This window comes from Comamonas sp. SCN 65-56 (assembly GCF_001724135.1).
Lineage (GTDB): Bacteria > Pseudomonadota > Gammaproteobacteria > Burkholderiales > Burkholderiaceae_C > Comamonas_C.
On the sequence record NZ_MEDS01000017.1, the window covers coordinates 1 to 44,834 of the forward strand.

At 65.6% G+C, this 44,834-nt stretch carries 44 protein-coding genes; 22 read left to right on the forward strand and 22 right to left on the reverse strand.

All coding sequences use genetic code 11. The features are described 5' to 3' along the window. The first annotated feature begins 147 nt into the window (after positions 1-147). From ABS45_RS10505 to hpnE, 4 genes are all read left to right on the forward strand, one after another. The gene (locus ABS45_RS10505; protein WP_291555487.1) at positions 148-1,143 is read left to right on the forward strand and encodes a restriction endonuclease; all 996 of its coding nucleotides are present in this window, start codon (positions 148-150) and stop codon (positions 1,141-1,143) included. A 21-nt stretch (positions 1,144-1,164) separates the two neighbouring features. Then, the gene (gene hpnC, locus ABS45_RS10510; RefSeq protein ID WP_291555488.1) at positions 1,165-2,025 is read left to right on the forward strand and encodes a squalene synthase HpnC; all 861 of its coding nucleotides are present in this window, start codon (positions 1,165-1,167) and stop codon (positions 2,023-2,025) included. 98 nt (positions 2,026-2,123) lie between these two features. Next, complete coding sequence (gene hpnD / locus ABS45_RS10515; RefSeq protein WP_291555489.1) at positions 2,124-2,963, forward strand: presqualene diphosphate synthase HpnD; 840 nt, start codon at positions 2,124-2,126, stop codon at positions 2,961-2,963. 34 nt (positions 2,964-2,997) lie between these two features. Continuing rightward, positions 2,998-4,317, forward strand: a complete 1,320-nt coding sequence (gene hpnE, locus ABS45_RS10520; protein ID WP_291555490.1) for a hydroxysqualene dehydroxylase HpnE — start codon at positions 2,998-3,000, stop codon at positions 4,315-4,317. A 23-nt stretch (positions 4,318-4,340) separates the two neighbouring features. Here hpnE and sufT read toward each other — a convergent pair whose 3' ends face one another. The 10 genes from sufT to xseA form a co-directional block, all read right to left on the reverse strand. Then, entirely contained in the window at positions 4,341-4,901 is a 561-nt protein-coding gene (gene sufT / locus ABS45_RS10525) for a putative Fe-S cluster assembly protein SufT (protein WP_291555491.1), read from the reverse strand. A gap of 5 nt (positions 4,902-4,906) precedes the next feature. Beyond that, positions 4,907-5,335 (reverse strand): Fe-S cluster assembly sulfur transfer protein SufU, encoded by a 429-nt coding sequence (gene sufU, locus ABS45_RS10530; RefSeq protein WP_291555492.1) that lies wholly within the window; start codon positions 5,333-5,335, stop codon positions 4,907-4,909. Between the two features lie 16 nt (positions 5,336-5,351). Further along, on the reverse strand, positions 5,352-6,611 hold the full coding sequence (locus ABS45_RS10535; RefSeq protein WP_291555493.1) for an aminotransferase class V-fold PLP-dependent enzyme: 1,260 nt from the start codon (positions 6,609-6,611) through the stop codon (positions 5,352-5,354). Then, entirely contained in the window at positions 6,604-7,797 is a 1,194-nt protein-coding gene (locus ABS45_RS10540) for a SufD family Fe-S cluster assembly protein (protein ID WP_291555494.1), read from the reverse strand. The genes ABS45_RS10535 and ABS45_RS10540 overlap by 8 nt, the downstream gene beginning before the upstream one ends. Continuing rightward, the gene (sufC, locus tag ABS45_RS10545; RefSeq protein WP_291555495.1) at positions 7,794-8,570 is read right to left on the reverse strand and encodes a Fe-S cluster assembly ATPase SufC; all 777 of its coding nucleotides are present in this window, start codon (positions 8,568-8,570) and stop codon (positions 7,794-7,796) included. The genes ABS45_RS10540 and sufC overlap by 4 nt, the downstream gene beginning before the upstream one ends. Positions 8,571-8,617: 47 nt before the next feature. Next, positions 8,618-10,111: a Fe-S cluster assembly protein SufB gene (gene sufB / locus ABS45_RS10550; RefSeq protein WP_291555496.1), complete on the reverse strand. Its 1,494-nt coding sequence runs from the start codon at positions 10,109-10,111 to the stop codon at positions 8,618-8,620. A 171-nt stretch (positions 10,112-10,282) separates the two neighbouring features. After that, on the reverse strand, positions 10,283-12,517 hold the full coding sequence (locus ABS45_RS10555; RefSeq protein ID WP_291555497.1) for an NADP-dependent isocitrate dehydrogenase: 2,235 nt from the start codon (positions 12,515-12,517) through the stop codon (positions 10,283-10,285). Positions 12,518-12,715: 198 nt separating this feature from the next. Next, positions 12,716-13,297, reverse strand: coding sequence for a Fe-Mn family superoxide dismutase (locus ABS45_RS10560; protein ID WP_291555498.1), 582 nt, complete (start codon positions 13,295-13,297; stop codon positions 12,716-12,718). Between the two features lie 140 nt (positions 13,298-13,437). Further along, positions 13,438-14,673: a benzoate/H(+) symporter BenE family transporter gene (locus ABS45_RS10565; protein WP_291555499.1), complete on the reverse strand. Its 1,236-nt coding sequence runs from the start codon at positions 14,671-14,673 to the stop codon at positions 13,438-13,440. A 10-nt stretch (positions 14,674-14,683) separates the two neighbouring features. Further along, the gene (gene xseA / locus ABS45_RS10570; RefSeq protein WP_291555500.1) at positions 14,684-16,012 is read right to left on the reverse strand and encodes an exodeoxyribonuclease VII large subunit; all 1,329 of its coding nucleotides are present in this window, start codon (positions 16,010-16,012) and stop codon (positions 14,684-14,686) included. 340 nt (positions 16,013-16,352) lie between these two features. Here xseA and ABS45_RS10575 point away from each other — a divergent pair, with 340 nt between their 5' ends. From ABS45_RS10575 to adk, 6 genes are all read left to right on the forward strand, one after another. After that, complete coding sequence (locus ABS45_RS10575; RefSeq protein WP_291555501.1) at positions 16,353-17,003, forward strand: MotA/TolQ/ExbB proton channel family protein; 651 nt, start codon at positions 16,353-16,355, stop codon at positions 17,001-17,003. 18 nt (positions 17,004-17,021) lie between these two features. Then, positions 17,022-17,462 (forward strand): biopolymer transporter ExbD, encoded by a 441-nt coding sequence (locus tag ABS45_RS10580; RefSeq protein WP_291555502.1) that lies wholly within the window; start codon positions 17,022-17,024, stop codon positions 17,460-17,462. A gap of 1 nt (position 17,463) precedes the next feature. Continuing rightward, positions 17,464-18,465 (forward strand): tetraacyldisaccharide 4'-kinase, encoded by a 1,002-nt coding sequence (lpxK, locus tag ABS45_RS10585; RefSeq protein WP_291555503.1) that lies wholly within the window; start codon positions 17,464-17,466, stop codon positions 18,463-18,465. Then, the gene (locus ABS45_RS10590) at positions 18,446-18,631 is read left to right on the forward strand and encodes a Trm112 family protein (RefSeq protein WP_291555504.1); all 186 of its coding nucleotides are present in this window, start codon (positions 18,446-18,448) and stop codon (positions 18,629-18,631) included. The genes lpxK and ABS45_RS10590 overlap by 20 nt, the downstream gene beginning before the upstream one ends. Further along, entirely contained in the window at positions 18,628-19,416 is a 789-nt protein-coding gene (gene kdsB / locus ABS45_RS10595) for a 3-deoxy-manno-octulosonate cytidylyltransferase (protein ID WP_291555505.1), read from the forward strand. Before ABS45_RS10590 ends, kdsB begins: the two co-directional genes overlap by 4 nt. 78 nt (positions 19,417-19,494) lie before the next feature. Then, the gene (gene adk / locus ABS45_RS10600) at positions 19,495-20,151 is read left to right on the forward strand and encodes an adenylate kinase (protein ID WP_291555506.1); all 657 of its coding nucleotides are present in this window, start codon (positions 19,495-19,497) and stop codon (positions 20,149-20,151) included. Positions 20,152-20,197: 46 nt separating this feature from the next. Here adk and ABS45_RS10605 read toward each other — a convergent pair whose 3' ends face one another. Next, positions 20,198-21,145, reverse strand: a complete 948-nt coding sequence (locus ABS45_RS10605) for an asparaginase (RefSeq protein ID WP_291555507.1) — start codon at positions 21,143-21,145, stop codon at positions 20,198-20,200. Positions 21,146-21,243: 98 nt separating this feature from the next. Here ABS45_RS10605 and lexA point away from each other — a divergent pair, with 98 nt between their 5' ends. Further along, entirely contained in the window at positions 21,244-21,918 is a 675-nt protein-coding gene (gene lexA / locus ABS45_RS10610) for a transcriptional repressor LexA (RefSeq protein WP_291555508.1), read from the forward strand. A 131-nt stretch (positions 21,919-22,049) separates the two neighbouring features. Further along, positions 22,050-22,283 (forward strand): hypothetical protein, encoded by a 234-nt coding sequence (locus ABS45_RS10615; protein ID WP_291555509.1) that lies wholly within the window; start codon positions 22,050-22,052, stop codon positions 22,281-22,283. Positions 22,284-22,300: 17 nt separating this feature from the next. Here the strand turns inward: ABS45_RS10615 and hrpA are convergent, their stop codons facing one another. Then, positions 22,301-26,386, reverse strand: a complete 4,086-nt coding sequence (hrpA, locus tag ABS45_RS10620; protein WP_291555529.1) for an ATP-dependent RNA helicase HrpA — start codon at positions 26,384-26,386, stop codon at positions 22,301-22,303. A 109-nt stretch (positions 26,387-26,495) separates the two neighbouring features. On the opposite strand from hrpA, the gene ABS45_RS10625 reads away from it, so the two are divergent. After that, positions 26,496-27,461 (forward strand): magnesium and cobalt transport protein CorA, encoded by a 966-nt coding sequence (locus ABS45_RS10625; protein ID WP_291555510.1) that lies wholly within the window; start codon positions 26,496-26,498, stop codon positions 27,459-27,461. 67 nt (positions 27,462-27,528) lie between these two features. Continuing rightward, complete coding sequence (gene argA, locus ABS45_RS10630) at positions 27,529-28,875, forward strand: amino-acid N-acetyltransferase (RefSeq protein WP_291555511.1); 1,347 nt, start codon at positions 27,529-27,531, stop codon at positions 28,873-28,875. 27 nt (positions 28,876-28,902) lie between these two features. On the opposite strand, the gene ABS45_RS10635 is transcribed toward argA, so the two are convergent. Both ABS45_RS10635 and ABS45_RS10640 read right to left on the reverse strand, forming a co-directional pair. Next, positions 28,903-29,481 (reverse strand): hypothetical protein, encoded by a 579-nt coding sequence (locus tag ABS45_RS10635; RefSeq protein ID WP_291555512.1) that lies wholly within the window; start codon positions 29,479-29,481, stop codon positions 28,903-28,905. Positions 29,482-29,484: 3 nt separating this feature from the next. Continuing rightward, positions 29,485-30,144 (reverse strand): thiopurine S-methyltransferase, encoded by a 660-nt coding sequence (locus tag ABS45_RS10640; protein WP_291555513.1) that lies wholly within the window; start codon positions 30,142-30,144, stop codon positions 29,485-29,487. Positions 30,145-30,276: 132 nt separating this feature from the next. On the opposite strand from ABS45_RS10640, the gene ABS45_RS10645 reads away from it, so the two are divergent. From ABS45_RS10645 to ABS45_RS10655, 3 genes are all read left to right on the forward strand, one after another. Then, a complete protein-coding gene (locus ABS45_RS10645; protein ID WP_291555514.1) occupies positions 30,277-30,549 on the forward strand; it encodes a CDGSH iron-sulfur domain-containing protein in 273 nt (90 codons plus the stop codon). Between the two features lie 28 nt (positions 30,550-30,577). Next, entirely contained in the window at positions 30,578-31,819 is a 1,242-nt protein-coding gene (locus tag ABS45_RS10650) for a CaiB/BaiF CoA-transferase family protein (RefSeq protein WP_291555515.1), read from the forward strand. Between the two features lie 637 nt (positions 31,820-32,456). Then, complete coding sequence (locus ABS45_RS10655; protein ID WP_291555516.1) at positions 32,457-33,110, forward strand: DUF4124 domain-containing protein; 654 nt, start codon at positions 32,457-32,459, stop codon at positions 33,108-33,110. Here ABS45_RS10655 and ABS45_RS10660 read toward each other — a convergent pair. Continuing rightward, complete coding sequence (locus tag ABS45_RS10660; protein WP_291555517.1) at positions 33,098-34,030, reverse strand: NAD-dependent epimerase/dehydratase family protein; 933 nt, start codon at positions 34,028-34,030, stop codon at positions 33,098-33,100. The genes ABS45_RS10655 and ABS45_RS10660 overlap by 13 nt on opposite strands. A 45-nt stretch (positions 34,031-34,075) precedes the next feature. Between ABS45_RS10660 and ABS45_RS10665 the strand changes: the two genes are divergently transcribed. After that, a complete protein-coding gene (locus ABS45_RS10665) occupies positions 34,076-35,128 on the forward strand; it encodes a CDP-6-deoxy-delta-3,4-glucoseen reductase (protein WP_291555518.1) in 1,053 nt (350 codons plus the stop codon). Positions 35,129-35,137: 9 nt separating this feature from the next. On the opposite strand, the gene folK is transcribed toward ABS45_RS10665, so the two are convergent. The 4 genes from folK to hda are packed head-to-tail and all read right to left on the reverse strand — an operon-like array spanning position 35,138 to position 38,566. Next, a complete protein-coding gene (folK, locus tag ABS45_RS10670; RefSeq protein WP_291555519.1) occupies positions 35,138-35,623 on the reverse strand; it encodes a 2-amino-4-hydroxy-6-hydroxymethyldihydropteridine diphosphokinase in 486 nt (161 codons plus the stop codon). Beyond that, complete coding sequence (gene pcnB, locus ABS45_RS10675) at positions 35,620-37,155, reverse strand: polynucleotide adenylyltransferase PcnB (RefSeq protein WP_291555520.1); 1,536 nt, start codon at positions 37,153-37,155, stop codon at positions 35,620-35,622. Before pcnB ends, folK begins: the two co-directional genes overlap by 4 nt. Next, positions 37,152-37,862, reverse strand: coding sequence for an HAD family hydrolase (locus ABS45_RS10680; protein WP_291555521.1), 711 nt, complete (start codon positions 37,860-37,862; stop codon positions 37,152-37,154). Before ABS45_RS10680 ends, pcnB begins: the two co-directional genes overlap by 4 nt. Then, complete coding sequence (gene hda, locus ABS45_RS10685) at positions 37,859-38,566, reverse strand: DnaA regulatory inactivator Hda (RefSeq protein ID WP_291555522.1); 708 nt, start codon at positions 38,564-38,566, stop codon at positions 37,859-37,861. The genes ABS45_RS10680 and hda overlap by 4 nt, the downstream gene beginning before the upstream one ends. Positions 38,567-38,734: 168 nt before the next feature. Here hda and purM point away from each other — a divergent pair, with 168 nt between their 5' ends. From purM to ABS45_RS10700, 3 genes are all read left to right on the forward strand, one after another. Beyond that, positions 38,735-39,781, forward strand: a complete 1,047-nt coding sequence (gene purM / locus ABS45_RS10690; RefSeq protein ID WP_291555523.1) for a phosphoribosylformylglycinamidine cyclo-ligase — start codon at positions 38,735-38,737, stop codon at positions 39,779-39,781. Between the two features lie 71 nt (positions 39,782-39,852). Further along, positions 39,853-40,815 (forward strand): AI-2E family transporter, encoded by a 963-nt coding sequence (locus tag ABS45_RS10695; RefSeq protein WP_291555530.1) that lies wholly within the window; start codon positions 39,853-39,855, stop codon positions 40,813-40,815. Between the two features lie 84 nt (positions 40,816-40,899). Next, positions 40,900-41,292, forward strand: a complete 393-nt coding sequence (locus ABS45_RS10700) for a universal stress protein (RefSeq protein ID WP_291555524.1) — start codon at positions 40,900-40,902, stop codon at positions 41,290-41,292. Between the two features lie 21 nt (positions 41,293-41,313). On the opposite strand, the gene ABS45_RS10705 is transcribed toward ABS45_RS10700, so the two are convergent. Continuing rightward, positions 41,314-42,180: a tetratricopeptide repeat protein gene (locus tag ABS45_RS10705; protein ID WP_291555525.1), complete on the reverse strand. Its 867-nt coding sequence runs from the start codon at positions 42,178-42,180 to the stop codon at positions 41,314-41,316. Continuing rightward, the gene (gene murJ, locus ABS45_RS10710; RefSeq protein WP_291555526.1) at positions 42,177-43,745 is read right to left on the reverse strand and encodes a murein biosynthesis integral membrane protein MurJ; all 1,569 of its coding nucleotides are present in this window, start codon (positions 43,743-43,745) and stop codon (positions 42,177-42,179) included. The genes ABS45_RS10705 and murJ overlap by 4 nt, the downstream gene beginning before the upstream one ends. Positions 43,746-43,850: 105 nt before the next feature. Between murJ and rpsT the strand changes: the two genes are divergently transcribed. Then, positions 43,851-44,150, forward strand: coding sequence for a 30S ribosomal protein S20 (gene rpsT, locus ABS45_RS10715; RefSeq protein WP_291555527.1), 300 nt, complete (start codon positions 43,851-43,853; stop codon positions 44,148-44,150). Between the two features lie 115 nt (positions 44,151-44,265). Here the strand turns inward: rpsT and ABS45_RS10720 are convergent, their stop codons facing one another. After that, complete coding sequence (locus ABS45_RS10720; protein WP_291555528.1) at positions 44,266-44,730, reverse strand: hypothetical protein; 465 nt, start codon at positions 44,728-44,730, stop codon at positions 44,266-44,268. Positions 44,731-44,834: the final 104 nt, after the last annotated feature.

Here is a 44,834-nt window from a genome sequence, read left to right on the forward strand (position 1 = left end):
AAGCTGAAGCAAAATACTTCAGTAACTTGGCAATCAAACACGCTTCGGAAGAGGCAGCCACTTTAACCACGTAGCCTCCTCGAAACCTGGGACGATTCACGAATGAGAAATGCGCTTCGTGCGAAAGCGAGCCCGGTCAGTCGGCCCATGTGGATGGTGCGCGCCGGCGAGGGCGGCACGCTGATCGACGACTTTCGCAACGATTCGCTGGTCGCCATTGGCTGGGAGCCGCTGGGCGACATGCAGCGTTACGCCACGCGTGCCGATTTCACGGCAGCGATTGCCGCGCACCTCGGGCCACTGAAGGCCGGACAACGCGCGGCGGCTGCGGGCCAGACCTACCGCTTCGTGCGCGAGATGCAGACGGGCGATCACGTCGTCAGCTACGACGCCAGCGCGCGCAGCTATTTGCTCGGCGAAATCACCGGGGCCTACGCGCATCGGCCAGAAGCGGCAGCGGGGCTGACCAATGTCCGGACCGTGCTATGGCGCGCAAACGTCGCACGCGATCGGCTGTCGGTCGCTGCGCGCAACAGCCTGGGTGCCATCTCGACCCTGTTCCTGCTGCCCGAGGCGGTCGCGCGGGAGATGCTCGCGCTCGCCCACACCCGCGCTCAAGCTGCCCAAGCGACATCAGCCACGCCAGAGCCCACCGCCGAGGAGGAATCCGAAGACCTGTACCGCGACGTGCAGGCCAAGGGGTTCGAATTCACCAAAGACCGCGTGAATGCGCTCGACTGGGTCGAAATGCAGGAGCTCGTCGCGGGCCTGCTGCGCGCCATGGGCTACAAGACGCGCATCTCGCCCAGCGGCTCGGATCGCGGCAAGGACATCGTCGCCTCGCCCGACGGCCTGGGCTTTGAAGACCCGCGCATCATCGTCGAGGTCAAGCACCGCGAGGCCGCGATGGGTTCGCAGGAAATTCGCAGCTTCCTTGGTGGCCGCCACGATCACGACAAGGGCTTGTACGTGAGCACCGGCGGTTTCACCAAGGACGCACGCTACGAGGCCGAGCGCGGCCGGATTCCGATCACGCTGATGGACCTGGATGATCTGGTGAAGGCGCTGCTCGAACATTACGAGCAGCTCGATGTGGAAATGCAGCGCCTGATCCCGCTGCGCAAGGTGTACTGGCCCGCCTGAGACCCTGCCGCACTACGCTTCGTGACCGCAACCCCCGCCCCGCCCCCCGGGCACTACGAAAACTTCCCCGTCGCCTCGTGGCTGTGCCCGCCGCAGTTGCGCGCGCCGATTCGCGCGATTTACGCGTTCGCGCGCACGGCCGACGACATCGCGGATGAAGGCGACGTGAGTGCCGAGGAGCGCCTTGCGGATCTGCACGCCTACCGGGTCGATTTGCTGGCGTGCAGCAGCGGCGAGGCATTCAGCCCGCGCTGGGCCGCAGTCTTCGCGCCGCTGCAGCACGAAATAACCCGCCACCGGCTACCCGTGCCGCTGCTCGCCGACCTGCTGGCCGCTTTCGAGCAAGACGTCGTGATGACGCGCGCCGGCAGCGCCTTTGCCGACCGCGCCGCGCTGCTCGATTACTGCCGCCGCTCGGCCAACCCGGTGGGGCGGCTGCTGCTGCATCTGTACGGCGTGCACGACGTCGTGGCACTGGCGCAAAGCGATGCGATCTGCAGCGCCTTGCAGCTCATCAATTTCTGGCAGGACCTGAGCGTGGACCTGCCGCGCGGCCGCCACTACCTGAGCGACGCCGACTGCGCCACCCATGGCGTGAGTCGCGCTGACCTGGCGGCACAAAGGCGCTCTGCCGCCAGTGACGCTCTCATCCTGGACTGCGCCGCCTGGGCGCGCGCGCTGATGCTTGAAGGCGCACCGCTCACGCAGCGCCTGCCCACGCGCATGGGCTGGGAGCTGCGCCTGGTGGTGCAAGGGGGCCTCACGGTACTGGCCAAGGTGCAAGCGCTGGGTGGGGCCAGCCTGCACCAGCGCCCGCGCCTGCGCGCCTGGGATGTGCCCGCGCTGCTGTGGCGAGCGTGGCGCATGAAACTACCAATTTGATAGCTGTTTGCGCTTATCCATCAAGCGCTGGAGGCCGATTTGGCTTGAAACCACGATCTTGGGGCAGGTGTCTGCCCGCATGGGACAATCGCCCCCCGATGACCCCCGAGCAATACGTTCAGAACAAGGCCGCCGCCTCCGGCAGCAGTTTTTATTACGCCTTCCTCTTTTTGCCCAAGGAGCGGCGCGCCGCGATCACCGCCTTCTACGCCTTCTGCCGCGAGGTGGACGATGTGGTGGACGAGGTGCACGACAAGGACGTGGCTCGTGCCAAGCTGGCCTGGTGGCACGGCGAGGTGTCGCAGGCCTTCGATGGCCAGCCCACGCACCCGGTGATGCGCGCACTGCTGGTGCACGCGGGCAGCTACCGCATCCTGCCCGATGCGCTGCACGGCATCATCGAAGGCTGCGAGATGGACCTGAAGTACGACGGCTACGAAGACTTCGAGGGCCTGGCCAACTACTGCCACCATGTGGCGGGCATCGTCGGCGAGGTCTCGGCGCGCATCTTCGGCCAGCAGGATGAGACCACCACGCAGTACGCGCACAAGCTCGGGCTGGCGCTGCAGCTCACCAACATCATCCGCGACATCGGCGAGGACGCTCTGCGCGGGCGGGTCTATCTGCCGCAAACCGATCTGCGACAGTTTGGCGTGACGCCCGAGGACATCGCCCAGCGCCGCTACGGCGAGCCGTTCACGCAGCTCATGCGCTTTCAGGCCGAGCGCGCGCAGCGCTGCTACGACGAGGCGCTGGCGCTGCTGCCCGCGCTGGATAGACGCAACCAGAAACCCGGCCTGATGATGGCCAGCATCTACCGCACGCTGCTGCGCGAGATCGAGGCGAGCGACTTTCAGGTGCTGCACCAGCGCATCGCCCTCACGCCGATGCGCAAGCTCTGGCTGGCGTGGAAGGTGCAAGCGCTGGGCCGGATGTGATGGCGGACATGGCTGCCGCGCGGAACGGCTGCGCGTGAACGTCTGCATCGTCGGCGCGGGCTGGGCGGGCTGCGCTGCCGCCGTCGAGGCCGTGCTCGCGGGCCATGCCGTCACCCTGATCGAAGCCGCGCGCGAACCCGGCGGGCGAGCGCGCACGCTGGCCACCCGCCGCACCGATGGCTCGACGCTGCTGCTCGACAACGGCCAGCACATCCTGATCGGTGCCTACACCGAATGCCTGCGACTGATGCGCGAAGTGGGCGTCCATCCCGATACCGCGCTGCACCGCGAGCCGCTGGCGCTGGTTTTTCCCGACCGCGGCGGCCTGACCTTGCCCGATCTTGCGGCGCCGCTGGATGCGTTCGTCGGCATCGCCCGCGCACGCGGTTGGTCCCCCGCCGAACGCATGGCGCTGTTGGTACGCGCCACGCGCTGGGCTCTGATGCGTTTTCGCTGCGCGCCGCACAAGAACGTGGCGCAGCTCTGCCACGGGCTGCCCGAGCGCCTGATGCAGGAATTCATCGCGCCGCTGTGCGTCTCGGCGCTCAACACGCCGCCCGAGCAGGCGAGCGGCCAGGTATTCCTGACCGTGCTGCACGACAGCCTTTTGGGTGGGCGCGGCGGCTCCAACCTGCTGTTGCCGCGTCTGCCGCTGGGCGCGCTACTGCCCGAGCCCACGCTGCGCTGGCTGCAAGCGCGCGGCCACGCGGTGCGGCTTGGGCAGCGCGTACAGGCGCTGGCGCGCGTAGGCAGTCGCTGGCTGGTGGATGGCGAGGCGTTCGATGCGGTGCTGCTCGCCTGCCCCAATACCGAGGCGGCGCGGCTGGTGGGCGGGGCGGAGGCAGCGCCCAGTCTGCTGCCGCGCCTGCAGGCCTGGGCGCAGAGCGCGCAGACGCTGGCCTTTGGCGCGATCGCCACCATCTATGCCGAATTGCCCGGGGCGACGGCGCCGCTGTTGCCGCGTGCCATGCTGGCGCTGCGTGCAGCGCCCGGGCAACCAGCGCAATTCGTTTTTGACTGCGGACGTTTGCGCGGGCATTGCGGCGTGCTCGCTTTTGTCGTCAGCGCCTTTGCCGGTGAGCGTGAAGCGCTACAAGAACAGGTATTGCGCCAAGCGGCGCAACATCTGGGGCTCGCAGGGTTGGAGGTGCTGCAGACCGTAGTGGAAAAGCGCGCCACCTTTGCCTGCACCCCGGCGCTGGTGCGCCCGGCGCCGGCAATTACTCCGGACCTGCTGGCCTGCGGCGACTATGTCGCTGGGCCCTATCCGGCCACGCTGGAAGGCGCTGTGCGGCTCGGCGTGGCAGCCGCCCGCGCGCTCCAGGGGCCAGAACCAGACGCAGCGCTGCGCTGACCAGCCATCACGCCCAAGGACGCCTACAGCCCCAGCGCCAGGTGCGCCTCTTCAGTCATCATGGAGCGATCCCAGGGCGGATCAAACACGATGTTCACCGTCACTTCCTCGACCCGCGGCAGGTTCAGAATCTTGTCGTTCACCTCGTTGGCGATGACCTCGCCCATGCCGCAACCTGGAGCGGTCAGCGTCATGTCGACGATCACGCGCAGCTTGCCGGCTTCCTGTTCGTAGGGCTCGACCTCGCATTTGTAGACCAGGCCCAGGTCGACGATGTTGACCGGGATTTCCGGATCGTAGCAGGTGTGCAGCTGCTCCCAGATCAGGCGCTTGACTTCCTCGTCGCTGGTGTCGTCGCCGTCGTGCACCACGTTCATGGCCTCGGGCTTGTCCTTGCCGATGGCATCGGCATCGGCGCCGCCCAGGCGCACCAGGCGGCCCTCCACGAGCAGCGTGAACGAGGTTCCCAGTGCCTGCGTGATCTCGGCCCAGGTGCCTTCCTGCAGCTCAAACGGCGTGCCGTAGGGCACCAGTTCGCCGACCACGTCGCGCCTGACCAATACCGATTCGCGTGAACGCGCCATGGTGTCTACTCTCCAGAATTCGCTGTTTCAGTGGTGGCCGTGCCAGCCTGACCGGCAATGGCATGCATCAGCGCATGCCAGCCCAGCAGCGCACACTTGATGCGGCTGGGGTAGCGGCGCACGGCGGCGAGCGCCACGAGCTTGCCGATCTCCACATCGTCGGGGTCGATCTCGCCGGTGAGCACGCCGCGGAAATGCTGCTGCAGCTCCTTGGCAAGCTGCACGTCCCGCCCCTTGATGGCCTCGGTCATCATCGAGCTCGAAGCCATGCAGATGGCGCAGGCCTGCCCGCTGAAGGCAATGGCCTTGATCTGATCACCGTCGAGCTCCAGCTCGACCGCGATTTTGTCGCCACACGAAGGGTTGGTGCCCTGGGCCTGGTGCGTGGGGTGGGCCAGGTGGCCGAAATTGCGTGGCGCACGCTTGTGCTCCATCACGATTCCGCGCTGCTCATCGCAAGGCTTTCACGGCATGGGCCACGGCGGCGATCAGGCGATCGACTTCGCCCGGCGTGTTGTAGATGGCAAAAGACGCGCGCGTGGTCGGCCCCTGCACCAGTTGATCCAGGAGCGGCTGCGCGCAGTGGTGGCCGGTGCGCACCGCAATGCCGCGCTCATCGAGCAGCGTGCCGATATCGTGCGGATGGGCGTCCGTGGCAACGAACGAGACCAGCGCCGCCGTCGTGGCGTGCGGCGCAAGCACGCGTACGCCGTCGATGCCCCGCAGGCCTTGCAGCGCCTGCGCGCGCAAGGCGTGTACATAAGCATCAATCGCCGCACGGCCCATGCGCTCGATGAACCGCGCCGCAGCGGCCAGGCCGACGGCGCCGCCGACGTTCGGTGTGCCGCCCTCCAGGCGCGCGGGCAATTCGGCAAACCCGGCGTCCTCGTAGCGCGTCCAGTCCACCATGTCGCCGCCGAGGCGCAGGGGATACAATTTTTCTAGCGCCGAGCGCTTGCCCACCAAGGCGCCAGTACCCATCGGGCCATACATCTTGTGGCCCGAGAAGACCATGAAGTCGCAGGCCAGATCGGACAGCTTGGGCACCGCATGGCTCACCGCCTGGGCGGCGTCCAGCACCGTCAGCGCGCCGGCATCGTGCGCCAGCTGAAGCAGCGCCTCATACGGCGGGCGCTCCCCGGTGGCGTTGGCGCTGGCAGTGATGGAAAACACGCGCGTGCGCGGTGACAGCAATGCCTTCAGATCGGCCTCATGCACGCGACCTTCGCCATCGGCACGAAGGATGCGCAGCTTCGCACCAGTCAGACGCGCCGCGTGCTGCCACGGGATGATGTTGGCATGGTGCTCCAGGCCGCTGACGATGATTTCATCGCCCTCGCGCAGCCAGGCGTGGCCCTTGCCTCCCGCCCAGAGGCCGTTGGCGATGGTGTTGAGCGCCTCGGTGGTACCGGAGGTGAACACCAGCTCATGCGCCTTGCCTGCGCCGACAAAGCGCTTGAGCACCGCACGCGCGCCATCGAAGGCGTCGGTCGCACGCTGGCTCAGGGTGTGCACGCCGCGGTGGATATTGGCGCGGTCGTGCTCCTCAAAGTGGCGCATGGCGTCCAGCACCTCCAGCGGCATCTGCGTCGTCGCGCCGTTGTCCAGATAGGCCAGCGCATGCCCATGCACCTGCTGATGCAGCACAGGGAACAGCGCCCGCACCGCCGCAACATCCAGGCCGTGCGCCAGCATGCCCGCATCACCCATGGACCGGCTCCCTGTGCCATTGCGCGGCGATAGCCTCGGTCAACCACGGGCCGTCAACCCACTGCGTGAGCGGCGCCTCGCCGTCGTCCAGCGCATCGCCGAGGCAGCGCGCCAGCACGGCGCGAGCCATGCCCTCCACGATCAGGGCGCGCGCGGTAGCGTCGTCCAGCCCACGCTGGCAGGCGTAAAACAGCGCATCCTCGGGGAGCTGGCCCCAGGTAGCGCCGTGCACCGCCTGCACCGCATCGTGCAGGATTTCCAGATGCGGGCGCAGCTGCATGTGCGGCTGGCCTTCAAGGGCAATGCCGGTGAGGCGCTGAAACACGTCGGCCTCGTCCGCGCCGGGTGCAATGCGTGCGTAAGCGTTGGACACCGACTTCGCCTTGCCGCCGGCCAGCGTCAGCGTTTCGACCTGGTGGCGCGTATGCGGCGCGGCCAGTTGACCGACCATCTGATAGTCCAGCGCCTGATCGGCATTGAGCACCAGCGCGGCATGGCGTGATTCGGCACCGCGTTCGATCAGCTCCACCGTATTGCGCTGCAGGTGGTAGCCGCAGCCGGTGGCGGCGAGCGCCTGTGCGTAATGCGCCTTGCCCTGCAGCGCCACCTGCACATGGTGCGCGACGCGATCCCTGGCGTCGGGCGTGACGATGCGCAAATGCTGCATGTGCGCCCCCGCCGCCAGGCGGATCTGGGCGACCAGGTTTTGCGCCACGCCATCCGGCTGCTGCGGCCAGGCGTGCTCTTCGATCAGTACCAGCCGTGCGCCTTCCTGCAGCTCAACGATGAGCGCCGGGGCCTGCACGGCACCCGCAGCGCGGTGGCTGAGGCGCACCACGGCCGCTTCGGCAGAGGCCGGCACCTGCAGATGCAAGGCGCTCGTGCACAGCGCTCGGTGCGCCCAGGCGAACGGTGCGGCGCGGTCGTCTTGCGGCGCAGGCAAATGCGCCAGCAGCACCGAGCGATCGTTGGCATCGAGTGCATTCAGCGTGCGCACGTTCACGCTCTTGCCGGCGCTTTGCTCCACGCTCCAGCCGCTGGCCGTTTCTTGCGGCAGCTCGGCCTGCATCCATCGCTCGAGCACTGGCGGTGGCAGGGCGCGAAAGTGCTCGCTGCGCCGACCCGGCCAACCGAGCCGCTGCGCCTGTTCGCGCGCGGCCTGGCGCTGTGCAAGAACGTCGCTCATGCGGCTGCTCCCGCAGCCGCTGCATGCTGCTTGAAGCCGGTGCGCGCAATGCTGCGAGCCAGCTCCATGTCGCCCTCTTCGGCGATCTTGCCGCCATCCAGGCGCAGCACGGCGTCCGGATGCAGCGATTCAATCATCTGCAGATAGTGCGAAATGATGATGAAAGCGGTGCCTTCGCCGCGCAGGCGCTCCACCAGCTTGACCACCGCACGCACGCCATCCACGTCCATGCCCGAATCGATTTCGTCAAGCATCGCCAGCTTGGGCTGCATCAGCGCCAGCTGCAGCAACTCGTTGCGCTTGCGCTCGCCACCCGAAAATCCTTCGTTCACCGGACGCCCCAGCATGCTCGCGGGCAGGCCCAGCTCCTTGGCCGCCGCCTTGGCGCTGGCGAGAAAGTCAAATGCATCCTGCGGTTCTTCGCCACGCGCCTGGCGCACGGCGTTCAGCGCGGTACGCACGAACAGGTTGTTTTTCACGCCGGGCACATCGGGCGGTGCCTGAAACGAGACAAACAGTCCGGCGCGCGCGCGCTCATGTGCCTCCAGCTCCAGCAGATTCTTGCCATCGAGCACCGCCTGGCCCGACACCACCTGGTAGCTCGGATGCCCCGCCAGCGCCATACCCAGTGTGCTCTTGCCACTGCCGTTGGCGCCCATCAGCACCACCAGGCTGCCCGGCTGCACATCGAGCGAAACCGCCTGCAGCACGGTGCGCTCGCCGATATCGACACGCAAGTCACGTACCTGCAGCAAGGCGTGGGAAACACTCATGATTGGACTCTCTTCTTCAAAATTTCTGAAACGCTGTCGGCGCTGGATCAACCCACCGAACCTTCGAGCGAGACCGCGAGCAGCGCCTTGGCTTCCAGCGCAAACTCCATCGGCAGCTCTTCGAGCACCGCCTGGCAAAAGCCACCGACGATCAGCGCGGTCGCCTCCTCGGGTTCGATGCCGCGCTGCTGGCAGTAGAACAGCCGCTCCTCGGAGATGCGGGTGGTGGTCGCTTCGTGTTCGACGACGGCGTCGGCGCGCGCGGTGTCGATGTAGGGAAAGGTATGCGCGCCGCAATGCGTGCCGATCAAGAGTGAATCGCACTGCGTGTGGTTGTGCGCGCCCGAGGCACCGGGGTTGATGCGCACCAGCCCGCGGTAGCTGTTTTGCGCATGGCCGGCGCTGATGCCCTTGGAGACGATGCGGCTCTTGGTGTTCTTGCCCAGGTGCACCATCTTGGTGCCGGTGTCCGCCTGCTGATAGTGGTTGGAGACGGCAATCGAATAGAACTCGCCGCTGGATTCATCGCCACGCAGGATCACGCTGGGGTACTTCCAGGTGACGGCCGAGCCGGTCTCGATCTGCGTCCAGGCAATGCGCGAGCGCTTGCCCGCGGCCAGCCCTCGCTTGGTCACCAGGTTGTAGATGCCGCCGACGCCGTTTTCGTCGCCCGGATACCAGTTCTGAACCGTGGAGTACTTGATGAAGGCATCGTCGTGCGCGATCAGCTCGACCACCGCCGCGTGCAACTGGTTTTCGTCGCGCTGCGGCGCGGTGCAGCCTTCGAGGTAGCTCACATCACTGCCTTCTTCGGCAATGATCAGCGTGCGCTCAAACTGCCCGGAATTGGCCGCATTGATGCGAAAGTAGGACGACAGCTCCATCGGGCAGTGCACGCCCTTGGGGATGTAGACGAAGGAGCCGTCGGAAAACACCGCGGAGTTGAGCGCCGCGTAGTAGTTGTCGGTCACGGGCACCACCGTGCCGAGGTATTTCTCGATCAGCTCCGGGTGGTGCTCCACGGCATGGGAGAACGAGCAAAAGATGACACCGACGTCGGCCAACTGCTTGCGAAACGTAGTGCCGACCGAGACCGAGTCGAACACCGCATCCACCGCCACGCCGGCCAGCGCCGCGCGCTCGTGCAGCGGCACGCCGAGTTTTTCGTAGGTTTCCAGCAGCTTGGGATCGACCTCGTCGATGCTCTTGGGCTTGTCCTTGGCCGATTTGGGCGCGTTGTAGTAGCTGATCGCCTGATAATCGATGGGCGAGAGGTGCAGATAGGGCCAGGTGGGAGCCTCCATCTTGAGCCAGCGCTCGAACGCTGCCAGGCGCCACTTGAGCAGGAACTCGGGTTCCTTCTTTTTGCGCGAGATCGCCCGGATGGTGTCTTCATTCAGCCCCGGCGGCAGCGAATCGGTTTCGATGTCGGTGACGAAGCCGTGCTGGTAGCTGCGCTGCAGGGCCTGCGTCAACGCCTCATCCTGGGGCTTGTCTTCTATGGCCGAGGCGGCGCTCACGGTGTCCACGGGTTCGGTCATGGGTCTCGCTGTGGGAATGCGTTAAATGTGCATATCATATGCACCTTTAGCGACTGGGTAGCCGGGAGGGTCTTGCGGCTGCGGCCGCAATGACGGCAACGCCGCCCAAGGACGGCGCTGTGCTCGTCAAGTACCGGTGCCTGACCGAACCAGTGTCGGGAACCCCGAACTTTACTTCAGAGCCGCCAAAGCTGCATTGAAGGTGCTGCTGGGGCGCATCACCGTCTCCAGCTTGGCCACGTCGGGAAGGTAATAGCCGCCGATGTCCACATGCTTGCCCTGCACCGCGTTGAGTTCATCAACGATCTTCGCTTCGTTGTCCGTCAGCGTCTTTGCCAGCGGAGCGAACTTGGCGGCAAGCTCGGCATCATCCTTTTGCGCCGCCAACTCCTGCGCCCAGTACAGCGCCAGATAGAAATGGCTACCCCGGTTGTCCAGCTCGCCGGTGCGCCGGCTCGGGCTCTTGTTGTTGTCCAGCAGCTTGCCGGTGGCGGCATCGAGCGCCTTGGCTAGAACCACGGCCTTGGCGTTGTGGTTCTTGAGGCCCAGCTCTTCCAGGCTCACCGCCAGCGCCAGGAATTCGCCCAGCGAATCCCAGCGCAGGTGGTTTTCCTCGACCAGTTGCTCCACATGCTTGGGCGCCGAGCCGCCGGCGCCGGTCTCGTACATGCCGCCGCCCGCCAGCATGGGCACGATGGAGAGCATCTTGGCGCTGGTGCCCAGCTCCATGATGGGGAACAGATCGGTGAGGTAATCGCGCAGGATGTTGCCGGTGGCGCTGATGGTGTCCAGACCGCGCACGATGCGCTCAAGCGTATAGCGCATGGCACGCACCTGGCTCATGAGATGGATTTCCAGCCCCTTGGTGTCGTGCTCGTTCAGGTACATCTTCACCTTGGTGATGAGCTGATTCTCGTGCGGGCGGTACGGATCGAGCCAGAAGACGACGGGCATGCCGGAGTTGCGCGCACGCGTGACGGCGAGCTTGACCCAGTCGCGGATGGCGGCATCGGTGGTGCGGCACATGCGCCAAATATCGCCCTGCTCGACGTTCTGTTGCAACAGCACCTCGCCGCTGGCGTTGTCGGTGATCTGCACCGTGCCGTCTTCCGAAATCTCGAAGGTCTTGTCGTTGGAGCCGTACTCCTCCGCGCCCTGCGCCATCAGGCCGACGTTGGGCACCGTGCCCATCGTGGTGGGGTCAAACGCCCCATGCCATTTGCAGAAGTTGATCATCTCCTGGTAGATGCGCGCAAAGGTCGATTCCGGCATCACCGCCTTGACTTCCTTCAGGCGCCCATCGGCGCCGTACATCTTGCCGCCGTTACGGATCATCGACGGCATGGAGGCATCGACGATGACGTCGTTGGGCGAATGGAAATTGGTGATGCCCTTGTCGGAATCGACCATCGCCAGCTCCGGCCCATTGGCATGGCAGGCATGCAGGTCGGCGCGAATTTCTTCCTGAACGCTCTTGGGCAGCGTGGCAATCTTGTTGTACAGATCGACCATGCCGTTGTTCACGTTCACGCCCAGCTGGTCCAGCACCTTGGCGTGCTTGGCAAACGCGTCCTTGTAGAACACGCGCACGCAGTGGCCGAAGACGATGGGGTGCGAGACCTTGAGCATGGTCGCCTTGACGTGCAGCGAAAACAGCACACCGGTCTTGCGCGCATCGTCGATCTGCTCCTGGTAGAACTCGAGCAAGGCCTTCTTGCTGAAGAACATCGAGTCGACCACGTCGCGCTCGAGCAGGCTGACCTTGGGCTTGAGTACGAGGGTCTTGCCCCCCTTGGTCACCAGCTCCATGCGCACCTCGCGCGAGCGGTCCAGCGTGATCGAGAGCTCGTCGTTGTAAAAATCACCGCGCTTCATGTGCGAAACGTGGGTGCGCGAAGCGGCCGACCACTCGCCCATCTTGTGCGGATGCTTGCGCGCATAGGCCTTGACGGCCTTGGGCGCGCGGCGATCGGAGTTGCCCTGGCGGATCACCGGGTTGACCGCGCTGCCGGTGCAGCGTTCGTAGCGCGTGCGAATGCTCTTTTCTTCGTCGTTTTTGGGCGCATCCGGGAAATCGGGGATCTTGTAGCCCTTACCCTGCAGCTCCTTGATCGCCGCCTTGAGCTGGGCCACGGTAGCGCTGATGTTGGGCAGCTTGATGATGTTGGCATCGGGCTGCAAGGTCTTCTTGCCCAGTTCGGCCAGGGTGTCGGGCACTTTTTGGCCATCGCTCAGCAGCTCGGGGAACTGCGCCAGAATGCGCGCCGACAGCGAAATGTCGCTGCTTTGCATGTGGATGCCGGCCGAGGCGGCGAACGCCTGCACGATGGGCAACAGGGACGCGGTGGCGAGGCGCGGGGCCTCGTCGGTCAGCGTGTAGATGATGGATGTCTCTGGTGTGCTCATCGCGCAAGCCTCCGAAAATGGCGGAAAACAATGAAAGTCGCGGCCCGGATCACGGGCCTTGGACCAAATTTTCATGATATCTGAGATGGATTTCATTTGGCAAAAAATCCGCCCTCCTTCACCCTGCGCCCAGCAAAAAGGGCCTTTGACGCCAAGCCAAAGACCCTTGCAGTGAATGCCGAACGCGTCGGCCAGCCATCAGCCGAAATTCTTCTCGGCAAACTGCCAGTTGATGAGGTGGTCCATCACCGTCTCGACGAACTTCGGGCGCGCGTTGCGGTAGTCGATGTAGTAGGCGTGCTCCCACACGTCCACCGTCAACAGCGGCTTGTCGGCGCCGGTCAGCGGGGTCGCCGCATTGCTGGTGTTGACGATGTCGACGCTGCCGTCCGCCTTCTTCACCAGCCAGGTCCAGCCCGAGCCGAAATTGCCGCCGGCGCTTTTCACGAAGGCTTCGCGGAAGGCCGCGTAGCTGCCCCATTTGGCGTCGATCGCCTTGGCCAGCGCACCACCGGGATGGCCGCCGCCATTGGGCTTCAGGCTGTGCCAGAAGAAGGTGTGGTTCCAGATCTGCGCGGCGTTGTTGAAGATACCGCCGCTGGATTTTTTGACGATGTCCTCGAGCGTCATGTGCTCGAACTCGGTGCCTTTTTGCAGGTTGTTCAGGTTGGTGACATAGCCGTTGTGGTGCTTGCCGTAGTGAAATTCCAGCGTTTCCTTGCTGATGTGGGGCGCCAGTGCGTCCATGGCATAGGGAAGAGCGGGCAATTCGTGTTGCATGGTGTGTTCCTTTCGTTGTCTGTCAATGAACCGGTTGCCGCCAGTCAGCGCGGCAAACCCGACCATTGTAGGAAGGTCCGTGCCTGACTGCCCGCCCTGATTCGGGCAGCCCCATCGCCTACTGCGAGATTCTGCGAGATTCAGCCGCCCGAGCCGCGCAGGGCGGCGAAATCGGCCCGCTCCAGCAGCAGCGACACCAGCACGCCCGCCACCAGCCCCCAGAACGCGGCGCCGATGTTCAGGATCGTCAAATCCGTCACCGTCACCAGAAACGCCACCAGCGCGCCGAGCGAAAAACGCCCGGCGAACGAGGCGACGAACGCCGTCTGCAGCACGCGCAGCATGGCCAGCCCAGCCAGCGTGGCGATGAACGCCGGGGGCGTGGCCAGCATCAGCCGGGTGAACAAGGGCGACAGCAGGCCGAAAGCCATCGCCAGCAGGCCGACGACCAGCGCGCCGGTGTAGTGGCGCCGCTGCTCTCCCGAGGAAATGATGATGGCATTGGTCGGCCCGGTCAGGCAGGTCGATACCGTGCCGACAAAGGCGCTGACCATGGAGCCGATGCCGCAGGCCAGCGTGACCGCGTTGACCGGCGCCTCGTGCCCAGCCACCTTCAGCACCGCCACGCCCTGCCCGTTCTGCACCACCAGCACGGTGATGGCCAGCGGCAGCACCAGCTCGATCATGGCCTGCAGCGACCAGGCCGGTGCGTAGAGGTGGGGGCGCGCCAGCACCATGCTGGCATCGAGCTGCGGCGCAAACCGCGCCGACAGCACCACGGCAATCGCGCCGACCAGCAGCGCGCCGAGCATGGGCGGCAGGCGCTTGCCCAGGCGCGGCCAGCCGCTCAACAGCAAGAAGGCGACGACCATGGGCGCTGCGATCGGCACGTCCTGGTGCAGCGCCCGCACCAGGTCGGTGCCAAAGCGCAGGAACACGCCAGCCACCATCCCCATCACGATCGGCATGGGCACGGCCGCCATCGCGCGCCGCACCCAGCCGCTGATGCCCAGCAGCAGCAGCAGCACGCCGGTGGCAAAAAACGCGCCAATCACCTGGGCAAAACTCAGGTGCTCGAGCGCCGGGCCGACCAGCACCGTGCCCGGGATGGTCCAGAAGAACGCCAGCGGCTGGCGGTAGCGCCAGGACATCAAGAGCGTGATGAGCCCGTTGAGAAAAAAGGCGCCAAAAATCCACGAGGCCAGATCCGACTCCGACAGCCCGCCGCGCAGCCCGACCGAGAGAATGACCGCCACCGGGCCGGTCGCCGCAAAGATGAAGCCGATCAGGCCGTTGACCGCATAGGTCACACCGACATCGCGGCGCAGCGCGGCCCAGCGGGGGGCGGCCTGAGCGGGTGCTTCGATCGAGAGCACGGGCAGGCTCCTACAGCAGGCGCGGCTGTGCCACGGTCAGGTCGAGTTCGCCCTCGGCCAGGCGGGCGTGCACCGGCGCGCCGGTACGCACCTGGGACGGACGCGTCAGCACCTGCCCCTGCGCATCGGTCAGCAGTGCGTAGCCGCGCGCAAGCACCTGCTGCGGATCGACCAGCTGCAGGCGCAGCGCGGTGCGTTCCAGGCGCTCGGCATGGCGCGCCAGGCTGCGCTCGAAAATACGAGGGAAATCGCCCTCCAGCGCTTGCTGCACCTGCGCACTGCGCTCCAATTTGAAGAGTGCTGCATGGCGCAGGCGCTGTGCCTGGTTGGCCAGGCGCAATTGCGCCGCCGCGACCAGACCCGAAGGGCGCCCCAGGCGCTGCGCTGCGCCGTCGAGGCGCTGGTGGCCGCCATCGATCTGGCGCTGCAGCGCCTGCGTCAAGCGCTCTTGCACCAGCTGCAGCGCCCCGAGCCAGTCTGCGCGCGGCTGCGCCACCAGTTCGGCGGCAGCAGTGGGCGTGGGCGCGCGCAGGTCGGCGCAGAAATCGGCGATGGTGAAATCCGTCTCATGCCCCACGCCGCTGACGAGGGGCACGGGGCTGCGCACGATGGTGCGTGCCAACGCCTCGTCATTGAAGGCCCAGAGGTCTTCCATCGAGCCACCGCCGCGCACCAGCAAGATGACATCGATCGGCGGATGATTCAAAGGCTTTTTGGCCTCTGACGCTTGCCCAGCATGCGTTAGCAGATACAACTGTGATAGCGCTTCGCACAGCGTTGCGGGCGCTGCCGCGCCCTGCACCTGCGCTGGCGCCAGCACCACGGGGATATGCGGCACGCGCCGCGCCAGCGTGGTCGCCACGTCGTGCAGCGCGGTGGCGCCCAGCGAGGTGACCAGCCCGATGGCGCGCGGCATCACCGGCAGCGGACGTTTGCGCGCGGCATCGAACAAGCCTTCGGCCTCCAGCCTGGCCTTGAGGCGCAAAAACTGCTCGAACAACTGCCCCTGCCCGGCCTGGCGCATGTCCTCCACGATGAGCTGCAGATCGCCGCGGGCCTCGTACACGCCCAGGCTGGCGCGCAGCTCCACCTGGTCGCCATCGCGCGGGTTGAACGTGAGCTGGCCGGCGGCGCGGCGAAACATCGCGCAGCGCAACTGCCCCTGCGCATCCTTGAGCGTGAAGTAGCAATGTCCGCTGGCCGCGCGCGAGAAGCCCGCCAGCTCGCCGCGCACCGCCAGCGGGTTGAAGCGCGCCTGCAGACTGTCCGCCACGGCGCGGCACAGCGCGCCAACCTCCCAGATCAGCGGCGCGGTTGCGTGGTTTTGGGGTTCAAACACAGGCGGGACAAGGGCTTGCGCCCGGTGTCTGCGAAGCAGTCATCCACAGAAAGGCTGCCGTGGTTGACGAAAGCATGAAAGTGCAAGCGATAGCACGAAAATCACCAACGCACGTGTAACTCATTGATTTAATTGATGTTTTTGTAGCTCAATTTTTAGGCAATGCGTGCAAAACACCAGTGGATGCGCTCCGGACCCGCTTGTACCGCCAGTTACCCACAAAGTTATCCACAGAAAAGGTGGAAGACTTTCGTTGCTCGTCCTGCAGCCCGGTCTCGGCAGCTGCGCAATGTCGGTGCGCCATAATCAAACGCTTGCATCCAACTGCGCGGAGTACGCATTGTTTTCGATCATACAAGCCTCGGGCTGGCCGATCTGGCCACTCATCGCCTGCTCCATCGCCGCGCTCGCGCTCATCATCGAGCGCTTCATTTCCCTGCAGACGCGACGCGTTGCGCCGCCCAAGCTGCTCGATGAAGCCATCGCCGTCACCGCGCGCGGTCTGCCGGCGCCGGATGTCGTCACCCAGCTGGAACAGAACAGCGCCCTGGGCGAGGTGCTGGCCAGCGGCATCCGCCAGCTCGTCAGCCAGCCGCGCAGCTCGCCGGATGAGATTCGCGCGGCGATGGAAGGCAGCGGCCGGGCGATGGCGCACCGGCTGGAAAAATACCTCAACGCGCTGGGCACCATCGCCTCGGCAGCGCCGCTGCTGGGCTTGCTCGGCACGGTGGTCGGCATGATCGAGATTTTCGGCGCACAGGCCGGTGCCGGCGCCGTCGGGCAGGTGGCCGGCGGCGGCAACCCGGCGCAGCTGGCGCATGGCATTGCGATGGCGCTGTACAACACGGCCTTCGGTCTGATCATTGCCATACCGTCGCTGTTTTTCTGGAAGTACTTCCGCAGCCGCGTCGATGCCTACGTGCTGCAACTCGAACTGGCCAGCGACCGCTTCTTGCGCCACCTGGCCCAGCTGGGCCAGCGCAAGCCCTGAGAGCGTGAGAGCACAGGCATGAACTTTCGCGCCAGCCCCCGGGAAGAGCCCCGGATCGACCTGATCCCGTTCATTGACGTGTTGCTGGTGATCCTGATCTTTCTCATGCTCACCACGACCTACAGTCGTTTCACCGAGCTGCAGCTGACGCTGCCCGTGGCGGATGCGCAGCAGATGCGCGAGCGCCCGCGCGAGGTCATCGTCGCCGTCTCGGCCGAAGGACAGTACGCCGTCAACAAGACCACGCTGGCCGGCAAGGGCGTGCAGGCGCTGGCAGCTGCGCTGCAGGCGGCCATGCCCAGCGGCAGCGATCCGATTCTCATCATCAGTGCCGACGCGCTGGCGCCACACCAGTCCGTCGTCACGGTGATGGAAGCGGCACGCCGCGTGGGCCTGGCGCAGATCACCTTTGCCACCCAGAGCTCCGGCGGCGCCAAGGCATCTGCCGACCCGCAGTGACATGAGCGAGCGCCTGCGCCGCGCTTGGCAGCACCGTGGCGCACCAGCGCGGTTGCTGTGGCCGCTGTCCCAGCTCTACGGCGCCCTGGTGCGCCTGCGCCACGCGATCTACGCATGCCGCTGGCTGCGCAGCGAGCGCCTGCCGGTGCCGGTGATCGTCGTCGGCAACGTGGTGGCGGGCGGCAGCGGCAAGACCCCCGTCACCATCGCACTGGCGCAGCACCTGCGCGCCAGGGGCTGGCATCCGGGCGTGATCTCCCGCGGCTGGGGCCGGGCAACGCAGGACTGCCGCGCCGTGCTGCCGGCAAGCAGCGCTCGCGACGTCGGCGACGAGCCCCTGCTCATCGCCCGCCGCGCCCAGGTGCCGGTGTACGTTGCGCCGCGCCGTGCCGACGCGGGCCGCGCGCTGCTCGCCGCCCATCCCGCCACCGACATCCTGCTGTGCGACGACGGCCTGCAGCACCTGGCGCTGGCGCGCGATCTGGAACTCTGTGTCTTCAGCGATACGGGCGCTGGTAATGGCTGGCTGCTGCCTGCCGGCCCGCTGCGCGAGCCCTGGCCGCGTGCCGTGGATGCGGTGCTCTATCGCGGCACACCACCGGCGGGTGCGGCGCCGGCGTTTGCCGTTCAGCGCGCGCTGGCCGACCATGCCATCAGTGCCAACGGCGATGCGGTGGCGCTGGGCAGCCTCGTCGGCCAGCCGCTGCATGCGCTGGCGGGCATTGCCGAACCAGAGACTTTCTTTACCATGCTGCGCGCGCAGGGCTTGACGCTTGCGCGCACGCAGATCCTGCCGGATCATCATGATTTTGATAGCTGGCAGCGCCCTGCTGACAAGCGCGAATGCCTGATTTGCACCGAAAAAGACGCCGTCAAGCTCTGGCGGCACGCCAGCGACGCGCTGGCGGTGCCGCTGCAGACCACCCTGGCACCCGCCTTCCTGGACTGGCTGGACGCGCGCCTGGCCTCACTATCATCACGCCATGGACCCCAAACTGCTTGAACTGCTGGTCTGCCCCGTCACCAAGGGGCCACTCACCTACGACCGCGAGCGTCAGGAACTGGTCTCGCATAGCGCGCGCCTGGCCTACCCGGTGCGCGATGGCATCCCCATCCTGCTCGAGACCGAGGCACGCACGCTCAACGATGACGAGCTCGACACGAAGTGAACACGCCGCCCTTCACCGTCCTGATTCCGGCCCGCATGGCCTCCACGCGGCTGCCGGACAAGCCGCTCGCCGATATCGCCGGTGTGCCGATGGTGGTGCGCGTGGCGCAGCAGGCAGCCAGGAGCGGCGCGGCGCAGGTGGTGATTGCCGCCGACGATGCGCGCATCGTGCAGGCCTGTCAGGCCCATGGCGTGCAAGCGCAGCTCACACGCGCTGACCACGCCAGCGGCAGCGATCGCCTGGCCGAGGCCTGCGCACTGCTCGCGCTGGCACCCGACGCCATCGTCGTCAACGTGCAAGGCGATGAGCCGCTGATCGATCCGCAGCTGATCAACGCCGTCGCCCGGCTGCTGGCCGCGCAGCCGGACGCCGCCATGGGCACCGCCGCCCACCCGATTGCCAGCGCGGAGGATTTCGCCAACGCTAACGTGGTCAAAGTGGTCTGCGACGCGCGCGGCATGGCGCATTACTTCAGTCGCGCGCCGATTCCCCATGCGCGCGACGCGGCGACCGGCAGCGCCTGGTGGCAGACCGCCACGGCGGCGCGCATTGCACCATTGCGGCACATCGGCATCTACAGCTACCGCGCGGGTTTTCTGCGCGACTTCAGCGCGCTGGCGCCTGCGCCCACGGAGCAAATCGAGTCTCTGGAACAGCTGCGCGCCCTTTGGCACGGATTTCGCATAGCTGTGCACATCACGCCGGATGCACCGGGCGCCGGGGTAGACACTCCGGCCGACCTTGCACGCGTGCGCGAGTGGTTCTCCCGGCAGCCCGATCTGTAAGCAAAGGTGCGTGCTATTCTTGACCGCTTGCGCGCACTGCGGCGGCGCCGCCGATTTTCATAGTACGAGAGGACATCCATGAGACTGATACTGTTGGGCGCACCCGGCGCCGGCAAGGGCACGCAGGCGGCCTTCATCTGCAAGCAGTTCGGCATTCCGCAGATTTCCACCGGCGACATGCTGCGCGCCGCCGTCAAGGCAGGCACGCCGCTGGGCGTGAAAGCCAAGGCCGTCATGGATTCCGGCGCGCTGGTGAGCGACGACATCATCATCGGCCTGGTCAAGGAGCGCATCGCCGAGCCCGACTGTGCCAAAGGCTTTCTGTTTGACGGCTTTCCGCGCACCATCCCCCAGGCGGACGCGATGAAGGCGGCAGGGGTCAAGCTGGACTATGTGCTGGAAATCGACGTGCCGTTCGATGCCATCATCGAGCGCATGAGCGGCCGCCGCAGCCATCCGGCCTCGGGGCGCACTTACCATGTCACCTTCAACCCGCCCAAGGTCGCCGGCAAGGACGATGTGACCGGCGAGCCGCTGGTGCAGCGCGACGACGACAAGGAAGAGACCGTCAAGAAACGCCTGCAGGTCTACAGCGACCAGACGCGCCCGCTGGTCGACTACTACTCCAGCTGGGCCAAGGCCGACCCGGCTGCCGCGCCCAAATACCGCGCCATCAATGGCCTGGGCAACGTCGACGAGATCACCGCACGGGCACTGGCAGCCTTGTCCAGCTGAGGCGCCGTCGACCTGCACCCGAATCGCCCCGCTCCGCGGGGCTTTTTCATGGCTGCATCAGCTCCAGCATCAGGCGGATGCGAGCCTTCACCGGGCTCAATCCGCCCGCATCCTTCCAGGCTTGATCGGTGATGGGGCTGATGCAGCCCTCACCACAGCGTGATGCAATGCGCACCGCCACCCCCGCGGCGATCGCACGCCGCAGCGCCGCCTGCAGGCGCTCATGCAGCGTGCCATTGCCCGTGGCGGCTACCACGATGCCGTGAACGCCGCCGGCCACCAGAGCGTCGATCAGCATGCCGTCGCTGCCCGCGTGACTGAGCACGATCTCCACCCGGGGCCATTCCGGCGCCATGAAAGCGGGCGCCAGCAGCAATTCGCCATGACGCGGCGCCGCAGGCCGGGGAGGCGCTGCATGCGCCCAACGTACGTCCCCAGCCTGTACCCAGCCAAGTGGCCCGCCATCGAGCGAGGCAAACGCGTCCAGGCGTTGCGGGTGCACCTTGGCCACTTCACGTGCGCCATGGATGCTGCCCGCCACCACCGCCAGCACGCCACAGGCCTGCGGGTGCGCCGCCACGTCCACGGCATCCAGCAGGTTCTGCGGCCCGTCGGGGCAGAGTGCGGTTGCCGGGCGCATCGCGCAGGCAAGCACCACCGGCTTGTCGGCCGGCAACACCTCATGCAGCAGCCAGGCGGTTTCTTCCAGCGTGTCCGTGCCGTGGGTGATGACGATGCCTCCCACCGTGTCGTCGGCCAGGTGCGCCAGGCAGCGCTGCGCCAACTGCTGCCACACCGCATGCGTCATGTCCTTGCTATCGATGCGCGCCACCTCCTCTACCTGCAGTTCGCCACCCGCGGCCTGCATGAGCGCGGGAATACTGCCAACAAGTTGCTCCGCGCTCAGCTGCGCTGCCGTGTAGCTGTTGCCACCCACCGGCCCGGTGCCGGCAATCGTGCCGCCGGTACCCAGAATCACGATTTTTCTGCCCATGGGTTGCGCCTTTTTCAAAACTGATTGAAAATACAGTTACTGGATTAAACGACAGTTGTGCATTTCGCCATCGCCCTGCCAATCTACCGGAGCATCTCATGCCTGACCAGCCCAAGCTCACCAGCCGCCAGCAGCAGATCCTCGAACTCATCGAACGGGCCGTGGCGCAAACCGGTGCGCCGCCCACGCGCGCCGAAATAGCGCAGGAGCTGGGCTTCAAATCTGCCAATGCGGCCGAAGAACATCTCAAGGCCTTGGCGCGCAAGGGCGTGATCGAGCTCGTCAGCGGTACCTCCCGCGGCATCCGTCTGCGCAGCAGCGCTCTGCGCGAGATCAACACCCAGCGCGGCCTGCAGTTCAGTCTGCCCATCCCCAGCCTGGCGCAGCTCACTCTGCCGCTCATAGGCCGCGTCGCTGCCGGCTCGCCGATTCTGGCGCAGGAACATGTCGACCAGAGCTACACCATCGAAAGTACCCTGTTTGCCCACAAGCCGGATTACCTGCTCAAGGTGCGCGGCATGTCCATGCGCGACGCCGGCATCATGGACGGCGACCTGCTCGCCGTCAAAGCCACCCACGATGCCCGCAACGGCCAGATCATCGTCGCGCGGCTGGGAGACGAAGTCACCGTCAAACGCTTGCGTCGTAGTGGCGGCCAGATTGAACTGTTGCCTGAAAACCCCGACTACCCGGTCATCCAGGTGCATCCCGGTGAACCGTTTGAAATTGAAGGCCTGGCCGTGGGCCTGATCCGCAACACCATGCTGATGTAGGCATGGCAGTCCGCGCCGCAGGTGGCGGGCGTCTGGCATGGCGAGGGGTGCGCACGCATTCCCGCATGCCAACCCTGAGGCGAGGTTTTCAATGGCAATCCTGCCTGTGTTCTTACCCAATGGAGTTTCACATGCAGTCTGCCCAGCGCCCGCTTCCGCTCTTCCCCACGCCCGCCGAAGGCAACATCATCGCGCTGCGACCCTTGGCGCAGCGGCACCAGCCGCGCAACGATCGCGCCAGTGCCGCCACCCGCCCGTCGCTGCGCCTGATCGTCAATCGTGCTGCCGATGGATCGTGCAGACTGGTTGCCTCCGGCCGCATGGCCGATGTCTGTGCGGAACTCAACCGGCTTGCATTGGCGTGATGGTGATCGGGCGATAGTCAGGTGGTTAATTGCGCCCAGACCTTGTCCAGGCGCTTGCCACTGACCGGGTATGGGGTTTTCAGCTCCTGCGCGAACAGGCTCACGCGCAGCTCCTGCAGCATCCAGCGGTATTCCTGCATGCGCACGTCCTGCTGGCCCTTGCGCTCGGCCAGCAGGCGCGTGAAGCGCTGCTCCAAGGGCTGCAACTCTTTCATCTTGGCGGCGTCACGCGCCGGGTCGGCGCGGACTTTGTCCAGGCGCACGACGATGGCCTTCAAGTAGCGCGCAAAGTGCTGCAGCTGCGCCCAGGGGGCAGCAGCAATAAAATTTTTAGGCATCAAATTTTGTAGCTGCTTGCCCGTGTCCTGCGTGGCTTCTATAGCATTTTTGCTGTCTTTTATCTTGCGCTGGGCGGCGGCGTATTCCGCCAGGATCACGCCGGCCAGGCGCGCTACCTCGTTGGCGATCAAGGTCAGACGGGCGCGCCCGTCCTGCACACGCTGCTTGAACTGCGCCTCGTCCTGCGGCAGCGGCTCCTGCACAAAGGCGCGGTCCATGGCCACGTCGATGATCTGCGCGCGCAGCTCCTCCTGCGTACCCAGCGGCATATAGGCCACGGCCATTTTTTGCAGATCCGGAATGTTTTTTTCCAGGTATTTGAGCGCGTCCTTGATCTGCAGCGCACACAGGCGGCGCAGGCCCAGACGGTGCTTGGCTGCGGCCAGCTCGGGCTCGTCAAAGACCTCGATGGTCACGGCATCGCCCTGGTCGATCAGCGCCGGAAAGCCGATCAGCGTATGGCCGCCTTTTTTCAGCTCCATCAGCTCGGGCAGCTCGCCAAAGCTCCAGCTGGTGTAGCGCTGCCCGGCCTCGGTTTTCACTCCCTCCACCCCTGGGGGAGGGTTGGGGTGGGGGCGGCTGGCAACAGGCGCTGCGCCAGGTTTGCCCCCACCCTGCCCTCCCCCAGTGGGGGAGGGAGAAGAAGCAGGAGACGCCAGCTTCAACTCCGCCAGCGCCTGAAACGCCCCGCGCGCCTTACCGCCCCATTCTGCTTTCAGGGCGCCCAGGGTGCGGCTTTGCCCCAGCTGGCGGCCATGCTCGTCGGTTACGCGCAGGTTCATGAACAGGTGCGCGCTGAGCATGTCGAGCTTGAAGTCGGCGCGCTTGATGTCCAGGGACGTTTCATCGCGCGCCTGCTTCAAGAGCACATCGATCAGCCCGCCCTGCTGCCAGCGCTCGCCCTGCAAGAACAGCTGCGCCAGGCGCTCGGCGTGTTCGGGCAGCGGCACAAAGCGGCTGCGCGGGCGCTGTGGCAGGCTTTTCAGGAGCGCCTGGATCTTGTCCTTGAGCATGCCCGGCACCAGCCATTCGGCGCGCTCCTCGCTGACCTGGTTGAGCACGAACAGCGGCACGGTCACGGTGAGGCCGTCGCGTGCATCGCTCGGGCTGTGCAGGTAGCTGGCCGTGCAATCGACACCGCCCAACTTGACGGTCTTGGGGAATTTGTCGGTGGTGATGCCCGCGGCCTCGTGGCGCATCAGCTCGTCTTTGGACAGGCGCAGCAGCTCGGGCTGGCCCTTGCTGGCCTGGCGAAACCACTTGTCGAAGGTCGCGCCGCTGTAGATGCCCTCGGGAATCGCCTGGTCGTAGAAGGCGTAGATCAGCTCGTCGTCCACCAGCACGTCTTGCCGACGGCTCTTGTGCTCCAGGTCCTCGACCTTGCGCACCGTCTTGTGGTTCGCTGCCAGAAAGGGCCAGGGGCTGTCCCACTCGCCCTCGACCAGGGCGCGGCGGATGAACATCTGGCGCGCCTCGATCGGGTCGATGCGGCCATAGCTCACGCCGCGCTGGTTGTAGACCACCAGGCCGTAGAGCGTGGCGCGCTCGTAGGCCACCACATCAGCCTGCTTCTTGCTCCAATGCGGGTCCAGCAGCTGCTTTCTGAGCAGATGTGCGCCCACTTCTTCGAGCCACTGCGGTTCGATGGCGGCAATGCCCCGGCCATACAGGCGCGATGTCTCCACCTGCTCGGCGGCGACGATCCAGCGCCCTGGCTTCTTGGACAGGTGCGCACCCGGGTGCGGGTGGAACTTGATGCCATGCGCGCCCAGGTAGGCCTCGCTCTCCTCGCCTTTGAAGCCGATGTTGCCCAAGAGGCCCGAGAGCATGGACAGGTGCACCGCCTCGTAGCCCGCCGGCTGGGCGTTGAGCTGCCACTGGTGCTCGCGCACCACGGTCAGCAGCTGCGAATGGATGTCGCGCCACTCGCGCACGCGGCGGATGTTGAGGTAGTTCTGGCGTAGCAGTTGCTCCCACTGGCGGTTGCTGAGCTTGTGGGTGTCGGATGCACCCTCACCCCTGCCCTCTCCCGCAGGAGGGAGAGGGAGAGAATTCCCTGCGCCCTGGTTTTCACTCCCTCTCCCTCTGGGAGAGGGCTGGGGAGAGGGCTGCGCCGCCCCCGTGCCCCGCTGCGCCACCGGCAAAAACGCCTGGTTGCGCGCCTTGGCTGCGACAGAGTGCTGCGCCGCCATCTCACGCCGACTGCTTGCCACTACCTTACCGCCGCGCGCGTCGTCGAGCCAGTTCCACAGCCGCACATAGCCAGAGAACTCGCTCTTCTCGTCGTCGAACTTGGCGTGCACCTGGTCGGCCTGGGCCTGCGCCTCCAGCGGCCGGTCGCGCACGTCTTGCACCGACAGGGCCGAGGCAATCACCAGCACCTCGGCCAGCGCGCCGCGCGCGCGCGCCTCCAGAATCATGCGGCCCACGCGCGGGTCCAGCGGCAGGCGCGACAGCTCCTTGCCCATGGGCAGCAGACTGCCGCGCTCGTCCACCGCGCCCAGCTCTTGCAACAGCTGGTAGCCGTCGGCAATTGCCCGGCCCGAGGGCGCCTCCAGAAACGGAAAGTTCACCACGTCGCCCAGGCCCAGGCTCTTCATGCGCAGGATGACGCCGGCGAGCGAAGAACGCAGGATTTCGGGGTCGGTAAAGCGGTCGCGCTGGTTGAAATCCGCCTCGTCGTACAGGCGGATGCAGATGCCGTTGGCCACGCGCCCGCAGCGCCCGGCGCGCTGGTTGGCGGCTGCCTGGCTGATGGGCTCGACCAGCAGTTGCTCCACTTTGCTTCTAAAAGAATAGCGTTTGACGCGCGCCGTACCTGCGTCAACAACGTATTTGATGCCAGGAACCGTGAGCGAAGTCTCTGCCACGTTGGTCGCCAGCACGATGCGGCGGTGGCTGTGGCTGTCAAAAATCCGATCCTGCTCGGCCTGCGACAGGCGCGAGAACAGCGGCAGCACCTCGGCGCTTCTGAGCACGGGCGAGTGCTGCAGGTGCTTGCGTAAATGGTCGGCGGCCTCGCGGATCTCGCGCTCGCCGGGCAGAAAGATCAGGATGTCGCCGCCCGCGCCGCCTTGCCACAGCTCATCGACACCGTCGGCAATCGCGTCGTTGAGGTCGAAGTCCTTCTTCTCCTCGAACGGCCGCCAACGCATCTCGACCGGGTAGGTGCGCCCGGACACCATGATGACCGGCGCCGGGCCGGCCTTGCTTTCAAAGTGCTTGGCAAAGCGCTCGGCGTCGATGGTGGCCGAGGTTACGACGACCTTCAGGTCCGGGCGCTGCGGCAATATTTGGCGCAGATAGCCCAGCAGAAAGTCGATGTTCAGGCTGCGCTCATGCGCCTCGTCGATGATGAGGGTGTCGTAGGCCTTGAGCAGCGGATCGGTCTGCGTCTCGGCCAGCAAAATGCCATCGGTCATCAACTTGACCGATGCGCCCTTTTGCAGCGTGTCGGCAAAGCGCACCTTGTAGCCCACCACCTCGCCCAGCGGGGTCTTGAGTTCTTCGGCGATACGCTTGGCGACGCTGGAAGCCGCAATGCGCCGAGGTTGGGTGTGGCCGATCAGCCGCCCGCGTTCACCCTCTGGCGCATTGCAGCGGCCCCGGCCCAGTGCCAGGGCTATTTTTGGCAGCTGCGTGGTCTTGCCCGAGCCGGTCTCGCCGCAGACGATGATGACCTGGTGTTTGTCCATGGCGGCCATGATTTCATCGCGGCGCGCGGAGACGGGAAGGGATTCGGGGAAGCCGATCTGAAATGGCAAGGGCATTGGCATGGGGGCGGCAATTATCCCAAGGCCCGCACGCGCCTGCACCCGCGCCCCCCGCTGTGGGAAGATGCCAACCCCGCGCCACCCCCGAGAGTCACCCCGCATGCTCATCAACTGCGTCGCCTACGAAGAAGGGCGCAAGCTCTCCGACATCCCCGTCGAAGACATCGACCAGTGGCTGCTGCGCCCCGGCTGTTTCGTCTGGGTGGCGCTGCGCGATGCAACAGACGAAGAACTGCGCGCGGTCCAGCATGAATTCGGCCTGCACGAACTGGCCGTGGAAGACGCCAGCCACGGCCATCAGCGCCCCAAAATCGAGGAGTACGGCCAGACGCTGTTCGTCGTGATGAAGCTGCCGCTGGTCGAGCACCGTGAAACCGTCTGGGGGGAACTCGCGGTGTTCGTCGGCCCCAATTTCGTCGTCTCGGTGCGCAACCAGAACCCGCGCGATTTTCTTGGCGTGCGCGCGCGCTGCGAGAACGAGCCCGAACACCTGCGCCAGGGTGCGGGCTTTGTGCTGTACGCGCTGATGGACGCGGTGGTCGATCGCTACTTCCCGCTGCTCGACGCGCTGGAAACCGAACTCGAAGCCATTGAAGACACCATCTTCGAGCGCGGCTCGGCGCACCAGAAAATCCAGCGTCTGTACGAGCTCAAGCGCCACGTCGCGCACATGCGCCACGCCGTCGCACCGCTCTCGGACGCCGTGGGCAAGCTGCACGGCGGCAGAGTGCCCGCGCCCTGCGCCAGGCTGCAAGAGTACTTTCGCGACGTGCAAGACCACCTCACGCGCATCAACGCCGCAATTGAAGCGATGCGCGAGACCATAGGCACCGCGATCCAGGTGAACCTGGCGATGGTGGCGATCGAGGAATCGGAAACTACCAAACGCCTCGCGGCCTGGGCGGCGATCTTCGCGGTATCGACCGCGATGGCCGGCATCTGGGGCATGAACTTCGAGCGCATGCCCGAGTTGAAATGGGCCTGGGGCTATCCGATGGCACTGGGGCTGATTGCCAGCGCCGCCGCCCTCCTGTATTGGCGCTTCAAGCGGGTTGGCTGGCTGTGAAGCTCACGCCTGATGCACAATTTGCCGCTTTGGCCCGCATCCCACAGACCGCTGCTCTTTCGGCCCCATGTCCACCGTCTTCAATTTCACCTTCGTGCCGTGGTTTCGCTCGGTTGCGCCCTACATCCACAAATTTCGCCACCAGACCTTCGTTGTCGGCCTCACCGGCGAGGCGGTGGCGGCGGGCAAGCTGCAAAGCATCGTTCAGGACCTCGCGCTGATCCAGGCGATGAGCGTGAAGATCGTGCTGGTACACGGCTTTCGCCCGCAGGTGAGCGAGCAGTTGCGCCTGAAGGGCCACACCCCCCGCCACCACAAGGGCGTGCGCGTCACCGACCCGGTCGCGCTCGACTGCGCGCAGGAAGCGGCCGGGCAGCTGCGCTACGAGATTGAAGCCGCCTTCAGCCAGGGCCTGCCCAACACCCCCATGGCCGACGCGCGCGTGCGCGTGATTTCGGGCAACTTCCTGACCGCACAGCCGCTCGGGATCGTGGATGGTGTGGACTTTCAGCACACCGGCAAGGTGCGCAAAGTGGACGTGGAAGGCATACAGCGCGCACTCGACTCGCAGGCGCTGGTGCTGATCTCACCCTTCGGTTTTTCGCCCACAGGCGAGGCCTTCAACCTCAGCATGGAAGAAGTCGCCACACGCGTGGCTAGCGAAATGCAGGCCGACAAGCTGCTGTTTTTGACCGAGATCCCCGGCGTGCGCGAAAAGCCACTGGAACCCGAGGCCGAGGACAACCCGATAGACACCGAAATCACCCTGGCCACGGCTCGGCGCATGCTGGCCGATCTGCCCGAGCCATCGCAACCCACCGACCCGGCGTTCTATCTGCAGCGCTGCGTACAGGCCTGCGAGCATGGTGTGGAGCGCAGCCATATCCTGCCGTTCGGCGTGGATGGCTCGCTGCTGCTGGAAATTTACGTGCACGACGGCATAGGCACGATGGTGATCGACGAAAAACTCGAGGAGCTGCGCGAGGCGACGATAGACGACGTGGGCGGCATCATCCAGCTGATCGAGCCGTTCGAGCGCGATGGCACGCTGGTCAAACGCAATCGCACCGAGATCGAACGCGACATCACGAGCTACCTGGTGATCGAGCACGACGGGGTGATCTTCGGCTGCGCCGCGCTCTACCCCTACCCCGAGCAGAAAACCGCCGAAATGGCGGCGCTCACCGTATCGACCGACAGCCAGGGCACGGGCGATGGCGAAAAGCTGCTCAAGCGCATAGAGCAGCGTGCACGCGACATGGGCTTGGCCAGCATTTTCGTACTCACCACACGCACCGTGCACTGGTTTCTGAAGCGCGGGTTTTCCCCGGTTGAACCCGATTGGCTGCCGGAAGCGCGCAAGCGCAAGTACAACTGGGACCGCAAGAGCCAGGTGCTGGTCAAGCGCTTGTAAGGGCGCTCGCGCGCGTTCCTGCCCGGCTCACTTGAACAGATCGAACAACCCGCCGCCACTGCCGCGTTCATCGGCCGGCTTGCCGGTGGCCGTATCCACCGCACGCAAAAATTCGCGCATGGCGTCCACCGCCTGGCTCTTCACCTCACCATCGCGCAGCGTTTCCTGCACCATCGCGCCGTTCGCCATGACGACCTTGACCCAGCCATTGGCGCTGTAGGCCATGGCATGGATCAGCGACAGCGGCGCGTCAAACGTGGTGGCTGGGTCGTTGCCCGGCGCGGGCTGCTCCGCGGAGGGCAGCATCAGCCGTATTACCTGGTTGCTGCCAAAGTGAAACTCCGCCCTCGTGATGGTGGATGTCTGATAAGGCACGCCTATGGTCAGCATCGCCACGCCGGCACGCAGACTGCTCCAGCGCGCCGTCAGTTGCGGGCAGCGCGGCTGACCGCACACCAGCGCCGCCGTCGCAGAGCTCACCTGCTTGCTGCCGTCCGCAGCCGTCAGCTCTTGCGGCGCCGTCAAACTGGCGGTGGTGCTGGCGCAACCGGCCAGCACTAGCGCCAAAACGCCAAAAGCCCTGACAGGGCTCAGTGTGATTGCCATGGTTCATCCCAAGCGTTGCAAACCGTAAACCGCCGTTGCCATGTGCGTGACCCCGCGCGCAGCAAAACCCGGCTCCTGCGCGAGGATATCCAGCCGTTCGCGCAGCGCGACGTCCCAGCGGCCCGCATAGCGTTCGCGCACTTCGGACTCCAGCACGGCAAAGGGCGGGCCATCCATTTCGTTCTGTGCGTACTCCAGCGTCAGCAGCAAGCCGCGGCAGCCGGCGGGCAGGCGGTCCATCAACCCTTGCGCATAGCCCGCGCGCATCGTCGGCGGCAGCGCGATCAGCGCAGCCCGGTCGTACACCGCTGCGCAATCCTGGAGTACGGCAGCATCCAGGCCGAAGGCATCGCCGCAGATGAGTTCAATGGCGCCGGCGCTGTAGTGCCTGCCATGGCGGCTTTCATGGCATCGCGGCTGCCAGCCATGCTCGGCAAAAAACTGCTGCACCGCCACCGGCGAGAGTTCCACGCCCAGCACCGCATGGCCCTGCTCGGCAAGCCACACCATGTCCAGCGACTTGCCCGCCAGCGGCACAAACACCTTGCTGCCATGTGCCAGGCCCAATTGCGGCCAATGCCTCTTCAGCAGCGTTGAGACCTGCGGCTGATGAAAGCCGGTGCGCCCTTCGCGCCAGCGTTCCAGCCAGAATCCATGCTCCATGCACCATCCCCGACGACTCAGTGGGGACAGTGTAATGAGCGCATGGCACTCGGAATTGACAGTCGGCGCTGACGCCAGCCGAAAAACTTGGCAAGATGCCAACCGTTTCAACATTTGTCAGTGGAGACACCCATGAGCAAACCCGTCGTCGCAGCCAATACCCCCATCAAAGTCGAACTGGAGGCAGGCAAGACCTACCACTGGTGCCGCTGTGGTCTGTCCAAGCGCCAGCCCTTTTGCGACGGCTCGCACCGCACCACCGACATCACGCCACTGGCCTTCACCGCCGAAAAAACCGGCGACGCCTGGTTGTGCCGCTGCAAACAGACGCACAACGCACCCAATTGCGATGGCACGCACAAGCGGGTTCCGGCAGACATGGTGGGCAAGGAGTTCACGCTGTAAATCCGGCAGCGGCCACATCTCCACAGCCATGCAACAGCCCCGTGACACGGCGCTGGCCGGCATCAAGGTGCTGGATCTGTCGCGCGTTCTCGCCGGCCCTTGGTGCACGCAGATCCTGGCCGACCTGGGCGCCGACGTCGTCAAGATCGAGCGCCCCGGCAGCGGCGATGACACGCGTCACTGGGGCCCGCCCTTTCTGCAGACGGCCGACGGCGCAGCGACCTCCCAGGCCAGCTACTTCACGGCGTGCAACCGCAACAAGCGCTCGGTCACGCTGGACATGTCCCGCCCCGAAGGCCAGGCGCTGCTGCGGCGCATTGCGGCCGAGGTCGACGTGGTGGTCGAAAACTTCAAGGTAGGAGGCCTGGCGCGCTACGGGCTGGACTACGACAGCCTGAAGGCCGCCAACCCGCGGCTCATCTATTGCTCGGTCACCGGCTTCGGGCAGAGTGGTCCCTATGCAGAGCGCGCAGGTTACGACCTCATGGTCCAGGCGCTGAGCGGTCTGATGAGCGTCACCGGCCATGCCGATGGCGAACCCGGTGGCGGCCCGCTCAGGGTAGGCGTGGCCGTCATCGACATCTTCACCGGCCTGTATGCCAGCAACGCCATTCTTGCCGCACTGCATGCGCGCGCGCACACGGGCGAGGGGCAATACATAGACACGGCGCTGCTGGACGTGGGCATGGCCGTACTCGCCAACCAGGCGGCCGGCTTTCTGGCCACTGGCGACAGCCCGATGCGCGCCGGCAACAGCCATCCCAGCCTCGCGCCCTACCAAAACTTCGCCACGCGTGACGGCCAGGTGTTGCTGGCCATTGGCAACGACGGGCAATTCAGCCGCTTCTGCGGCGTGATCGACCGACCCGAATGGGCCCTTGATGAGCGCTTTGCCACCAACACCGCCCGCGTGCACCACCGCAGCGCGCTGCTGGCGCTGATGCAACCGGTGCTGCGCGAGCGCAGCAGCGCCGAATGGATCGCCTTGCTGCACGACAAAGCCGTGCCTTGCGGCCCGATCAACACCATTGCGCAAGCGTTTGACGACCCGCAGGTGCGCGCCCGCGGTCTGCGCGTCGAGCTGCCACGGGATGCAGGCGACGGCATAGCGCAAATTGATACGGTCGCCAGCCCGCTGCGGCTGTCCAGGACGCCGATCCGCTACCACGGCGCACCGCCCGCGCTGGGACAGCATACCGACGAAGTGCTGCGCGAGTGGGGCTTGTCGGAACGCGAAATCGAAACCCTGCGAGCCAGCGGTTGCGTGTGACCGAAATGCCCCGCTCGCACAGGAAGTAAAGAACGGGTAAAAGGACGCGATCCGGTCAACCACCTCCGCTCAAGAGACGTCTCAGGCCTATGCACGCATTTTTTACGCTATCCACCCGTCATTCACTGATGTGGGGTGGCGTCCTTGCCGTCGCACTGCTGCTGACGGGCTGCGCGGTTCCCGTGGCGGACCCCTACGGCTACGACGGCCCGGCGTATCCCTCTGCGCCTTATGTAGGCCCGGCGGATCCCGCTTATCTCTATGGCGCACCGCCTGTTTTTCTCGGCGGCCAGGTCTGGATCGATTCCGGGCCCGCACGCCATCGGCACGGCTGGCGCGACTCGGGCCGGCGCCCCGTTGACCGGCACCCGCCACCCTGGCTCCAGGACCGCCCCGGCAACCACGCGCACCCTCGCCCGCACGACCACCAGCGCCCTCCCATTGCAGGTGAACCCGATGGGCGCCACGGGCAGTTTGGGCCCGACAACAGGCGAAGACCGCAGGCGCTGGATAGGGGCTCTGCGTCGCGCATGGACCGTTCACCACCCGGTGGGCGCGAGCGTGGCGCCCCCGGAGACGCCGGCGGCGGGCGCTGGCGCGGCCACCGTTGAACCACCTTTTTTGAACCACCATTTTCATGCCTGACCGTCGCACCATCCACTGCACTGCCTTGCTGCTGGCTGCCAGCCTGTGGGCCGGATCGGCCGCAGCCCAGGTCACGCGCTGCAGCGACCCGGTGACGGGAAAAATCACCTACACCGATGGCGACTGCGCGGCAGGGCAGGCACGCAAGGAAGTGGCGCCGCGCCAGAGCCCTGAAGACATTCAGCGCGAACGCGATCAGGCACAGGAGGCCATGCGCCTGAAGCAGGAGCGGCGTGCACTGGAGGCAGCGCAAGCCGTTCCGGCCCCGGTGGAAAAACCGCGGCAAGACGCTGACCGGCAGCACCCGCCGGATCCGGCCCAGTCTGCCGAGTGCGCACAGGCCCGCCAGGCACTGAAGGCGGCGCAGGCGCGTGATCCGTCGCTCTACGACACCAACACCCGCATCTACAACGCCCAGCGCAACGAGGAACTGGCCTGTCTCACACCGGAAGAAAACGCCCGCCTGCAGCGCGACCGCGAGCAGCGCCCGGTCTACCAAAACCCCGGCTTCATCCCGCCCGTCGTCGTGCTGCCGCCTCCTCGCCCCCATCCCCCGCACAACATCCAGCCCAAGCCCAGGCCCGAAATGGTGCAGTGCAACGTCTTTCGCTGCTTCGACAGGCAAGGCAACGCCTATCCGCGCTGATCCGCCACGCTGGCCGCCAGACCTTCGCGCACCGTCGCAAAGCGCAGCTTGAGGCGCAGTTCCCGCCGCATGCGCGCTGTCAGCAGGCGCCGCGACTCACCCAGAAAACCCAGCATCGCTGGTGTGAGTTCTCGCTGGGCCTGGGCACGCGAAATACGCGGCAAGCGCGGCAAGCCGTACACATCAGCGGCCAGATCGAAATAGTCACCCATGCGCAGGCTGCTCTCGTCCGCCACATGGCAAATGCGCTGCGGTAGCGCGCGCCACAAGGCCAGCACGCAGGCGCGCGCCAGGTCGTCGGCGTGGATATGGCTCACGTACACATCATCTTCGGCACGCAGCAGCCGCGTGCCGCGCAGCAACCGCTCGCGCGGCGCGCCACCCGGGCGGTCCGCCGCGTAGATGCCGGGAACGCGCAGCACGCCCACGCGCACGCCCTGTCGCCCCAGTGCACGCAGCGTGGCTTCGGCATCCACGCGCCGGCGTGCACGCTCGGATGCCGGCGCCGGCATCCGGGTTTCAGCCACCCAGGCACCGCCGCAATCGCCATACACGCCCGTGGTCGAGATGTACACCAGCGCTTGCGGCAGACTGCGCCGTGCCAGCGCCCGAACCAGCGCCTGGCTGCGTGGATCCGTCTCGCCGGTGGATGGTGGCGGTGCCAGATGCAATACCCGCGTGGTCAACCCGGCCAGGCGCGCCAGTGTGGCTGCCTCATCCAGATTGCCGCGCAAAGGCGTAATCCCTGCAGCGCGCAGCCGGGCGATTCGGTCAGGCGAAGAAGTCAATGCCAGCAGGCGGACGTTGCGCCCCATCACCTTGGCAGTGCGCAGTCCCACGTCGCCGCAGCCGACGATGAGCACGCGCTGACGGCGAAAGCGCGCCGGCAGCGCGCCCAGGGGATAAAGGTTGGAAGGCACAATCAGCGTTCGTCCGTTTCACGCATGCAGGAGCATACCCAGCCCATGTCCGGTTCCGACAGTTCGTTCAAAGTCACCGTCCAGCCCAGCGGCCGCAGCTTCGCGGTCGAGCCCGGCGAGACCATTCTGGCCGCAGCCATCCGCCAGGGGATCGGCATGCCCTATGGCTGCCGTGATGGCGCCTGCGGCTCGTGCAAATGCCGCAAGCTCGAGGGTGAGGTGCGTCTGCGCGAGCATCTGGACGATGCGCTGAACGCGCAGGAAGAAGCCCAGGGCATCATCCTCGCCTGCAGCGCATGGCCGCAGAGCGATGTGGTGATCGAATCCGACCAGGTCAGCAGCGAAGCGAGCTACCCCATCCGCAAGTTCCCGGTGCGCGTGCTGCACCTGGAACGCCCGGCGCCCGACGTGATCATGGCGCAGATGATGTTGCCCGCGGGTGACGCCTTCGGCTACCGTGCCGGGCAGTATGTCGATGTGCTGCTCAAGGACGGCTCGCGCCGCTCCTATTCGATGGCCAACGCACCGCACACGCAGGCGACGCAGCGCGGGCTGGAGCTGCACATTCGCCACACCCCGGGCGGGCTCTTCACCGAGCAGGTCTTCGCCAGCATGAAGGAGAAAGACATCCTGCGCGTTGAAGGCCCGTTCGGCAGCTTCTACCTGCGCGAAGCCAGCGACAAGCCCATCGTCCTGCTGGCCTCGGGTACGGGTTTTGCCCCCGTCAAGGCGCTGATCGAGCACCTGCAGCACCTGGGCAGCACGCGAGCGGCCACGCTGTACTGGGGCGGGCGCCGGCCGCGGGATCTGTACATGGATGCCTGGGTGCGTGAGCGCCTGGCGCAACTGCCCACGCTGCGCTACGTGCCGGTGGTCTCCGACGCACTGCCCGAAGATGGCTGGAGTGGTCGCACCGGGTTCGTGCACCAGGCCGTGCTCGACGATCTGGCGGATCTCTCAAGCTACGAGGTCTATGCCTGCGGCGCGCCGGTGGTGGTGAATGCCGCCCGTGCGGATTTCACTGCCCTGCGCGGCTTGCCGGAGGATGCGTTTTTTGCCGATGCCTTCCTGACCGAGGCCGACAAGCACTCCGCATGATGTGCGCGGCTACCCGCCGCCACCCGCCCAGGCATCCCCAGGCTGTACGCAGCGGATGCGCTGATCCTGCACCGCGGCCAGTTGCGCCGCGCTCACCCGCTCAGGCGCCAGCTCGCGCAGCGGCAGCAACACAAACGCACGCTGCCACATGCGCGGGTGCGGCAGCGTCAGCTGCGCATCATCGAGCTCCAAATCGCCCTGCAGCAGCAAATCCAGGTCCAGCGTGCGCGGCGCGTTGCGGTAGGGTCGCTCCCGCCCCGCTTCGTTTTCTATAGCTTGCAGCGCCGCCAACAAAGCGCCAGGGAGCAATTTCGTATCCAATTTGACGACCGCATTGAGGTAGTCCGGCCCCTGTGCCCCCACAGGCGCGCTGGCGTACAGCGAGGAAACCGCCAGCACCCGAGTGTGCGGCCACTGTGCCATGGTCTGCACTGCAGTGCGCAGGCTTGCCTGCGCATCGCCCAGATTGGCACCCAGGCCAACGAAGGCGTTCACTCGGGCGCAGCCTCACCACCGCCGTCTGCCGCCGGCTTGCGGCGACGGCGCCGGCGCTTCTTCGGCGCCGCATGCAGCGCGCCGTCGGTGCCTTCGGGCGCCGCCGAAGCCCCTTCTTGGGCGGCAGGCGCCACTGGGGCCGATCGGCGCGACTGCGCACGCTGGCGCTGGCGTTGTTCGTCGCGCACCTGGTCCAGCATGTCCTGGCGGCGCGCATCGTCGGCCATCGAAAACTGCTGCCACCAGGCCACCAGCTCCTCCGGCACTTCCCCGCTGTCGGCGCGCAGGCGCAGAAAGTCAAAGCCGGCGCGAAAGCGGATATGCGCCACCATGCTCAGCGCGCTCTGGCCCGAGCGCTTCTCGAAGCGCGGTTGCATGACCCAGATTTCGCGCATGTCGGCGGCCAGCTTGCCACGGCCCGAGATGTCGCCGATACGCTGGGCAAACACCTCGTCGATCGCCGCCTGCAGTGCCGGAAAGGCATGCTCGCCCCGGGCCTGGTGGCGCTCCCAGCCCGCCTTCACATCGGGCCAGAGCACGCAGGAGAGCAGAAAGCTCGGCGCCACCGCCTTGCCCTCGCCCACGCGCCGGTCGGTATCGAGCAGCACGGCATGCACCAGCGGCAGCTCGGCGCGCTCCACCACCACGTCCAGCAGCGGGTAGATACCGCGCTCCAACCCCAACTTGCGCAGCTGCTCTACCGACGCCAGCGCATGCCCGGTCTGCAGCAGCTTGAGCATCTCGTCGAACAACCGGCTTTGCGGAATGTCGCGCAGCAGCGGCTCGCAGGCCACCAGCGGCTTGGCGGAGCGTGGCTCCAGCGTGAAGCCGCGTGCCCCCAGTTTGGCGGCAAAGCGCGCAGCGCGGATGATGCGTACCGGGTCTTCGTGAAAGCGTGTCGCCGGATCGCCGATCATGCGCAGCAGGCGCTTGTTCGCATCCTCTATGCCCTTGTGGTAATCCACCACGATTTGCGTTTCGGGGTCATAGTACAGCGCATTGACGGTGAAGTCGCGCCGCGCTGCGTCTTCTTCCTGCGGCCCCCAGACGTTGTCGCGCAGCACGCGGCCACTGGCATCGACCGCATGGCGCAAGCCGGCAAGTTCGGCCTTGCCGGTTTTTTCGTTGCCTTGCACCTGCTCTGCCGCCGCGTTGTCGAGGTAGGCACGAAACGTCGACACCTCGATCACCTCATGCTCGCGCCCGCGGCCATGCACCACATGCACGATGCGAAAGCGCCGCCCGATGATGAAAGCACGCCGAAACAGACCCTTGACCTGCTCCGGCGTGGCATTGGTCGCAACATCGAAATCCTTGGGTTTGAGGCCCAGCAGCAGATCGCGCACCGCGCCGCCGACGATGTAGGCCTCAAAGCCCGCCTGCTTGAGCGTGCGCACCACCTCTGCCGCACGCTTGTCCACCAGCGCCGGATCGATGTGGTGCACGCTCTCGGGCACTTCCTGACGCTTGCCGAAAGGATTTTTGCTGCCGGCACGCTTGCCGAGCAATTTGTCGATGAAGGTCTTGATCATGGAATGGAGGGTTCGGCAAACAGGTCCAGCACGGGCCAGCCGCGCGCATGCGCCAGGGCACGCAACTCGTCGCCAGGATTGGTGGCTATGGGGTGGTCGACCTGCTGCAGCAGCGGCAGATCGTTCATCGAGTCGCTGTAGAAGGTGGATTCGCAATGTTCCAGCGTCAGGCCGCGCTGCGCGAGCCACTGGCGCAGGCGCACGACCTTGCCTTCGCGCATCGAGGGCACGCCGCGGATCTCGCCCGTGATCCAGCCGCTGGCGTCCCGCTGCAGTTCAATTGCTATCAAATTGGAAATACCCAACGCTTGCGCTATGGGCGTCGTGACGAATTCATTGGTGGCTGTGATGATGACCATCAAATCGCCCGCATCGCGGTGCTTTTGCAGCAGGGCCAGTGCCTGGGGGCGTATCGCGGGCCCGATAACTTCATGCATGAAGCGTGCGTGCGCGGCATGTGCCGCCTCGGCTCCCTGTGCGCGCAACGCCTGGGTGGCAAAACGCACGTAGTCGTGCACGTCCAGGCTACCACGCTGGTAATCGGCAAAAAATGCCGCGTTGCGCCGCCCGAAATCGTCGCGATCGCACCAGCCCTGACGGATCGTGAATTCGCCCCATTCGTAGTCGGAATCGAGCGGCAGCAGCGTATGGTCCAGATCAAACAAGGCCAAGCGCGTTGGCGCGCCGCGCCCTTCACCCTGCGTCATGCAAGCTCCGCCACGTCAAGCGCTTCATTCAGCATGGCGCGAACCAGCGGAATGGTGACCGCCCGCTGCGCTTGCAGGGCAAACTGGTCCAGCGCCTGCAGCATCTGGGCCAGACTCCCCATGTCCCGGGCAAAACGCGCCAGCATGTAATCCAGCACCTCATCGGGCAAGGCGATACCACGTTCGCTGGCCTGCTGGCGCAGCACCTGGCGGCACCCCGCCTCGTCCAAAGGCTGAAGCTGAAAGACCTGTCCCCAGCCCAGGCGGCTGCGCAGATCGTCGCGCAACGGCAGATCCGCCGGCGGCAAGGCCCCTGCAGCCAGCACCCAGCGTGCGCTGCCGGCCTGCGGGTGGGTGGCATTCACAAACCAGTTGAACGCCGCTTGCTGCAGGGTTGCGTCATACCGCTGCACATCGTCCATGGCGACGGCATCCCAGCCGTCGTCAAACGCTCCGGGGCTGCCGGACTCCGCATCCATCCAACCCACTCTGGCGCCCTGCTGCTGCAACGCCAGCACCGTGGCCCGCAACAAATGCGACTTGCCGCAACCCTGGCTGCCCCACAGGTACACCGGCGCTTGCGCCCGGCCCTCGCGGCGCAGCCCTTCCTGCAGGCATTGCAGCGCCTGACCGTTGCGATTGGCAAGAAAATTGACCAGCGTGGGACCGGCGGGCAGCCCGATATCGAGAGCCAACTGTTTCATGGCGCGAACCGGGCGGCGTTGGAGGACAAGAGGGTGTGCATGAAGAAAGGTAAGACGCGGCGTTTTCCTGCAATGACGCAAGCGAAAGCCGGATGGATCGATTTTACGTTGCCCTAGAATCGTCGCCTGCCCTTGCAACCACCCGGCCGCCACGTGCGCGCACCGCCCATGAGTTCCCCAGCAGCGCAAGCCCCTATTTCCTACAAAGACGCCGGCGTCGACATCGATGCGGGCGACGCGCTGGTGGAGCGTATCAAGCCCCTCGCCCGCAAGACGCTGCGCGAAGGCGTGATCAATGGCATCGGTGGCTTTGGCGCGCTGTTTGAGGTACCCAAGCGCTACAAGGAGCCGGTGCTGGTCGCCGGCACCGATGGCGTGGGCACCAAGCTCAAGCTGGCGTTCGAATGGAACATGCACGACACCGTGGGCATAGACCTGGTGGCCATGAGCGTCAACGACGTGCTGGTGCAAGGTGCCGAGCCGCTGTTCTTCCTCGACTACTTCGCCTGCGGCAAACTGGACGTGGACACCGCCGCCGCCGTAGTGGGCGGCATCGCCAGGGGCTGCGAGCTTTCCGGCTGCGCCCTGATCGGCGGGGAAACCGCCGAAATGCCCGGCATGTATCCCGATGGCGAATACGACCTCGCCGGATTTGCCGTGGGCGCGGTCGAAAAATCAAAAATCCTTGATGGCAGCAGCGTTCAGGCGGGCGATACCGTGCTCGGCCTGGCATCCAGCGGCGTGCACTCCAACGGCTTCAGCCTGGTGCGCAAGTGCCTGGAGCGGGCAGGTACCAACGTCCCCACGCAGCTTGACGGCACGCCTTTTCAGCAGGCCATCATGGAACCCACACGGCTGTATGTCAAAAGCGTGCTCGGCGTTCTCGCACAGCATCCGATCAAGGCCCTGGCACACATCACCGGCGGGGGCCTGCTGGAGAACATCCCGCGCGTGCTGCCGCAGCACCTGAGCGTGCAACTACGGGCAGGCAGCTGGCCGCAAACCGAGCTTTTTGCGTGGCTGCAACGCACGGCCGGCATTGACGATGTGGAAATGAACCGCACGTTCAACAACGGCATCGGCATGGTGGCCATCCTGTCGCCGCAGGCGGCGCCCGCGGCCGCCGCTGCCCTGCAGGCGCTGGGCGAAACGGTCTACACCATAGGCACGGTCGCGCCGCGTGGCGCCGGCCGTGCTGCCGTCAGCATCGCCTGATTGCCTCCCCCGTGACCAGCCCGATCGCGCCACACAGCGCACCTGCGGTGGCTGCTGCCAGCCACTTCCTGATGGCTGGCGCATTGCTGAGCGTGATGCATTACGGCCTGCTGGCGGGCATGCTCAGCGCCTGTGTCGCCTTTTTGCTGACCCGCTGGATGAATCAGCGCCTGCGCTGGGCGCAGCAGCGGTTGCCGTTTGCGGTGCACAACCTGGCTGCCGCACTGGTGATGCTGGCGCCCTTGCTGCTGCTGGCGCTGGCGCTCTCGCATTCGCGCTCCTACATCATCGGCGCGCCCCAGCAGTACCGCGAGTTGCTGGATTTTCTCGCCCGCACGGTGCTGGAGCTGCGCGACAAGCTGCCGCCCGAGATCGCCACGCAACTGCCCGAAGGCGCTGCCGAGGTTCAGCGTGTGCTGGCCGGCTACCTGGGCGCCAAGGCCGGCGCACTGGCCCTGGCGGGCCGGGCCTGGCTGGGTGGGCTGTTGTATGCCTATGTCGGCCTGATCGTGGGTGCCCTGGCCGCCCTGCCCCATGAGACAAAGACCCGCGGGCCGTTGGTGCAGCAGCTGATGCTGCGCGCCACCCGCATGGGCGAGGCATTTCGCCAGATCGTCACGGCGCAGTTCTGGATCGCGGCGTTCAACACCACGCTCACCGCCGTTTTCCTGTTGCTGGTGCTGCCGCTGTGGGACCTGAAGCTGCCCTACGCCGCCTTGCTCATCACGCTGACATTCGTCGGTGGACTGATCCCCATCGTCGGCAATCTGCTGTGCAATGCCGTCATCACGCTGGTGGGGCTGTCGGTGTCGCCGCTCGCGGCCATTGCCTGTCTAGGCTTCCTGATCCTGATCCACAAGGCGGAATACCTGATCAACGCCAAAGTGGTCGGCCAGCAAACGCACATCCGCGTCTGGGAGCTGCTCACGGTGCTGTTCGTGGCCGAATCCATCTTCGGCCCGACCGGGCTGGTGGCCGCGCCGCTCTTTTATGCTTATGCCAAGAAGGAGCTCGAGGCTGCGCAACTGGTGTAAACCAGCACCGGCGCAGTTGCGCTGAAATCCGTGGCTTCTTGCATAATCAGCGTTGCTTTCCACTACAAATATGCAGGTATCACCATGACCGTTCTCGTCGCCTATGTTCCCCGCCCCGAAGGCCAGGCCGCCCTGGACAAAGGCATTGAAATCGCCACCAAGAACAACGAGCAGCTGGTGGTCGTCAACGCTGGCCCAGGCGGTCGCTCGGACGACCCGAACGTCGTCACCGGCTACGAGGTCGAGCGCGTCGAAGAGCGTCTGACGACCTTGCCGATCAAGGCGGAGTTCAAGGTTTTCGTGCGCGGCAACAGCGCGATCGAGGAAATCGAAGAGATGGTGCAGACCCTGCAGGTCACGGTGCTCGTGATCGGCTTGCGCAAGCGCAATCCCGTCGGCAAGCTGCTGCTGGGCAGCATGGCGCAGGACATCCTGCTCAACGTCCCCTGCCCCGTGCTGGCGGTCAAGGCCGACTGAGCCCCGTTACTCTCTAACTCTCTAGTCGGGCCGGCGCTCTGCGTCGGCATCGGAGGCGCCGCGCAACTGGTCGACCAGCCGCGCGACATCGTCGACGTCGCCCGCTTGGCCTGCATGCGCCAGATAGGCTTGCAGATCCTGCATCGCCAGGGCGATATTGCCGACTTGGGCGTGGGCGTAGCCGCGATCGCGCCATTCGCTCCACCCTTGCGGGTAGAGCACCAGCATGCGATCCTGCACCGCAATCAGCCGGCTCCATTCCTCGTTGGAACGATGGATTTCCTTGAGGTTGCGCAGCATGCGGCCGACGATATCCTGAGACGAAGCCGCCTGCAGGTACAGCGCCAGCGGGAGCTCTTCATCCGATGGCGCACCCAGGCGCTCGCGCATCGGTTCCAGCCGCTCCCCGATCTCGTCGGGCGAAAGCGATTGCCCGTTCATGGGATCAATCACCACATAGCCATCCGGCAGCCGTACTTTCAGGAGAAAATGGCCTGGAAACGAGATGCCATCGGCACGCAACTGGATGCCGCGCGCCAACTCCAGCCACAGCACCGCCAGTGACACCGGTATGCCCATGCGGGTGCGCAGCACCTCGTGCAGATAGCTGTTGCGCGCGGCGTAATAATCGTTGCGGTTGCCGCCAAACCCAAGTTCCTTGTAGAAATAGTGGTGCAGCATGCGCAGCCGGGTGAGCGCACCGGCATCCGCTGGCAGACGCTGTTTGAGCTTGTGCAACAGCCTGTCCACCTCGGTGACCAGCGCCTGCAGATCCAGCTGCGGCTCTGCATCCTGCGCCAGGCTCGCCACCGTCTCCAGCAGCGGCATGGTGTCACCATGCACCAGCGATGCAAAGTATTCCAAAGGGGTCAGTGCAGTCCATTTCATCCGCGATGCGCCAGTTGCGCCCATTTCAAACCCGACACGGCCAACACGCCAAAATACACCAGTGCCGAACCCGCCAGCAGCAGCGCCAGCAGCCCGACACGCTCCAGCGGCCTCGCACTCAGCGCCAGCCAATCAAAATGCCGCGCGCCCCAGACCAGCCACAGGGCCAGTGCACCTGCCGCTGCAGCCACACGTGTCAAGAATACGCCCCAGCCCGGGTTCGGTTTGTAACTGCCCTTGCGCCGCAAGCCGATCAACAGCCATCCGGCATTCACCAGCGCCCCCAGCGCTATCGAAAGTGCAAGCCCCGCATGCGCCAGCCAAGGGACCAGCAGCACATTCAACAGCTGCGTGATCACCAGCACCACCATGGCGATGCGCACCGGCGTGCGCATGTCCTGGCTTGCATAGTAGCCCGGCGCCAGCACCTTGACCGCCACCAGCCCCAGCAACCCCACCCCATAGCCCATGAGTGCAGCCGCGATGCGCAGGACATCGCTGTCGTGCAGCGCACCGTAATGAAACAGCGTGGCTACCAGCGGGCGCGCAAACGCCAGCAGGCCGACGGCGCAGGGCACTGCCAGCAACACCACCATGCGCAAGCCCCAGTCCAGCATCGATGAATAGCGCGCCTGGTCGCCGCCCGCGAGGGCGCCCGCCAATTGCGGTGTCAGCACGACTCCAAGCGCCACCCCGAGCAGCGCCGTCGGAAACTCCATGAGCCGATCGGCATAAAACAGCCAGGTCACGCTGCCTGGCGCCAGATAGGAAGCAATCTGCGTGTTGATCATCAACGACAACTGCGCCACCCCTACCCCCAAAACAGCCGGAGCCATCAAGGACAGGATGCGCCGCACCCCGGGATCGGTCCAGGCCGAACGAACATGGCGCCACCCGAGTGCAATACGCGGCAACAGACGCAGCCTTTGCAACGCAGGGAACTGAACCGCCAGTTGCAGCGCGCCACCTGCCATGACCCCGCCAACCATGGCGAAAATGGGCTCTATGCCGCCAGCGGCAAGCAACGGCGCCCCCCACCAGGCCGCGGCGATCATGCACAGGTTCAGCAGCACTGGCGTAAGGGCGGGAACGGCAAAATGCCTCCATGTGTTGAGGATGCCGGCAGCCAGTGCCACCAGCGACATGAACGCGATGTAGGGAAACATCCAGCGCGTCATGAAAATGGCTGCCTCAAAACCGCTGGGTTCCTGGCGCAGCCCGCTGGCCAGTGCCCAGACCAACAGCGGCGCCCCCAGCATGCCCAGGATGCAGGTCAGGACCAGCGCAGAAAAAAGCGCCGTCGCGACGGCGTCGATCAGGCGGTGCGTGTCCGCCTCGCCATGCGCCTGCCGGTGCGCCGCCAGCACCGGCACAAAGGCCTGGCTGAACGCGCCCTCGGCAAACAGACGACGAAAGAGATTGGGAATGCGAAAAGCGACGTTGAAGGCATCGGTGAAGCTGTTGGCGCCAAAGACGGCAGCCATCAGCAAATCACGCGCAAGCCCGGTCACACGCGACGCCAGCGTCAACAGCGAAACCGTGGAAGCAGATTGGATCAAAGACACCGAAGCGAGTGTATGCGCGCGCAGCAGCACTTTCGCAAGCATCAAGGATGAATTACAATCGCTGGTTCTTTCGACATCATCCACAGACACACAAGGAATTCATTCATGGCCTCTGCAAAGCCAGTCAAGAAAAACCCGCGCCTTGCCTCCGGTCGCAAGCGCGCACGTCAAAACGTCAAGCTCAACGCCGCCAACACGTCGCTGCGCTCGCGCTACCGCACCTTCGTGAAGAACGTCGAAAAGGCTGTTCTCACGGGCGACAAGGCCAAGGCAACTGAAGCCTTTGCCAAGGCGCAATCGGTCATCGATTCGATCGCTGACAAAGGCATCTTCCACAAGAACAAGGCAGCGCGCGACAAGAGCCGCCTGTCCGCCAAGGTCAAGGCCTTGGTCACCGCAGCCTGAACCTTTCAGGTTGCACGCACGGGCAGTTCGCTGCCTGCCGTTTGTAACGGGTGCGCTGTCGAAAGAAAGAAAAACCGCCTTCGGGCGGTTTTTTCATTTCTTGTGAGTCAGCACTTCAAAACTTGGCTCGGTAGTAGATCATCGGCCCACCGTGGCGCGCGCGCAGCAGCAGCCGCCCCGAGGAACTGCCCTGCAGCTGCACACCAATCGCACCATATTCCGGGATCAACCCGCCCCAGCGCGGCGAACTCCATTGCACCTCCAGGCGGGCGGCATAGGCGACATCGGGGTTTCTCAGCGGCCAGCGGTTGTGCGCGGCGCCGTACTCTTGCAGAGGCATCCAGCCGGAGACCTGCAACTGCAGGCGACTCGCAAGCGGCATGCGCCAGTGGGCGCCGATTTGCGGTACCCAAAGGCCAAACCTGTCGGTCGCACCCACTGGCAATGGCGCACGATCGCTTGCCCAGACGCCCAGTGACAATCCGGCGCCCTGGCGGCCCGGGCGACTCCAGCCCGTCAACTCCAGACGCCGGGCAGTGAATGGACGTGCGGCCGGGTATTGCACAGGTTCCAGCACCATCTCCGCAGGTCGTGTCCCATCCCGTGGTGTAAGACCCCAGCCCGGACCGGCTGAGATACACGCTACTCAGCGTGCCACAGCGGGCAGCCGAGTCGGTGCAGTAT

Excerpts from the sequence above, each read along its gene's own strand:
- argA (WP_291555511.1), top strand. The coding sequence starts at position 27,529 with ATGTCCACCGTCTTCAATTTCACCTTCGTGCCGTGGTTTCGCTCGGTT.
- ABS45_RS10705 (WP_291555525.1), bottom strand. The coding sequence starts at position 42,180 with ATGAAATGGACTGCACTGACCCCTTTGGAATACTTTGCATCGCTGGTG.
- ABS45_RS10650 (WP_291555515.1), top strand. The coding sequence starts at position 30,578 with ATGCAACAGCCCCGTGACACGGCGCTGGCCGGCATCAAGGTGCTGGAT.
- sufT (WP_291555491.1), bottom strand. The coding sequence starts at position 4,901 with ATGGCGCGTTCACGCGAATCGGTATTGGTCAGGCGCGACGTGGTCGGC.
- ABS45_RS10615 (WP_291555509.1), top strand. The coding sequence starts at position 22,050 with ATGCAGTCTGCCCAGCGCCCGCTTCCGCTCTTCCCCACGCCCGCCGAA.
- adk (WP_291555506.1), top strand. The coding sequence starts at position 19,495 with ATGAGACTGATACTGTTGGGCGCACCCGGCGCCGGCAAGGGCACGCAG.
- ABS45_RS10720 (WP_291555528.1), bottom strand. The coding sequence starts at position 44,730 with ATGGTGCTGGAACCTGTGCAATACCCGGCCGCACGTCCATTCACTGCC.
- ABS45_RS10645 (WP_291555514.1), top strand. The coding sequence starts at position 30,277 with ATGAGCAAACCCGTCGTCGCAGCCAATACCCCCATCAAAGTCGAACTG.
- sufB (WP_291555496.1), bottom strand. The coding sequence starts at position 10,111 with ATGACCGAACCCGTGGACACCGTGAGCGCCGCCTCGGCCATAGAAGAC.
- ABS45_RS10700 (WP_291555524.1), top strand. The coding sequence starts at position 40,900 with ATGACCGTTCTCGTCGCCTATGTTCCCCGCCCCGAAGGCCAGGCCGCC.
- ABS45_RS10655 (WP_291555516.1), top strand. The coding sequence starts at position 32,457 with ATGCCTGACCGTCGCACCATCCACTGCACTGCCTTGCTGCTGGCTGCC.
- pcnB (WP_291555520.1), bottom strand. The coding sequence starts at position 37,155 with ATGATCAAGACCTTCATCGACAAATTGCTCGGCAAGCGTGCCGGCAGC.
- ABS45_RS10695 (WP_291555530.1), top strand. The coding sequence starts at position 39,853 with ATGGCTGGCGCATTGCTGAGCGTGATGCATTACGGCCTGCTGGCGGGC.
- ABS45_RS10640 (WP_291555513.1), bottom strand. The coding sequence starts at position 30,144 with ATGGAGCATGGATTCTGGCTGGAACGCTGGCGCGAAGGGCGCACCGGC.
- ABS45_RS10590 (WP_291555504.1), top strand. The coding sequence starts at position 18,446 with ATGGACCCCAAACTGCTTGAACTGCTGGTCTGCCCCGTCACCAAGGGG.
- ABS45_RS10535 (WP_291555493.1), bottom strand. The coding sequence starts at position 6,611 with ATGGGTGATGCGGGCATGCTGGCGCACGGCCTGGATGTTGCGGCGGTG.
- lpxK (WP_291555503.1), top strand. The coding sequence starts at position 17,464 with ATGAGCGAGCGCCTGCGCCGCGCTTGGCAGCACCGTGGCGCACCAGCG.
- rpsT (WP_291555527.1), top strand. The coding sequence starts at position 43,851 with ATGGCCTCTGCAAAGCCAGTCAAGAAAAACCCGCGCCTTGCCTCCGGT.
- ABS45_RS10635 (WP_291555512.1), bottom strand. The coding sequence starts at position 29,481 with ATGGCAATCACACTGAGCCCTGTCAGGGCTTTTGGCGTTTTGGCGCTA.
- ABS45_RS10625 (WP_291555510.1), top strand. The coding sequence starts at position 26,496 with ATGCTCATCAACTGCGTCGCCTACGAAGAAGGGCGCAAGCTCTCCGAC.
- ABS45_RS10680 (WP_291555521.1), bottom strand. The coding sequence starts at position 37,862 with ATGACGCAGGGTGAAGGGCGCGGCGCGCCAACGCGCTTGGCCTTGTTT.
- ABS45_RS10605 (WP_291555507.1), bottom strand. The coding sequence starts at position 21,145 with ATGGGCAGAAAAATCGTGATTCTGGGTACCGGCGGCACGATTGCCGGC.
- ABS45_RS10580 (WP_291555502.1), top strand. The coding sequence starts at position 17,022 with ATGAACTTTCGCGCCAGCCCCCGGGAAGAGCCCCGGATCGACCTGATC.
- sufU (WP_291555492.1), bottom strand. The coding sequence starts at position 5,335 with ATGGAGCACAAGCGTGCGCCACGCAATTTCGGCCACCTGGCCCACCCC.
- ABS45_RS10505 (WP_291555487.1), top strand. The coding sequence starts at position 148 with ATGTGGATGGTGCGCGCCGGCGAGGGCGGCACGCTGATCGACGACTTT.
- ABS45_RS10665 (WP_291555518.1), top strand. The coding sequence starts at position 34,076 with ATGTCCGGTTCCGACAGTTCGTTCAAAGTCACCGTCCAGCCCAGCGGC.
- ABS45_RS10540 (WP_291555494.1), bottom strand. The coding sequence starts at position 7,797 with ATGAGCGACGTTCTTGCACAGCGCCAGGCCGCGCGCGAACAGGCGCAG.
- lexA (WP_291555508.1), top strand. The coding sequence starts at position 21,244 with ATGCCTGACCAGCCCAAGCTCACCAGCCGCCAGCAGCAGATCCTCGAA.
- hda (WP_291555522.1), bottom strand. The coding sequence starts at position 38,566 with ATGAAACAGTTGGCTCTCGATATCGGGCTGCCCGCCGGTCCCACGCTG.
- purM (WP_291555523.1), top strand. The coding sequence starts at position 38,735 with ATGAGTTCCCCAGCAGCGCAAGCCCCTATTTCCTACAAAGACGCCGGC.
- sufC (WP_291555495.1), bottom strand. The coding sequence starts at position 8,570 with ATGAGTGTTTCCCACGCCTTGCTGCAGGTACGTGACTTGCGTGTCGAT.
- ABS45_RS10555 (WP_291555497.1), bottom strand. The coding sequence starts at position 12,517 with ATGAGCACACCAGAGACATCCATCATCTACACGCTGACCGACGAGGCC.
- hpnD (WP_291555489.1), top strand. The coding sequence starts at position 2,124 with ATGACCCCCGAGCAATACGTTCAGAACAAGGCCGCCGCCTCCGGCAGC.
- ABS45_RS10560 (WP_291555498.1), bottom strand. The coding sequence starts at position 13,297 with ATGCAACACGAATTGCCCGCTCTTCCCTATGCCATGGACGCACTGGCG.